General features: G+C 35.4%; 57 protein-coding genes and 1 tRNA gene (2 of these 58 running past the window's edge). 30 read left to right on the plus strand and 28 right to left on the minus strand.

The genetic code is table 11. The features are described 5' to 3' along the window. Positions 1 to 994: the 5' portion of a RagB/SusD family nutrient uptake outer membrane protein gene (locus IEV85_RS10700; protein ID WP_188463119.1), read on the minus strand. Its footprint begins 497 nt before the window's first position; 994 of the gene's 1491 nt are visible here — the first part of the coding sequence; the start codon lies at positions 992 to 994; its stop codon lies beyond the left edge, outside the window. An 11-nt stretch (positions 995 to 1005) separates the two neighbouring features. Beyond that, on the minus strand, positions 1006 to 4086 hold the full coding sequence (locus IEV85_RS10705; protein WP_188463121.1) for a SusC/RagA family TonB-linked outer membrane protein: 3081 nt from the start codon (positions 4084 to 4086) through the stop codon (positions 1006 to 1008). 324 nt (positions 4087 to 4410) lie between these two features. Between IEV85_RS10705 and IEV85_RS10710 the strand changes: the two genes are divergently transcribed. After that, the gene (locus IEV85_RS10710) at positions 4411 to 7311 is read left to right on the plus strand and encodes a two-component regulator propeller domain-containing protein (protein WP_188463123.1); all 2901 of its coding nucleotides are present in this window, start codon (positions 4411 to 4413) and stop codon (positions 7309 to 7311) included. An 11-nt stretch (positions 7312 to 7322) separates the two neighbouring features. On the opposite strand, the gene IEV85_RS10715 is transcribed toward IEV85_RS10710, so the two are convergent. Further along, positions 7323 to 8282: a mechanosensitive ion channel family protein gene (locus IEV85_RS10715; RefSeq protein ID WP_188463125.1), complete on the minus strand. Its 960-nt coding sequence runs from the start codon at positions 8280 to 8282 to the stop codon at positions 7323 to 7325. A 178-nt stretch (positions 8283 to 8460) separates the two neighbouring features. Here IEV85_RS10715 and IEV85_RS10720 point away from each other — a divergent pair, with 178 nt between their 5' ends. Both IEV85_RS10720 and IEV85_RS10725 read left to right on the plus strand, forming a co-directional pair. Then, entirely contained in the window at positions 8461 to 8865 is a 405-nt protein-coding gene (locus tag IEV85_RS10720; RefSeq protein WP_188463127.1) for a hypothetical protein, read from the plus strand. 1 nt (position 8866) lies between these two features. After that, complete coding sequence (locus tag IEV85_RS10725; protein ID WP_188463129.1) at positions 8867 to 9070, plus strand: helix-turn-helix transcriptional regulator; 204 nt, start codon at positions 8867 to 8869, stop codon at positions 9068 to 9070. 8 nt (positions 9071 to 9078) lie between these two features. Here the strand turns inward: IEV85_RS10725 and IEV85_RS10730 are convergent, their stop codons facing one another. From IEV85_RS10730 to IEV85_RS10750, 5 genes are all read right to left on the minus strand, one after another. Continuing rightward, positions 9079 to 10338 (minus strand): metallophosphoesterase, encoded by a 1260-nt coding sequence (locus tag IEV85_RS10730; RefSeq protein ID WP_188463131.1) that lies wholly within the window; start codon positions 10336 to 10338, stop codon positions 9079 to 9081. A gap of 64 nt (positions 10339 to 10402) precedes the next feature. Next, complete coding sequence (locus IEV85_RS10735; RefSeq protein WP_188463133.1) at positions 10403 to 13831, minus strand: efflux RND transporter permease subunit; 3429 nt, start codon at positions 13829 to 13831, stop codon at positions 10403 to 10405. A 24-nt stretch (positions 13832 to 13855) separates the two neighbouring features. Continuing rightward, positions 13856 to 14992 carry an efflux RND transporter periplasmic adaptor subunit gene (locus tag IEV85_RS10740; RefSeq protein WP_188463135.1) on the minus strand — a complete coding sequence of 379 codons (1137 nt, stop codon included), beginning with the start codon at positions 14990 to 14992 and terminating at the stop codon, positions 13856 to 13858. A 32-nt stretch (positions 14993 to 15024) separates the two neighbouring features. Continuing rightward, a complete protein-coding gene (locus IEV85_RS10745; RefSeq protein ID WP_188463136.1) occupies positions 15025 to 16416 on the minus strand; it encodes a TolC family protein in 1392 nt (463 codons plus the stop codon). Continuing rightward, positions 16400 to 17011 (minus strand): TetR/AcrR family transcriptional regulator, encoded by a 612-nt coding sequence (locus IEV85_RS10750; RefSeq protein ID WP_262892143.1) that lies wholly within the window; start codon positions 17009 to 17011, stop codon positions 16400 to 16402. The genes IEV85_RS10745 and IEV85_RS10750 overlap by 17 nt, the downstream gene beginning before the upstream one ends. 220 nt (positions 17012 to 17231) lie before the next feature. On the opposite strand from IEV85_RS10750, the gene IEV85_RS10755 reads away from it, so the two are divergent. The 17 genes from IEV85_RS10755 (at position 17232) to IEV85_RS10830 (ending at position 32936) form a co-directional block, all read left to right on the plus strand. Next, the gene (locus IEV85_RS10755; RefSeq protein WP_188463138.1) at positions 17232 to 18059 is read left to right on the plus strand and encodes an alpha/beta fold hydrolase; all 828 of its coding nucleotides are present in this window, start codon (positions 17232 to 17234) and stop codon (positions 18057 to 18059) included. Positions 18060 to 18181: 122 nt separating this feature from the next. Then, complete coding sequence (gene purL, locus IEV85_RS10760; protein ID WP_188463139.1) at positions 18182 to 21874, plus strand: phosphoribosylformylglycinamidine synthase; 3693 nt, start codon at positions 18182 to 18184, stop codon at positions 21872 to 21874. A gap of 706 nt (positions 21875 to 22580) precedes the next feature. After that, entirely contained in the window at positions 22581 to 23135 is a 555-nt protein-coding gene (locus IEV85_RS10765) for a DUF4136 domain-containing protein (RefSeq protein ID WP_188463141.1), read from the plus strand. 292 nt (positions 23136 to 23427) lie between these two features. Then, a tRNA-Gln gene (locus IEV85_RS10770) sits at positions 23428 to 23500 on the plus strand. Positions 23501 to 23567: 67 nt separating this feature from the next. Next, positions 23568 to 24494 (plus strand): ribose-phosphate pyrophosphokinase, encoded by a 927-nt coding sequence (locus tag IEV85_RS10775; protein ID WP_188463143.1) that lies wholly within the window; start codon positions 23568 to 23570, stop codon positions 24492 to 24494. A 35-nt stretch (positions 24495 to 24529) separates the two neighbouring features. Then, entirely contained in the window at positions 24530 to 25144 is a 615-nt protein-coding gene (locus IEV85_RS10780; protein ID WP_188463145.1) for a 50S ribosomal protein L25/general stress protein Ctc, read from the plus strand. 144 nt (positions 25145 to 25288) lie between these two features. Then, entirely contained in the window at positions 25289 to 26203 is a 915-nt protein-coding gene (locus IEV85_RS10785) for a glutaminase (protein ID WP_188463147.1), read from the plus strand. Between the two features lie 242 nt (positions 26204 to 26445). Beyond that, positions 26446 to 26904, plus strand: a complete 459-nt coding sequence (locus tag IEV85_RS10790) for a cold-shock protein (protein WP_188463149.1) — start codon at positions 26446 to 26448, stop codon at positions 26902 to 26904. Between the two features lie 271 nt (positions 26905 to 27175). After that, positions 27176 to 27310 carry a hypothetical protein gene (locus IEV85_RS25080; RefSeq protein ID WP_262892144.1) on the plus strand — a complete coding sequence of 45 codons (135 nt, stop codon included), beginning with the start codon at positions 27176 to 27178 and terminating at the stop codon, positions 27308 to 27310. 159 nt (positions 27311 to 27469) lie between these two features. Further along, the gene (locus tag IEV85_RS10795; RefSeq protein ID WP_188463151.1) at positions 27470 to 27850 is read left to right on the plus strand and encodes a globin domain-containing protein; all 381 of its coding nucleotides are present in this window, start codon (positions 27470 to 27472) and stop codon (positions 27848 to 27850) included. Between the two features lie 220 nt (positions 27851 to 28070). Beyond that, positions 28071 to 28253 (plus strand): hypothetical protein, encoded by a 183-nt coding sequence (locus IEV85_RS10800; RefSeq protein WP_188463153.1) that lies wholly within the window; start codon positions 28071 to 28073, stop codon positions 28251 to 28253. Positions 28254 to 28467: 214 nt separating this feature from the next. Further along, a complete protein-coding gene (locus IEV85_RS10805; RefSeq protein WP_188463155.1) occupies positions 28468 to 28836 on the plus strand; it encodes a YtxH domain-containing protein in 369 nt (122 codons plus the stop codon). Between the two features lie 423 nt (positions 28837 to 29259). Further along, positions 29260 to 29574, plus strand: a complete 315-nt coding sequence (locus IEV85_RS10810) for a hypothetical protein (RefSeq protein ID WP_229712564.1) — start codon at positions 29260 to 29262, stop codon at positions 29572 to 29574. A 138-nt stretch (positions 29575 to 29712) separates the two neighbouring features. Continuing rightward, complete coding sequence (locus tag IEV85_RS10815) at positions 29713 to 29913, plus strand: hypothetical protein (protein ID WP_188463157.1); 201 nt, start codon at positions 29713 to 29715, stop codon at positions 29911 to 29913. A 173-nt stretch (positions 29914 to 30086) separates the two neighbouring features. Further along, the gene (gene floA, locus IEV85_RS10820; protein ID WP_188463159.1) at positions 30087 to 30974 is read left to right on the plus strand and encodes a flotillin-like protein FloA; all 888 of its coding nucleotides are present in this window, start codon (positions 30087 to 30089) and stop codon (positions 30972 to 30974) included. 384 nt (positions 30975 to 31358) lie between these two features. Next, positions 31359 to 32036, plus strand: a complete 678-nt coding sequence (locus tag IEV85_RS10825; RefSeq protein ID WP_188463161.1) for a DUF481 domain-containing protein — start codon at positions 31359 to 31361, stop codon at positions 32034 to 32036. A gap of 57 nt (positions 32037 to 32093) precedes the next feature. Further along, the gene (locus IEV85_RS10830; protein ID WP_188463163.1) at positions 32094 to 32936 is read left to right on the plus strand and encodes a metallophosphoesterase; all 843 of its coding nucleotides are present in this window, start codon (positions 32094 to 32096) and stop codon (positions 32934 to 32936) included. A gap of 15 nt (positions 32937 to 32951) precedes the next feature. On the opposite strand, the gene IEV85_RS10835 is transcribed toward IEV85_RS10830, so the two are convergent. The 6 genes from IEV85_RS10835 to IEV85_RS10860 form a co-directional block, all read right to left on the minus strand. Continuing rightward, a complete protein-coding gene (locus IEV85_RS10835) occupies positions 32952 to 33665 on the minus strand; it encodes a TVP38/TMEM64 family protein (RefSeq protein WP_188463165.1) in 714 nt (237 codons plus the stop codon). Between the two features lie 39 nt (positions 33666 to 33704). Continuing rightward, a complete protein-coding gene (locus IEV85_RS10840; protein WP_188463167.1) occupies positions 33705 to 34214 on the minus strand; it encodes a pyridoxamine 5'-phosphate oxidase family protein in 510 nt (169 codons plus the stop codon). A 157-nt stretch (positions 34215 to 34371) separates the two neighbouring features. Beyond that, the gene (locus IEV85_RS10845; RefSeq protein WP_188463169.1) at positions 34372 to 36837 is read right to left on the minus strand and encodes a leucine-rich repeat domain-containing protein; all 2466 of its coding nucleotides are present in this window, start codon (positions 36835 to 36837) and stop codon (positions 34372 to 34374) included. Beyond that, entirely contained in the window at positions 36824 to 37651 is an 828-nt protein-coding gene (locus IEV85_RS10850; protein ID WP_188463171.1) for a hypothetical protein, read from the minus strand. The genes IEV85_RS10845 and IEV85_RS10850 overlap by 14 nt, the downstream gene beginning before the upstream one ends. Then, a complete protein-coding gene (locus IEV85_RS10855) occupies positions 37648 to 38238 on the minus strand; it encodes a hypothetical protein (RefSeq protein ID WP_229712565.1) in 591 nt (196 codons plus the stop codon). The genes IEV85_RS10850 and IEV85_RS10855 overlap by 4 nt, the downstream gene beginning before the upstream one ends. 147 nt (positions 38239 to 38385) lie before the next feature. After that, positions 38386 to 38874, minus strand: a complete 489-nt coding sequence (locus IEV85_RS10860) for a nucleoid-structuring protein H-NS (protein WP_229712566.1) — start codon at positions 38872 to 38874, stop codon at positions 38386 to 38388. A 270-nt stretch (positions 38875 to 39144) separates the two neighbouring features. On the opposite strand from IEV85_RS10860, the gene IEV85_RS10865 reads away from it, so the two are divergent. The 8 genes from IEV85_RS10865 (at position 39145) to IEV85_RS10900 (ending at position 43819) form a co-directional block, all read left to right on the plus strand. Then, positions 39145 to 39810, plus strand: a complete 666-nt coding sequence (locus IEV85_RS10865; RefSeq protein WP_188463174.1) for a DUF502 domain-containing protein — start codon at positions 39145 to 39147, stop codon at positions 39808 to 39810. 82 nt (positions 39811 to 39892) lie between these two features. Continuing rightward, complete coding sequence (gene pth / locus IEV85_RS10870) at positions 39893 to 40453, plus strand: aminoacyl-tRNA hydrolase (RefSeq protein ID WP_188463176.1); 561 nt, start codon at positions 39893 to 39895, stop codon at positions 40451 to 40453. Between the two features lie 302 nt (positions 40454 to 40755). Next, positions 40756 to 41166 carry a 6-pyruvoyl trahydropterin synthase family protein gene (locus IEV85_RS10875; RefSeq protein WP_188463178.1) on the plus strand — a complete coding sequence of 137 codons (411 nt, stop codon included), beginning with the start codon at positions 40756 to 40758 and terminating at the stop codon, positions 41164 to 41166. After that, complete coding sequence (gene folE / locus IEV85_RS10880; protein WP_188463180.1) at positions 41144 to 41842, plus strand: GTP cyclohydrolase I FolE; 699 nt, start codon at positions 41144 to 41146, stop codon at positions 41840 to 41842. Before IEV85_RS10875 ends, folE begins: the two co-directional genes overlap by 23 nt. Before the next feature lie 160 nt (positions 41843 to 42002). Continuing rightward, positions 42003 to 42713, plus strand: a complete 711-nt coding sequence (locus IEV85_RS10885; RefSeq protein WP_188463182.1) for an SDR family NAD(P)-dependent oxidoreductase — start codon at positions 42003 to 42005, stop codon at positions 42711 to 42713. A 77-nt stretch (positions 42714 to 42790) separates the two neighbouring features. Further along, complete coding sequence (locus IEV85_RS10890) at positions 42791 to 43231, plus strand: hypothetical protein (protein ID WP_188463184.1); 441 nt, start codon at positions 42791 to 42793, stop codon at positions 43229 to 43231. An 11-nt stretch (positions 43232 to 43242) separates the two neighbouring features. Continuing rightward, positions 43243 to 43491 carry a hypothetical protein gene (locus tag IEV85_RS10895; RefSeq protein ID WP_188463186.1) on the plus strand — a complete coding sequence of 83 codons (249 nt, stop codon included), beginning with the start codon at positions 43243 to 43245 and terminating at the stop codon, positions 43489 to 43491. Positions 43492 to 43558: 67 nt separating this feature from the next. Further along, positions 43559 to 43819, plus strand: a complete 261-nt coding sequence (locus IEV85_RS10900) for a hypothetical protein (protein ID WP_188463188.1) — start codon at positions 43559 to 43561, stop codon at positions 43817 to 43819. 1 nt (position 43820) lies between these two features. Here IEV85_RS10900 and IEV85_RS10905 read toward each other — a convergent pair whose 3' ends face one another. The 4 genes from IEV85_RS10905 to IEV85_RS10920 form a co-directional block, all read right to left on the minus strand. After that, positions 43821 to 44366, minus strand: a complete 546-nt coding sequence (locus tag IEV85_RS10905; RefSeq protein WP_188463190.1) for a hypothetical protein — start codon at positions 44364 to 44366, stop codon at positions 43821 to 43823. 3 nt (positions 44367 to 44369) lie between these two features. Then, entirely contained in the window at positions 44370 to 44750 is a 381-nt protein-coding gene (locus IEV85_RS10910) for a DUF1987 domain-containing protein (RefSeq protein WP_188463192.1), read from the minus strand. Between the two features lie 14 nt (positions 44751 to 44764). Further along, entirely contained in the window at positions 44765 to 45307 is a 543-nt protein-coding gene (locus IEV85_RS10915; RefSeq protein ID WP_188463194.1) for a SiaB family protein kinase, read from the minus strand. A gap of 222 nt (positions 45308 to 45529) precedes the next feature. Next, complete coding sequence (locus IEV85_RS10920) at positions 45530 to 47032, minus strand: peptide MFS transporter (protein WP_188463196.1); 1503 nt, start codon at positions 47030 to 47032, stop codon at positions 45530 to 45532. A gap of 222 nt (positions 47033 to 47254) precedes the next feature. Between IEV85_RS10920 and pckA the strand changes: the two genes are divergently transcribed. Together pckA and IEV85_RS10930 are read left to right on the plus strand one after the other, a co-directional pair. Further along, positions 47255 to 48877 carry a phosphoenolpyruvate carboxykinase (ATP) gene (gene pckA / locus IEV85_RS10925; RefSeq protein WP_188463198.1) on the plus strand — a complete coding sequence of 541 codons (1623 nt, stop codon included), beginning with the start codon at positions 47255 to 47257 and terminating at the stop codon, positions 48875 to 48877. Positions 48878 to 48978: 101 nt separating this feature from the next. Further along, positions 48979 to 49647, plus strand: coding sequence for a peptidoglycan DD-metalloendopeptidase family protein (locus IEV85_RS10930; protein ID WP_229712567.1), 669 nt, complete (start codon positions 48979 to 48981; stop codon positions 49645 to 49647). A 20-nt stretch (positions 49648 to 49667) separates the two neighbouring features. Here the strand turns inward: IEV85_RS10930 and IEV85_RS10935 are convergent, their stop codons facing one another. The 10 genes from IEV85_RS10935 to IEV85_RS10980 all read right to left on the minus strand — a co-directional run. Then, on the minus strand, positions 49668 to 50273 hold the full coding sequence (locus IEV85_RS10935; RefSeq protein ID WP_188463200.1) for a sugar transferase: 606 nt from the start codon (positions 50271 to 50273) through the stop codon (positions 49668 to 49670). Beyond that, positions 50270 to 51205, minus strand: a complete 936-nt coding sequence (locus IEV85_RS10940) for a succinylglutamate desuccinylase/aspartoacylase family protein (protein WP_188463202.1) — start codon at positions 51203 to 51205, stop codon at positions 50270 to 50272. Before IEV85_RS10940 ends, IEV85_RS10935 begins: the two co-directional genes overlap by 4 nt. A 2-nt stretch (positions 51206 to 51207) precedes the next feature. Next, positions 51208 to 51867 (minus strand): phosphatase PAP2 family protein, encoded by a 660-nt coding sequence (locus tag IEV85_RS10945; protein ID WP_188463203.1) that lies wholly within the window; start codon positions 51865 to 51867, stop codon positions 51208 to 51210. Further along, positions 51855 to 52520 carry a tRNA (guanosine(46)-N7)-methyltransferase TrmB gene (gene trmB, locus IEV85_RS10950; RefSeq protein WP_188463205.1) on the minus strand — a complete coding sequence of 222 codons (666 nt, stop codon included), beginning with the start codon at positions 52518 to 52520 and terminating at the stop codon, positions 51855 to 51857. The genes IEV85_RS10945 and trmB overlap by 13 nt, the downstream gene beginning before the upstream one ends. A 2-nt stretch (positions 52521 to 52522) precedes the next feature. Next, positions 52523 to 53824: a bifunctional folylpolyglutamate synthase/dihydrofolate synthase gene (locus tag IEV85_RS10955; RefSeq protein WP_188463207.1), complete on the minus strand. Its 1302-nt coding sequence runs from the start codon at positions 53822 to 53824 to the stop codon at positions 52523 to 52525. Position 53825: 1 nt separating this feature from the next. Next, positions 53826 to 54698 (minus strand): hypothetical protein, encoded by an 873-nt coding sequence (locus IEV85_RS10960; protein ID WP_188463209.1) that lies wholly within the window; start codon positions 54696 to 54698, stop codon positions 53826 to 53828. Continuing rightward, positions 54691 to 55086 (minus strand): ExbD/TolR family protein, encoded by a 396-nt coding sequence (locus IEV85_RS10965; RefSeq protein WP_188463211.1) that lies wholly within the window; start codon positions 55084 to 55086, stop codon positions 54691 to 54693. The genes IEV85_RS10960 and IEV85_RS10965 overlap by 8 nt, the downstream gene beginning before the upstream one ends. A 6-nt stretch (positions 55087 to 55092) precedes the next feature. Next, positions 55093 to 55770, minus strand: coding sequence for a MotA/TolQ/ExbB proton channel family protein (locus IEV85_RS10970; RefSeq protein WP_188463213.1), 678 nt, complete (start codon positions 55768 to 55770; stop codon positions 55093 to 55095). 12 nt (positions 55771 to 55782) lie between these two features. Then, the gene (locus IEV85_RS10975; protein WP_188463215.1) at positions 55783 to 56541 is read right to left on the minus strand and encodes an SPOR domain-containing protein; all 759 of its coding nucleotides are present in this window, start codon (positions 56539 to 56541) and stop codon (positions 55783 to 55785) included. A 166-nt stretch (positions 56542 to 56707) separates the two neighbouring features. Then, a protein-coding gene (locus IEV85_RS10980; RefSeq protein WP_188463217.1) for a porin family protein crosses the window boundary here: on the minus strand, positions 56708 to 57671 show its 3' portion. The gene runs 716 nt beyond the window's last position; only the last 964 of its 1680 coding nucleotides appear in the window; the start codon falls outside the window, past its right edge; its stop codon occupies positions 56708 to 56710.

Below are 57671 nucleotides of genomic sequence, written 5' to 3' on the forward strand. Positions count from 1 at the left end.
TATCAAGCACGGTACCATCTCTTCTAATATCTGAGGGATCAAAAGCATTGTATAAATCCTCTGTTGGCAAATTATAACTATTACCATCACCATAAATTGGCCCTTCATATTGTCTAATGCCCTGAAATCCTAATGCAGCATTACCTTCCAGACAAACTAAACATCCATAGCTACCACCTTCTACACCAGTATACTGTATTTCAAAAACTGATTCTAAATTACCTTCTTGTTCTACGCTAAACAAAGCAGTATATTCTTCACTCGTAGTAGTTGTTATTGTACTGTAAGGACCTTCATTTATCACTCTGTCTAAAGTGGTAGCTGCTTCTGTAAACTTATCCTGATACAAATAAACTTTACCTAATAAAGCTAATGCTGCACCTTTTGTAATCCTCCCTTTAACTGAATTAGTCCATTCCAACACTTCAGAAGCGACTTGTAAATCAGCTTCAATCTGAGCATAAACTTGTTCTTTGGGTGTTCTATCAATTGAAACAGCTTCTTCAATGCCCAGCCTTCTATCAACAATTAAAGGAATGTCTCCAAAATACTTAACTAACTGAAAGTAATAATAGGCACGTAAAAATGCTGCTTCTGCGTACAACACATCTTTACCTTCAAAATCGATTTTATCACGAAATTCAAACATGTAATTCACTCTGGTGATTCCAGCATAATTAAACCTTAGAACATTTCTTAGCTCGTCATTTACTCCTCCATGAGTCATTTCGTCAATTTGGTGCAATCCACGTGAATCATTTACACTCTCACCACCGGCAATCGCATTATCTGAGGCTATCTCTCCTATCCAATTATTTAAATAAGAAGTTTGTAGTAAGTCATAAGCTCCAATCAACGCTCTTTCATAATCTTCTTGCGTATTAAAAAAGCTTTCAGCATCTTCAGCAAAAGGAGGGTCAATTTCTAGTCTATCATCGCATGCTGCAAAACTGATAGTAAAGACTAACAAACAGATATATTTTATTTTTTTCATTATTATTCTATTTAAAATTGTAGATTAATTCCACCCATTAATATTTTTGCAACCGGGTATCTTCCTAAGTCTACCCCATTTCCTAAAACTCCGCTGGAGCCAACATCAGGGGTGTATCCCATGTATCTGGTAAGGGTTACAGCATTATTAGCTGCGATATAAAATCTCACTTTTGAAGATTTTATTGTTTCACTCCACTTAACAGGCAGGGTGTAGCCAATTTGTACATTGTTTAAACGCACATAGCTTCCATCTTCTACATAAAAATCTGAAAATTGAGTATTTTGTGTACCTTCTGTAGTTAATCTCGGGTATTCATTGGTTGAGCCCGGTCCTGTCCATCTGTTAAGGTTATAAGCCATTTGATTTGCAAAAGGACTTTGTCTTTCATAGTTTCTTACAATTTCTTGTCCTAGCGCTGCATATATGTTTCCAGACAAATCAAAGCCATAAGCACTTAAACTAAAATTAAAGCCCATAGTAAAATCGGGAATTGGTGATCCAATTTGAGTTTTATCTGAGTTGTTACTAAAATTAATTTCACCATCACCATTTACGTCCACAAATCGTAAGTCTCCAGGTTGAGCGCCAGGCTGTACTACATCGCTCGAAGCAATTTCTTCTGCAGTCTGCCAAATGCCATTGGTCTTGTAGCCATTAAAATACCCAATAGGAAAACCTTCTTCAAATCTGGTAGCGATACCACCTCCGACACTGAAACCCGCACCAGGAATAAAATCAATACCTTCTGCAGTTCTTGTAACTTCATTTTGCAAATAAGTGAAATTGTATCCTAAAGTTAAATTCACATCTTTTCCTAGAGTAGCTCTATAGTTTAAATCAAATTCTACCCCTTGATTCCTCACATCACCATTATTCACAATGGGAGCTAAACCGCCTGCTCCGTAAGTTCCTAAAACAGCACTTACGTCAGGGGCAAAAAGTAAATCTTTTGTGTCCTTAAGAAAGTAATTTATACCAAAATCAAAATTATTGAACAAGCTTAAATCTAAACCGATATTGGTTTGTCTCGTTTCCTCCCATTTTAAATCCGGATTGGCAGCTCTTCCTATAGCTGCACCTTGTAAAAGAGCATCGTTAAATACGTAAGTAGCTTCACCACCTAAATTTGCTCTATACGCATAACTTGATATTTGATCATTGCCAACCACTCCAAAACTTACTCTCAATTTGGCAAAATCTACGGCTGAAATATTAAAAAATTCTTCATCAGAAATAACCCAGGCACCGGAAACTGATCCGAAATAACCGAATCTGTTATTTGGACCGAATTTTGTTGACCCATCTCTTCTGATGATACCTGAAATAAGATACCTCTTGCTGTAATCATATTCTGCTCTCAGGAAAACTGAATTCAATCTATCTAACCCTTGACTAGATCCAACATTATTCAGGTAACCTCCAACAGCTTTATTAGCAGAAATATCCGCTAAATCAAGTGAATTATTAGGAATATTAAATCCAGTTCCATTTAAAATCCTTGACGATTCTTCAGTAAATGAAAATCCAACTGTTCCTTTTACATTATGTACATCGCCAAACGTATTCTTATAATTCACAAACCCTTCAGCCAAATAATTGAAGTATGACTCCCTAGATTCAAAAACGCTTGCTCCCTGCTCAACTTCAAGTTCTCCAATATTAATAATTCTAGGATCCAAATTTTCGTTGAGTGCTGAATTCGCAAATTTACCAGGCCCATACCAAACTAATGGATTAAACACTTTAACGTCAACGATTGCATAATTGTAACCTATTCGAGCAGAAGCTTCAAAGTTATCATTAATGGTATAAGTTAATTCTTGCTTACCCACTATTTTATTCGTTTCAGCGTCATTAAAGGTATTTTGTATTTGAGCTACCGGATTAATAATGTCAGAAACATTATTAAGATATGAAAACCTGCCATCTACGCGAACGGGTTCAGTAGGATAGGCATTTACAGCATTAAATAGCACAGAGCCAATCACGCCTTCAGATATACCACTGGAACGCTCTTGTGAGTATAGTAAAGTATTAGTCAACTTCACTTTAGGGAAAACCTCAGTAACAAAATTTAATCTTGCATTATACCTCTCAAAGTTAGCTTTGTCATCACCTACTATACCTTGCTGTCCGAAATATGAACCTCCCACATTGTAGGAAGTCTTTTCAGAACCACCAGAAACACTTAAATTATAACTTTGCATAGGCGCCTGTTGAAAAACCTGATCCTGCCAATCGGTACCTTCACCTAACTCAGTGTTGGCAAAAGGAACAGCCTGATTATTAGCTGCAAAAGCTTCATTCTTAAGTATCGCATATTCTCTTGCATTTAAAAGATCCAGCTTTCTTGAAGTTTCCTGAACACCATAATAACCATCAAATTGGATAGTTGGCTTGGAATTTAATTTTCCTTTCTTAGTTTCAATAATGACCACTCCATTTGCTGCACGCACACCGTAAATACCCGCTGTAGCATCCTTAATAATATCAATTGAAGCAATGTCATTAGGATTTAAAGAATTCAAACCTTCGTCAGGGAAAATTACACCATCAACTATTATAAGCGGACTATTATCTCCATTGGTCGAGATACCTCTTATGTTAATGTTAGCAGAACCACCCGGGGATGCAGAGTTAGTTGTAATGTTAACTCCTGAAACAGCACCTTGCAGTGCCTGATCCATTCGGGGAACTTTTCTTTCTTCAATAGCATCACCGCTGACATTTGAGATAGCACCTGTCAACTCCTTCTTTGTAGTAGTCCCATATCCTACTACTACTACTTCACTTAAAGAAGTAACATCTTCTTCCAAGTTGACATCTATAACAGACCTACCATTTACCTGAATCTCTTTCGATTTGTAACCGATAAAGCTGAACCTTAAAATATCATCAGCACCTGCCTGAATTTTAAAATTACCATCCAGGTCTGTTACAGCACCTTCCGATGTGCCTACTTTAAATATATTTACACCGGGTAAGCCTTGTCCTGACGCCTGGTCAGTGACCTTACCTGTAATTGTATTCTGCCCAAGGGCCAGATAGCCACTTAGCAGGAATAAAAGAATAAGTAATTTGTGTTTCATAGTATGTTATACTTTAAATAATAAGTGTTTTTAAGGCTAAAATTCTTCATGCATTTTGATATAATTTTAACCTGGTTCAATAATATTTTAACCAAATGAAAGCTTAAATAGCGACCTGGCAAAGAAAATAAATACATCAATAATACATCAATGAAAAAAATATCACTACTCAAAAATACATCACATCTTAAATAAAAGTGCTTTTAGATCAATTTAAACAACATTATCAATCTTTTTTAATTAATGATAAACCACTACATTTACTTAGATAAAATACATCATTAAAAAAAATGAACTAAATTGAGATATTATTAATAAAAAAGCATGTTTAAACTACTATTTTCAACCATTGTCTTCTGCCTCCTTTCGCTCAGTGCAAGCTTAGCCCAATATAAAACTTTGGGACTGCCATTCAGTAAATATTACTCCAGCCAGGATTATGTGGGAGGAATTCAGAATTGGAAAATCACCCAAAGTGCAGAAGGCCTCATTTATGTAGCAAATAATTTTGGACTTTTGGAATTTGACGGCACTAACTGGGAGAGATATACGCTGGAAAAAGGCACAAAATGTAGGTTTGTTTATATCAATTCACAAGGAAGAATTTATGCTGCCGGTCAGGGAGATTTTGGCTATTTCATCCCCGATGAAAATGGAATTTTACATTTTATCTCTTTAGCTAACAAGCTGCCAGATTCTATCCGGAACTTTGATGAGACATGGAGAATATACCAACAAAATGATCAACTGGTTTTTTGTACGTTCGATGATATTTTTATATTCAATCAACAGGATGAATTTGTAAGGGCCATAGACCCGGCCTATGATCCGGAGAGTTTTCATATGGTTAATCATAAAATCTATATAAATCAATATGAAACAGGGCTTAGTGTACTTGACTCAGACAGCTTGAAGCTTATTCGCAATGGTGATTTCTTTAAGAACAAAACCGTTACCAGCATACTACCTGTTGCTAATGAGCAATTACTTATTAGTACATATAATGATGGCATTTTTATAAGTACTTCAAATGGATACAAAGAGTGGTCTCCTGAAAACAACGATTTTTTAGAAAAAGCTGCTATTAACCATGCTATAAGGCTCAATAATGGAAGAATCGCTATAGGAACTCAAAATGAAGGAGTGCTTATTTTGAACACTGAAGGAAATATAGAACTGCATCTTACTAATGGAAAAGGCATTGAGAATAGAACGGTTTTATCTCTTTTTGAGGATATACAAGGTAACCTCTGGTTGGGTCATAATAATGGTATATCTATGATTGAGCTGAATTTACCTTTCACACATGCTAACGAACAGATAGAATTACCAGGAACAGGTTATGATGCGCTACTAAAAAATGATACACTTTACTATGGTACTAATAATGGCCTTTATTTCAAGAATATAAAAAAAAGAGAAGCTGAACTGCAGCTGGTGGAGAACTCCACCGGACAAGTCTATAGTATTGAAAATATTGACGGGCAAATAATTATGGGACATCACAATGGTGCTTTTGCAGTTTCTCACGGAAAAGCAAACTTATTGGCTCCTATTGCAGGTACCTGGACATTCCTTGAGCTTAGGGGTCAGCCTAATTATGTGCTTCAGGGAAATTATAAAGGCTTAGCTCTTTTTGAAAAAACAGTTAAGGGATTAAAGTTTATTAGGAAACTGGATGGTTTTCAAGAATCTTCCCGGGTGATGCAGGAAGACCAAAATGGGGATATCTGGATGACTCATGGATACAAAGGTGTATATAAGATACAGTTAAATAAAAATTTAACCGGAGTTGAATATAAATATTATGGAACTGAATCAGGTTTGCCTTCTACTGTTCTTATCAATGTATGGAGAGTAAATAACAGACTGATATTTACTACTGAAAGAGGCGTATACCGATACGATAAGTCCACCGATAGATTTATAAAGGATGACTTTTTCAATGAAATGTTAGGACCAGATTCTCAAATAATGAGCCTTTCTGAAGACCCGATTGGAAACGTATTTTATGCAAGCATGAAAGAAATTGGAGTATTGGAAAAACAACCCAATAGTACCTACGAAAAGCATACAGATATTTTCAATAGATTGGATTTACTACTTAATGATGACCTTCAAAATCTTATCACTTTAGAAGCAAACCAGGTACTTTTTGCTGCAAAAGAAGGATTTATTCATTTTAATAACCAGATGCCTAAAACAATTAATCATAATTTCTCAACAATTATTAATAGTGTAAAACTATCTTCCTCAGAAGATACTCTAACACTTGGAGGGCGCTATATCATTGACAATACCATCAAATTTGAGCAGCCAAAAGTAAAAATCCCTAAGGTCTCTTTTAATAATAATGCTATACAGTTTTCATTCAGCGCACCATTTGTAGAAGGACAAAACGATACAAAATACCAATACTGGCTTGAAAATGCAGAACCTGGATATAGTGAGTGGAGCAATAGGATGCTAAAAGAATACTCTAATCTAAAGGAAGGTAAGTATACTTTTCATGTAAAAGCTAAAAACATATATAACCAACTAAGTGAACCTGTTTCATTTAGTTTTGTGATTTTGCCTCCCTGGTACAGAACTCCCCTAGCCTACTCCATCTACTTTATATTGTTATTTGGAGTGTTAGCTACAACTTTCTATGCATTCGAATTCAGATACAAAAAGAAAACGGAAATTCTTACTGAGGAAAAAGAGAAAGAATTAACCCGAATGGACACAGAATTAAAGTCCTCCGAGCAAGAAATTGAAAGGCTAAAAAATGAAAAGCTAAAAGCTAAAATAGAGCTTCAGAACAAAGAATTAGCCACTTCAACAATGCATTTAATTAATAAAAATGGATTTATAAGTCATGTAAAAACTAATTTGAACACCATTATAAAGAGAAGCAAGAATCAAGAGGTAAAACACGAAATCAATAAGATTATACACAATATTGATAAGAATATTGCTTCTGATAATGATTGGGAACACTTTTCAATTCACTTTGACCAGGTACATGGTGATTTCATTAAAAGGCTTAAAAGCAATTACACTAATTTGAGTCCGCAGGAAATGAAATTGAGTGCTTATTTGAGGATGAACCTGAGTACCAAAGAAATTGCTCATTTACTAAATATATCTGTAAGGGGGGCTGAAATTGCCCGTTACAGGCTACGAAAGAAACTTAACCTGGACAGATCAGAAAACCTTCAGGAGTTTATTTTAAAGTATTAAGTGATATTTTATCATTGAGCTTCCTTGCCGGAATTGTCTGTTGAGGAAGTCTTTTCTTTTCTTCCATTGGTATTCAATTGCATTTCAGAAAGTGTTTCTCCTCCCTTAATTCCAAAATCCAGAGTACGGATAGGGAAAGGAATAGTAATGTCCGATTCATCAAAAGCTGCTTTGACTTTCATGATCGCATCAGATCTCATATCCAAATAACTATAGTCACCCGGGAACTTTATCCAGAATTTTATATCAAAATTGATGGAGCTATCACCAAACTCCTTGTAAGTGAAGATCATATCTTCTTTACGAATAACTCCTTCAAGGCTTTTAATAGCATCAACAACTATCTTTTTAACCTTTTCAAGCTCGTCACCATATGAAACACCTACTGTTAAATCTATTCTTCTTTCTCCTAAAATTGTATAATTCACTATAGGATTGGAAAGCACTTCTTTGTTGGGAATATAAACCTCCTGTCCCTGCCAGGTTTTAACTACAGTTACCCTAAGATTTGTTCTTGTAACAGTACCCATAAAATCCTGAATATATACTACATCACCTATCCTGAAAGGTTTACGAAAAGCAAGAATAATACCTGATACAAAGTTGGCCGCGATATCCTGAAAAGCAAATCCTAGTGCCAATCCAATAACACCTACCCCAGCTAACAGTGATGTTACGGCTTTATCTAATTTGAGAATATCAAGAATAATAAAAAGTCCGATACCAACTACAGCATAATATATAATACTAGAAAACAGGCCTTGTACAGCTATATTATTGGAGGACTTTTGGAAAATTTTAACGAATAAATTTTTAACTAATTTAGCTACTACCAGAAAGACTATAAAAAGAATAATAGCAACCAACATATTAGGCACCATGTCAATTAATGTAGTCCACCATGCATCTAATTTACTTGTGACCTGAGCGATAGGTTTAGATACTGATTGTTTTAACGAGTCTTGTTCCATTCTAAAAAATTAGTCTTGTTCAATTTACCCCTCCTTTTTATACCGCTTCATTATTAAAAAGTTGTCAAATCAGTACACATGTTGAAATAATTCATTGTATTAACAATTAAATATTGTAAAATAAACTTGACATTTAAGTAAAACATACTTTACTTTATGATAAATAAACTTTACTTAAATGACGAAACTTAATTACCCTTTGCTTGAAAGAAAATGGAAATGGCTAGCATTTACAATGTTTCCCTTACCCTTTATTATTCTCGGAATTTCATTTATTGCTTCCTACTCAATACCTCAAGAAGCTGTATCAGAAATCATCTACTTATGCTGGGCTTTAGGGTTTGGTATTTTGATTTCTTTAAAAGAAGAGGTGGAAGATGAAATGATCCATTCAATGCGATTAAAAGCTTTTCAGATGGGTGTATATTTCCTTATGTCAGGAACCTTAGCCATCATGATTATCAGTAGCATCAAAAGCTTCACTCCATTTACTGAATGGTTCAGTGCATATGCCGCTATCTGGCTTTTACACACTTATATTTATGCCACTTATAGCTACTTAAAGTGGAAAAATTCAATATAGCATGAGAAATACCATGAAGGTGGAAAGAGCCAAAAAGAACATTACGCAGGAAGATTTAGCCAAAGAAATAGGTGTATCGCGTCAGACTATCAATTCAATTGAGAAAAATAAGTACGTACCATCTACAGTCTTATCTTTGAAGATAGCACGTTTCTTTAACACAACCGTAAACGATATTTTTGAATTAACAGAAGATGATGAATAAAGCAGGTATTATGCCTGCTTTAACTCAATTATTGTTATTTCAGGTGGCATCCCTATTCTACCGGGATAACCTAAATAGCCATACCCTCTGTTTACATAAATGTGCTGATGATTATTGGTGTAAAGACCAGCCCACTGTTTGTAAACATATTGAGAAGGACTCCATTTAAAATCACCTACTTCTACTCCGAATTGAAAACCGTGCGTATGTCCGGCCAGCATGAGATCGATATCAGGAAAATCCTTTCTAACCTGTGCATCCCAATGGCTGGGATCATGAGATAACAAGATTTTTGCAGGAAACTCTTCAGTACCACTGTAAGCTTTAGCTAAATTACCATATTTAGCAAACCTTCCAGCACCCCAATTCTCCACACCAATAATAGCTAAAGGCTCTTTATCAGTATAGAAAATTTTATTTTCATCCAACATTAAATCCCAACCTAAAATTCTGTGAGCTTCCTTTAAATTATTAAGGTTCTGTTGTTTTGCTTTTGCGCTGCTCCAGTTTTTATAATCACCATAATCATGATTACCAAGGGTTGAGTAGACACCCAAAGGTGCCTTAACTTTGCTAAAGATTGGTATATATTTTTCCACCTCAGAGGCTTCATTATTTACCAGGTCACCAGTAAAAAAAACTACATCGGGCTTTTCCTTCATTAGCATATCCACGCCACCTTCCACTGCTATTTTATTCCAAAAACTACCACTGTGAATATCCGAAATCTGAGCCATTCTAACACCATCCCAGGCTTTAGGCAAATTAGGTAGCACTATGGTTTTTCTTCTGATCCTATAGTCATGTGCTCCTGAAATAATACCAAAACTCATGGCAGCAAGAGGCAATCCTCCTGCTACTAAAGCCGTTTTGGCTAAAAATTCGGATCTCGGTATTTTATTATCAGTAGATATGGGCTGAGATGAATTACTTACTTTGTCCTGTATTAACTGAAATGCATATTGTCCTAACCTAAATAAATCACCTAACAGAAGCACAATAGCTGCAAAAAACTTGGAAAAATAGTTTATGAAAACTATTACCAGCAAAAAACTTCTAAAAACTCTTGAATAAGCATCAGGATTCCCAAAATGATAGAGAAAGAAAGCCACTAAAGTAATGGCTGTGAAACCCCAATAGCTATAGAAAGAAAGATTTCTCCAGAATGAGCCAGCATTTTGTAAAGAGATTTTTACTGCTTGAAACGCGTAGAAATCCAGCAGCAAAAATATTATTGCCACAATGGGGATTAGTATTATTTTCGACATGAAGTTGTATTGTAGGACAAATGTAAAGCCTGCTGAACTTCTTCGTTCAGCAGGCTTAAGGAAATTACCTTCCTATTCCAAATTTAGCATTTAGCTTATTAGCTAATAAATACATTACCGGCACAATTACCAATGTTAGGAAGGTTGCAAAAGTTAAACCGAAAATTATCGTCCAACATATTGGCTTCCAGAACATTACAGAATCACCACCAATATAAAAATCGGGATCAAATTGAGAAAACAGACCAATAAAATCGAAGTTGAAACCAATTGCCAGTGGAATAAGCCCCAATACGGTTGTAATAGCCGTTAAAAGTACTGGCCTTAAACGTGTTTTACCAGCTTCCATTACAGCAGATTGAACATCATCGTATGATAGTTCCTGCCCTTCAGGCAAATTCATTTTAATGTTGGTTTTACTGATTTCAATAAAGTCAATTAACACAATTGCATTGTTCACCACTATACCAGCCAGTGAAATGATTCCGATCATGGTCATTACAACAATAAAATCCATCTGGAAAATAACCAATCCTAAGAATACACCAATTGTACTAAAAATTACAGAACTCATGATGATGAAAGGTGCTGTCAACTTATTAAACTGAGCAACTATAATTAAGAAAATGAGGAATACAGCTAATAATAAAGCACCACTTAAGAACTCCATTTCCTTTGCTTGTTCCTCCTGTTCACCTGTAAATTTAACATTGTATCCTTTTGGTACCTGAAAATCTTCTATCGATGCCTTTATTTGATTATTAATATTAGTTGCGTTATATCCTTCCAAAACGTTAGAATATAGTGTAACTACTCTTTCCATTTCCTTACGGTTGATTGAGCCATAAGTACTGGTATATTCCAGATTTGCCACAGCACTAATTGGTACTTGATTTACTTTACCAGAAGCCTGATCTCTATAAGTGATCTTCTTATTAATCATGGCATCTACATCATATCTGTACTCATCAGAATACCTCAATTGTACCTCATAATCATCTTCACCTTCTTTATAGGTAGAAATTTCTTTACCAAAAAGTCCTGTTCTGATTTCATTAGCAATAGTGGCTGTACTCAACCCGAACCGTCTTGCCTTTTCCCTGTTAATATTGATCTTCAGTTCCGGCTTACCTGTTTCCAAATCAGACTGAAGATTCTCTATACCTGAAATATTAAGGTTGTTAATAAAGAGTGTCAGCCTGTCTGAAATATCTATTAGCTCATCAAAATCATCACCGCTGATTTCTATATTAATAGGCTTTCCTGTAGGAGGCCCCGCCTGATCTTTATCAACTGTAATATCTACTCCTGGGTACTCGCTAACGGCATCCCTTATTTTATTCATCACCTCTGTAGTGTTTACTCCATTTCGGTATTTATATTCTACAAAGTTTACTGTAATCCTTCCTTTATTCGGAGTATCTGACTGCCCTACAGCTGTAGGATCTCCCGGATCTGAAGCTCCCTGACCTACATTGGTAACTACTGATTCTACAATTTCAGAATAAGGTGAAATTACTTCCTTTACCTGTCCTTCTACCCGCTTAGCAAATTTATTAGTCTGCTCAACATCTGTTCCTACAGGATACTCGATGAACACATTTACATACTTAGGCTCATTTTCAGGGAAGAATAATACGTCTGGTGTAAAAATTCCCATTAAAACAATAGACCCTATCAATGCCACTATAGTTCCGCCAAGAAAAAAGTAAGGTCTTCTTCCTATTACTGCATATCTTAAAGTCCTGCCATAAAGTCTGTCAAGAGCAGGCAATGACCTCTTTTGAAAAGCTCTTGCTCCGGGCATGAGTACATAAGTGTTTAATAAACCCAGTGTACCAAATAATATTAAAAGGTTACCTATTACATTAAGGGTTGTTACATTATCCAATATTAAAAGACTTAGTACCAGCAAAACAATCCCTAAACCAATAAAAATGAAGGCATTACGCAATACCTTTTTATGTTTCACTTCTTTTTCATCATCCAGATTCATAAATGAAGCGATAAATACCGGATTAATAACCAATGCCACAAAAAGAGACGAACCTAAAGTAATGATTAAGGTAATTGGTAGGTATTTCATAAACTCACCAATTAAACCAGGCCAAAAAGCTAAAGGTAAGAATGCCGCCAAAGTTGTTGCCGTAGAAGATATAATAGGCCACGCCACCTCTCCTACACCTATTTTAGTAGCTTGAATAGCAGAATATCCTTCTTCCATCAGTCGGTAAACATTTTCTACTACCACAATCCCATTATCCACTAACATTCCCAGAGCCATGATTAAAGAGAACAGCACAATCATATTAATAGTAATGCCAAGGGTTCCTAAAATAAGGAAGGCCATAAACATTGACATCGGGATAGCTACACCTACAAAAAGTGCATTTCGTGTACCTAAAAAGAAAAGTAAAACCAATACCACCAATATCACCCCTGAAATAATATTATTTTCAAGGCTGCTTACCTGATCTCTTGTTTGTTGCGACTGGTCATTGGTAATAACTACTTCCAAATCTTCCGGAAATACTTCTTCCTTGGCTCTGTCAACTAATTCATAGATTTTATCAGTAAGAATAAGCAAGTTTTCACCACTTCTTTTTACAGCATCAACCATTACTACAGCTTCGTTATTCAAACGAGCATAGCTTTCTTTCTCCTTGTAGTCAAATTCAACTTCAGCAATATCCTTCAAATAAACAATTCTTCCATTTTCATTTTTAACGATCAGGTTGAGTAATTGCTTAGGGTCTTTATATTCACCGGAGATAGAAACAGTTCTTCTTATTTTACCTGTTTTGATATTACCACCGGACATTGTCATATTTTCAGCCTTAACAGCATTTTCTATGTCCGCAAAACTCACTTTACGGGCTTCCATCTGTAAAGGATCCACATTGATTTTTACTTCCTTTTCATCAACACCTCGTATTTCCGCTTTAGACATTTCAGGGAATTTCTCTAATTCCTCTTCTAAATATTCTGCATAACCATTCAATGTTTCCAGGCTATAATTTCCTGATAAATTGATGTTTAATATAGGAAATTCAGAAACATTTAATTCAAATACATTAGGATCATCCTTCAAATCTGATGGCAACTCGGAACGCGCTTTATCTACAGCATCCTTAACTTCCCGCAACGCAGCATCTACATCAGTATCTGTAGTAAATTCCACAATAATTGTGGAGTAATCCTGTACCGAAGTAGACTTGATCTTATCAACGTCAGAAATAGTATTAATTTCCTTTTCCAGAGGGCGTGTAATCAGCTTTTCCATATCAGCCGGTGAATTCCCCGGATGTGGTGTTCCTACATAAATAGTAGGTTGGCTAATCTCAGGAAAGTTCTCCTTTGGTAAATTGATATAGGAAATTACCCCCATCAACACTATAATAAAAGTCAATACATAAACGGTAGTTCTGTTATTAACTGACATGGAGGTCAGTCCGAACTCTTTTTCCAGCTTCTTTTTCTTTTGCTCACTCATAAAATTTTGCTTAAAAAAGGCTAATTATTTTGTAACTTTTACAGTAATTCCATTAACAGCTTCTCTATAGCCCTCGGAAATTATAACATCTCCTGACTTTAAACCACTAATAATTTCTGTTTCATTGCTATAGGTTTCTCCTGGTTCTACTCTTACTTTGTTAGCTACCTTTACACCCTCTTTATTAATAACTGTAAAAACAAACTCGCCTTCACTATCCTCCTGTACTACTTCGGAATTAACCACAATAGCTTCAGGGTTTTGATAGTTGATTAAATCAATGCGGGCAAACTGGTTTGGTTTTAAGCTGTTCATTTTATCCGTTAATTTAACTTCTATTTGGAAAGTTCTGTTAGCCTGATTAATTACGTAGCTCAATGCACTTATCTTAGTTGATAGTGTGTCCTTTGTGGAAGGCAAATAAACCTCTACCGGATCGCCCACTTTAAAATCATTAATGTACTCTTCTGATACATCCGCTTTCAAGTACATTTCCTCCTGGCTTACCAATGAAAGAACAGGCATTCCAGGAGAAACATATTCTCCTACTTTAGTAATAACCTCATTCACAATACCACTAAAAGGAGCTCTTATATAAGCTTTAGATAATTGAGTCTGAGCACTTTCTAATTGTCTCTCCAATGACTCTTTTCTGTTTTTAACCTCCAGATATTGTACTTCAGTACCAATCTCCTGATCCCACAAGTTCTTTTGCTTTTCAAACTTGGTTGTAGCCAACTCCAATGAAGTTTTTAATTCATCAATTGTATTTCTTGTACTTTGAGCGTCCAATTGAATCAAAGTCTGTCCTTTTTTAACCACATCACCAGATTCAACATTCACCTGAATTACTCTTCCTGGTGTTTCAGTGCTCATGTCTATGTTTTTTCTTGAAGCTACCTCTCCTTGCACCTGAATTTTATGAACAAAAGGTGCAGCTTCTAAGGTTTTAGTTTCTACTAACACAGACTTGTCCATTTGCTTGGCAAATTTCGGATCCAATTGCGCTATCTCCTTCTCCAACTCCCTCACTTCTACTTCTTTCTGCTGAATCTCCTGCTTTAAAGTTTCTAATTTTGCTTTTTTTGATTCTACATCAGTTTCACCCCCGCAAGATGCTAATAGCAGGATTGAAATGGCTAAAAATAAGGTGTTTTTCATGTTTCTATTATTTATAATCAATGTGTTCAAACTTAATAAAGTGTTCCTAATGCTTTTTCTAATTCTATTTGTGTGATAACTGCATCATATAATGCATTGTAATAGTTGGTTTCAGCGGTTTTCCTGGCTGTTTCTGCTTCAATTAATTCATTGCTGCTTCCAACTCCATTATTGTACTTAATCTGAGACTGTTCAAATACTTTATTTGCTAATTTCTTATTAGCTTCCTGTACTTCCAGGCTTTCTTTTGCACTTCTTAAATTATCTCTCAATTGTCTGATTTCAAGATCTATAGATTTCTCCAATGCTTCCTTTTGTATATCAAGCTGCTCAATCTGAATCCTATTTCTCTGCATCAGATTTGACCTTCTCAATCCTGTAAATAAATCCCATTGTAAGCTGATTCCTACCGCACCAAAACTTAACCAGTTGTTATTGAAGTCCCATAGTTCACTAAATTCATTTACACCCGTATTATAGCCGTAGCTAAAGTTAGCGCTCAGTTTCGGTAAATGAGTAGCTTTGTTATTTTTTAAATCCAGCTCAGAAAGCTCTTTATTAGTCTTTAGAATTCTATAGTCAACCCTTTGCTCATAATTAAATTGTTCAATTTGAGTAGCATACTCAGTAACATTTAGAGAAAGGTTCTTCACATCTCCGGAAAGAGTAATTTCTTCTGACAATGGAAGACCCATTTGAAACTTTAAAAGGTCCATAGCATAGTTTAACCCTCTTTGAATTTTATTTTTCTCCGTTTTTGTATTGTTTAGATTCACCTGTACTCTGTCTACCTCTATACTTTCAGCAAATCCATTCTCGTTCAAAGCTCTCGTATCATTTAGTAATTCTTCCAACTGATTAATGTTGGCGTCTACTAACTCACTTCTTTCCTGATTAATCAATACAGTATAATAAGCTTTGGTTACTGCTTCAACTGTTTCTATTTCTGATTGATTAGTCTCTTTTTGACGCAGTTCCCTTAAGGTCTTAGCGGCCTGAAGACCTACAAAATAAGACCCATCAAATATCAATTGCGAAACTGAAAAAGTAGCATTCCCATCGTAATTAGGGCTAAATTGAACCGGAGTAAACCCTTCAGGATCGAAAGGCTCGTTACTTGTGGTGTCCGGACCAAATAACGCATTGGGCAAAAATGCTTTTTGTACCTCGTAGTTATAATTAATGTTACTTCGCACACTTGCCTGAGGCAAACCCATCGCCCTGGTTTCGCCTACTTGCGTTTCAGCTATCCCTTCCTGTAATCGCGTAGATTGTAATGTGTAATTGTTTTCCAAAGCGAACTGTACACATTCTTCCAAACTCAATGGCTGATCTGTGCTAATTTGCTGGGCACTTCCCCATTCAGGAGTACTAAAGCAAATTATTGATACGATGATGACTAATTTGTTAAGCTTTTTGCTCATGATTTACATAAAAATTATATTGTTCTCTACCTTTTTCTGTTAAAATACCATGTATAAAATGATCAAACATTTGAACATGTACTGTCTTAAAATCAAATCTATCTCTCGGAAAAATATTATCAAATGCCAATTGTACTTCCTCAATTCTAAGAATAGCTAATATCTCCACGTTAATTTCCTTACGAAACAGGCCTTCTTTAATCCCCTGATAAAGGATACTAATCAGTAAGTCCTGCATGAATTCCTGCTTAAACTCAATCACTTTTTTATAAGCTTTAGGATAATACTTTTGTAAATCGTATATCAAAGTCGGGTTTACAGTTTCTGTCTGCTTTTTCATACATAAAGAAATCTGAAATAAAGCCTGTACAGCGTTCTCAGTATTATTCACTGCCTCAATAATTGACTTTTTATGATTCTCAAAGTGGCCTTTAATGGTGTTTTGAATGATAGCACTTTTGTCTCTGAAAAACTGGTAAATAGTTTTTTTACTTACTCCATTTTTCCTTGCAATATCATCCATGGTCACAGACCTTAAACCAAATTGCATAAAAAGGCTTTTCGCACACTCTAATATATTTTTCTCTGTACTCAAATTCGTTATATTGCAAAAATTGTAAAGGAAACTTTAGTTTTATTTTTAGTTTCCGTGGTTTCCAACGGGCAAATGTAAAATATGTTTTCGCATTATAAAAACTTTTATGAAAAATATTTATAAACCTATGAATCAGTGAGATACATTTGTTAATGGCAATCGTTTGCAAAGAAAATCAATGAAAAAACAACATGACAGTTCGAGATATTTTTAGCCAAAAATGAAAGATTACAGTATTAAATTTGGCCAGAATCATTTGAGTTATAGAATATCCGGTGCAGGTCAAAACTTTTTATTAGCCTTTCATGGCTTTGGTCAGAATGCCTCAATATATGACTCATTTGAGAAAAACCTGAGTAATAAATATACCATATTAAGTTTTGATATTTTCTACCATGGAAATAGTGACTGGAAGGAAAAAAATAAAGCTTTAACAAAAAGTGACTGGAAGCAAATTGTAGAGAAAGTTCTTAGTACTCACGGTATATCTACCTTCGCAGTGTGCGGTTACAGCATGGGAGGAAAATTTGCTATGGCAACACTGGAAGCATTCCAGAATAGCATAAACCAATTTATATTAATAGCTCCTGATGGTGTAAAAACATCCTTTTGGTATAGCCTCGCCACCTACCCAATAGCCTTCAGAAAATTCTTTAGGGCAATGATTACCCAACCGAAATACTTTCAGCACTTACTTAGGTTCTCTAAAAACTTAGGCCTGGTAGATAAAAGCCTTATAAAATTTGCTAACAGCCAAATGAATACCCGGGCCAAAAGACGAAGAGTGTACCTGGCCTGGGTAATGTTTCGTCACCTAACCTTCAACTTAAAAAATATAGCTGGAATTTTAAATCAGCATCAAATACCTACTTATATGATTACAGGTAAATACGACAAAATCATTACCTCAGGTAATATGATGAATTTACTAACACATGTTAATGAATATGAAAACATTATCTTAGAGTCTGGTCATAACTCCCTTATTGCTGATACCGCAGTTTATTTCAGGGAAAATCCGAAAAAACTAAAGTTTAAAATAGACTAATTTTCTAATTGCCTTAACCCCTGTTTCTTTATAAAGAAATTGTCTTAAACTTTGACTTAATAAATTATTTAGATTTTCTACCTTTGCCACTCGAAACAACTCCACTTATTATATAATACATCATGCTAAGTTTTTTTCAGGGAAAGTCTCATCAGATTTATGCCGTTGGCCATCAAAAAACATTTTCGACAGAAGATTTAGATAAACTTCTATGGCTTTTTAATGCGAAAGAGCAGGTCACACCTGAACTATTGAAAGAAGTTTATGTGGGGCCGAGAAAGGAAATGGTGAGTCCTTGGAGCACAAATGCTGTGGAAATTACTCAAACCATGGGTATTGATGGTATTTTTAGAATTGAAATATTTGAAAAGCTTTCCAGCCTATCTGATAGTATAGATCCTATGCTCCAGGCAAAGTATCAGGGACTCAGTGAGAAGATTTTCAACATTGATATTGATCCTGAAGACGTTTTGCTAGTTGATGATATTGCAGCTTACAATCAAAAAGAAGGCCTTGCCTTGAACGATGATGAGGTTGAATACCTAAAAAATGTAAGCAAAGAGCTCGGAAGAAAACTGACAGATAGCGAAGTGTTCGGATTTTCCCAGGTGAACTCAGAACACTGTCGACATAAGATTTTCAACGGAACATTTGTGATAGATGGCCAGGAAATGCCTTCTACCCTATTTCAACTTATCAAGAAGACCTCTAAAGAAAATCCTAATAGAATTATTTCTGCTTATAAGGACAATGTTGCTTACCTCAAAGGGCCCCGTGTACAGCAATTTGCTCCGTCAGATCAAACTAAAGCAGATTTCTTTGTTAAAAAAGAATTTAATGCCACTATTTCTTTAAAAGCAGAGACACATAATTTTCCTACCACTGTTGAACCATTTTATGGTGCAGCAACAGGATCAGGAGGAGAAATAAGAGACAGAATGGCCGGAGGAAAAGCAGGAATCCCTTTAGCAGGAACTGCTGTTTACATGACTTCCTACTCAAGGTTAAAAGAAAACAGGCCATGGGAGAATGGTATGAAAGAGCGAAAGTGGCTATATCAGTCGCCAATGGATATCCTCATCAAAGCCTCTAATGGTGCCTCTGATTTTGGGAATAAATTTGGGCAGCCTTTAATTGCCGGCTCCGTTCTTACTTTTGAGCATGAGCAAAATGGTAAAAAATATGGCTTTGATAAGGTTATCATGCAGGCAGGTGGTATTGGTTATGGCATATTAGAAGAAAGCCAGAAAGATAAACCTCAAAAGGGTGATAAAATCATAGTGATGGGGGGTGACAATTACCGCATAGGTATGGGAGGAAGTGCTGTTTCTTCTGTAGATACCGGCCAGTTTGAAAGCCAGATAGAACTCAATGCAGTACAAAGAGCTAATCCTGAAATGCAGAAAAGAGTGGCTAACGCTATAAGAGCAATGGCTGAATCAGGTAAAAACCCGATAATTTCAATACATGACCATGGCGCTGGTGGACATCTTAATTGTTTATCCGAATTAGTGGAAGATACTGGTGGTAAAATTGATTTGAAAAAACTTCCTGTAGGAGATTCCACATTATCTGCCAAAGAAATCATAGGAAATGAATCCCAGGAAAGAATGGGATTGGTGATAAAGGAAAAAGACCTGCATATTCTTGAGAAAGTATCTAAAAGAGAGCGAGCCCCTTTCTATGTAGTAGGAGAAATTACAGGAGATCAGCATTTTAGCTTCGAAAATACTGAGGGAAAGAAAAACCCTGTAGACTGGCCATTAGCTTCCATGTTTGGAAACTCCCCAAAAACCTTATTGACAGATAGCAGAAGGCAGGAAAAATTTTCTGAAATACATTATACTTCAAGTAAAATAGAAGAGTACTTAAAAGAAGTACTGAAGTTAGAGTCTGTGGCCTGTAAAGATTGGCTTACCAATAAAGTGGACCGATGTGTTACCGGTAGAGTTGCCAAACAACAAACTACTGGACCTATTCAATTGCCTCTTAACAATGTTGCAGTGATGGCGCTTGATTTCCAGGGTGAAAAAGGTATTGCCACCTCTATAGGACACTCTCCGGTTAGTGCATTGGTAAATCCTACTGCTGGCTCTCAATTGGCAATAGCAGAAGCATTAACCAATATAATTTGGGCTCCTATTGAAGAAGGCTTGAAAGGTATTTCTTTAAGCGCTAACTGGATGTGGCCTGCGAAAAATGAGGGAGAAAATGCAAGGCTATACGAAGCAGTGGAGGCTGTAAGCAACTTTGCCATTGCTCTTGGAATTAATATTCCAACAGGAAAAGATTCATTATCTATGGTGCAAAAATATCCCGATGGGGAGAAGGTATACGCCCCGGGAACTGTGATTATATCTGCCGGTGGTGAAGTATCAGACATTAAAAAAGTAATCAGCCCTGCTTTAAAACCTGTGAATGATAGCAGGATTCTTTACATCAACCTTCTTAAAGACAGCTATGAGCTCGGTGGAAGTGCTTTTGCTCAAGTAAGGAATGAACTGGGGGCAAAAACTTCTCAAGCCAAAGATGTTACTCATTTTAAGAAAGCTTTCGAAGTTATTCAACAGTTTGTTCAGGATCAAAGAATACTGGCCGGACATGATATTGGCTCAGGTGGTTTAATTACCTCCCTGTTGGAAATGTGTTTTCCTCATAATAATTGGGGAATGGATTTAAACTTAGTCTCTATTCCTGAAGAAGATTTAGTAAAAGTACTATTCAGCGAACAACCTGGCCTGTTGCTTCAGGTAAATGATCTTTCAGTTCTGGAAGAGCTAAAAACCAATGATATTCAGTTTTATGATCTTGGTAAAATACATCAACAAGATACTTTAACTATTCAAAAAAACACCACTAACTTAGTGCTTTCTATTCCACAACTGCGAGATGAGTGGTATGAAACCTCCTTTTTGTTGGATAGCAAACAGAGTGGCGCAGAGCTTGCACAACAGAGGTTCGATAATTACAAATCACAGGAGCTTAAGTTTGATTTCCCTCAACATTTTAAAGGCACCTGGGAATCTTTAGGTTTAGACAAAAACCGTACAACAGCTTCCGGAGTAAAAGCCGCTATTATCCGTGAAAAAGGTGTAAACAGCGACAGAGAGATGGCTTATATGATGTATATGGCTGGTTTCGATGTGAAAGACATTCACATGACTGACCTGATGAGTGGTGAAGAAGACCTTACTGATGTGAATTTCATTGTTTTTACCGGAGGTTTCTCTAATTCAGATGTGCTCGGTTCTGCAAAGGGCTGGGCTGGTGCTTTCAAATACAACGAAAATGCTAAATCTGCCCTCGATAATTTTTACAAAAGAAAAGATACACTAAGTCTTGGAGTGTGCAATGGCTGTCAATTAATGATAGCATTGGATCTTGTTTATCCTGAGCACAAGCAAAAAATTACAATGGAACACAACAGCTCTCATAAATTTGAATGTGGCTTTGTGAACGTTGATGTGCCTAAAAATAATTCAGTGATGCTATCTTCTCTGGAAGGCAGTAGAATGGGTATTTGGATAGCACATGGTGAAGGTCGCTTTGTAATGCCGGAAAAAGAGTCTGCTTACCATATTGCTGCTAAGTATTCTTACACAGCTTATCCTGCAAGCCCGAATGGCTCTTCATTTAACACCGCTGCTGTTTGCTCGGAAGACGGCAGACATTTAGCAATAATGCCACACCTGGAAAGGAGTATATTCCCTTGGAACTGGGCTCACTATCCTGAAGACAGGCTTGAAGATGAATTATCCCCTTGGGTAGAAGCTTTGGTTAATGCTTTTAACTGGGTGAAAAAACATCAAAAATAGCATGCAAAATATATAACTTCATTTCTCAGTGTAATTAAAAATATAAACCACCTACAGCCATGGTTAATTTTTTTAATTGCACTGACCCTATCTGTAATACTATTCTTTCTTGTAGTGTAAATAGAAATCTTTCCGGAGGATATAATTGTGATTCTGATTTTGCCGATTACAATTCCTTAACCTAATTCAACAGCATATAAACTTGCTTGTCCTTAAGAAATGAACTTGAATGATTAGGGTGTCTTTATGATCCTAAACCAAGCTTCTATATTGTGTTTCATGAAATTCCGAAATAGCTGAATTAGGTTGCCTACGAACAAACAGAATCCCATTCTCTTTTGCCAAAGGGATAATGTAGAAAGGCATTCAATAAGAATAGACAAGGGAAAAATAGTTGATCTAAACAAATGGACCTTTCTTCATAAATTTTACTGATGGCAGGAACAATGATGTTATTTGGCTGGGCTTTACTACTGATTTATACACCAAAAAATCTTTAAAGGCCCACATTACAGTAATCAGCATTTTAAATAATTATCCATATAAACCCACATCAAAATAAAAAATCCGTACTTTAATAAACCTGCGTATTATATATATGAAAATTTACAGACATTAATATTTAACTCTTGTGAATTTTCTAAATTTTAATATAATCTATGTTTTAGTAACATTTAATCAAAATGATTGTTAAATTTAAATGACTATGACAAAATATCTTACATTCGCAACCATAACCATTCTCCTTAGCTCTTGCTATCTAACCAGAGAATATCCAGTTGAATACGATTACAAATTTCTGGGAGAATTTGAAAAGTATGAATCATTTAGTTTTGTAAATGCCGAAAACATTTTTGACACTGCAACAGATGAGCTGATTAAAAGCACCATCAGGAATCATCTGGAACTATTAGGCTATACATATGAACCCAATAGCTCAAAGTTTCTGGTCAATTATTTCTATTTTAATGACAGCCTTAATTACAAGGGATACAAGCAGCCAGAAATGGCTACATTTATTAAGTTGAAAAATAAAGAAGAAAAACAAAAGGAGGAATATAAAAAGCAGGAATTCCCTATCAGTGACGGTACCTTTGTAATTAATTTTACTGACAAAGAAGATTACTCTATGATCTGGCAAGGTTATACTACCGACTTGTATAAAGACAGAATTTTTGAGGATCCCAGAAAAACCAGAATTGCTGTAATCAGTATTCTCAAAGAATATAGTTATCTTCCTGAAAGAAAAAACTACAAGTAATACACTAATAACTTTTTCAACTAAATCATTGCATCAATTGAGATGTTCTGCACCTTCTATTGAAGGGCAGTGAAATTCTTTTTTTATAAAAGTGGGGCGCTGTATTTTAAAAAGGAACTTATTTGAAGATTTTTCTTATTTTTTTTCTTGAAGATATATCTCTAAAAACAAGCCAGTTAGCGTTTGATCCAAAAAAAAGAAGAAAAAAAGATCAATTATTTTTCGTTCAATGTTTGCACAAAATAAATTCGTTATTACCTTTGTGTTCTCTTAGCAATAAGGGGATCAAGATTGCCCGATGGTGTAATTGGCAACACGTCTGTTTTTGGTACAGAAGAGTCTAGGTTCGAGACCTAGTCGGGCAACAATAAAGCCCGTTTCAAGAGATTGGAACGGGACTTTTTTTTAAAGTGCTTTAACTTCTAAAAAATCATGTCCTCTGTAAAAATATTCTCCGGCTCGTCATCCAAATACTTATCTGAGAAAATAGCTTCAAGCTATGGCAAGCCACTAGGAGGAATTGAATTACAAAAATTTAGTGACGGAGAACTTTCACCTTACTTCACTGAATCAATCAGAGGCCATCATGTTTTCATCATTCAGTCTACCTTCCCTCCTGCTGACAATATCATGGAATTGCTTCTTATGATTGATGCGGCAAAAAGGGCAAGTGCAGAAAAAGTAACGGTAGTAATGCCTTACTTTGGTTATGCTCGACAGGATAGAAAAGATAAACCCAGAGTTGCCATAGGTGCAAAAGTAATGGCTAACATTATTGAAGCGGCCGGAGCTGATAGAGTGGTAACATGCGATTTACATGCAGGACAAATTCAAGGCTTTTTTAACATCCCTGTGGATCACATGGATGCTTCAGCTATATTTGTTCCTTATCTAAAAGAAAGTATATCTGACGGTACTGTTTTTGCTTCTCCGGATGTTGGAGGTACAGCAAGAGCAAGAAGATATGCCAAGCACTTTCAGGTGGACATGGTAGTATGTGATAAACACCGAAAGAAGGCCAATGAAATTGCCTCTATGCAGGTAATTGGAGAAGTAGAAGGAAAAGACGTAATTCTTTTTGATGATTTGATAGACACTGCAGGAACCTTATGTACAGCTGCTGATATTCTGAAAGAAAAAGGAGCTAAATCTGTAAGGGCCGTTATTACGCATCCTGTATTATCAGGTAATGCTTATAATAACATCAGCAATTCTGCTTTGGATGAACTGATTACAACTGATACTTTACCTCTGAAAGAAAAGCTGGAGAAAATTAAAGTATTAACAGTAGCAGATATGTTTGCTAAAGCTATCAGAAAAATACACGATCACGAATCGATCAGTGCATTATTTATTTAATTAAGCATATTCACTTTTAACAATTAATATATATTATGAAAACAGTTGAGATTATAGGGTATAAAAGAGCAAATCTTGGCAAAAAAGAGGCGAAAAGATTAAGAGCAGAAGCGATGGTTCCTGCAGTAATTTATGGTGGTGAAAAACAAGTTCACTTCTATGCGCCAATGATTCTTTTTCGTCCGTTAGTTTATACAGCAGAAGCACACTTTGTAAACCTTAACATTGAAGGTGAGGAATACAAAGCAATTTTACAGGATATTTCTTTTCACCCTGTAAACGAATTGATCCTTCATGCTGATTTCCTTGAATTACACAAAGGAAAAGCAATTAAAATGAATATCCCAGTTCATTTAACTGGTACTGCACCAGGTGTAACAAAAGGGGGAACTTTAATTCACAAAAGAAGATCACTTACATTGAAGGCTTTACCAAAAGATATGCCTGAGTTTGTAGAGGTAGATATTTCTCACTTGGATTTTGGTAAAGCAGTTAAAGTTGAAACTGTAAAGCTTGACAATATTGAAGTATTAGACACTCCTGCAGCTTCTATTGCAGTAGTTGAAATACCAAGAGCATTGAGAGGTAAAACAGCAGCAGACGCTGGCGATGCTGAAGGAGAAGATGCTGAAGCGGAAGCTACTGAATAATCCCGGTTTAATAATGAGTTACAAAATCCTGCATTTTAAGTGCAGGATTTTTTTTGTCCATACTTTTTTAGAGATGCACATATTTAATAAAAAAGCTCATTAAATATGATGTAACCAAATTGACTATATTCGTACAATCACTAAATGAACTATACCTCAATATTTGAAAAAATATTCAAAGAGCTGGAAAAAACACCAGCTACAGGAAAAGTAGCTGATTATATTCCTGAACTTGCCAAGGTTGATCCTGAGAAGTTTGGTGTTCACCTTACTACAATTGATGACCAGCATGCTTCTTTTGGTGACTCAAACGAGAAGTTCTCAATCCAAAGTATAGCAAAAGTTCTTTCTCTCACATTGGCTTATAAGTGGGAAGACGAGAAACTGTGGCATCGTGTTGGCGTAGAACCCTCAGGCACGCCTTTCAACTCGCTTTTACAGCTTGAACATGAGAAAGGCATTCCAAGAAACCCAATGATCAATTCCGGTGCACTAGTCGTTTGTGATATCCTTACAAGCCATATGGAGAATCCTAAAGAAGAATTTCTGCACTTTGTAAGAAAAGTATCAGGTAATGCATCTTTACAATATTCTTCCACCATTGCTGAATCAGAAAAAACGATGAGCTACATTAATACAGCATTGATCAATCTGATGAAGTATTTTAATAATATTAATAATGATATAGATGAGGTAATGGATTTTTACTTCAACTTATGTTCAATAGAAATGACGTGTAAAGAATTGGCTCATACTTTTCTTTACCTGGCTAACTACGGTGTAAATCCCTATTCAAAAGAAAGAATCATAACAGCCAGCAAAACAAAGCGGATTAATGCAATTATGCAATTATGTGGTTTTTACGATCAGGCAGGAGATTTTTCTTTTAAAATAGGCTTGCCAGGTAAAAGCGGTGTAGGCGGTGGAATTGTAGCAGTTCATCCTGGTAAGTACGCTCTCTCAGTTTGGAGCCCCAGGTTAAATACAAATGGAAATTCAAACCTTGGTATGAAATTTTTAGAAAGATTTACTACGGAAACGGAGTACTCAATCTTCTGAATACCTGCCTGGAAGCAATTAGCTTAGGCATTTTGAAAATGCTGAAGCTGCTTAAATCTCCTAAAAACCCTTTTACCTGATAACTAATTACAAATTGATAGAATGAGCATGATAGAAAGTAATTAGTTTTTCCTTACCTTTGTTTAGTAAAAGAACTGAAACGCAGTTTATTCTGTTGCTTACCTGAGTTACCTGAACGCAATTTCAGTACTTTTAAATATTTTAATCATTTAAATCACATTATGGGTAGATCACAAGAGACATTTAATAAAAAAGAAAAAGAGAAGAAAAAGCTAAGAAAAAAGCAGGACAAGGAACAGAAAAAAGAAGAGCGAAAAGCGAATTCCGATAAAGGAAAAGGCATGGAAGAAATGATGGCCTATGTAGATGAGTATGGAAATATTACGGATACTCCGCCAGATCCCACCAGAAAAAAGAAGAATATCAAAGCCGAAGATATTCAAATAGGAGTAGCCAAACAAGAGGCTCCAGATCCGGAAGATGCCATCAGAAAAGGAACAATAACATTTTTCAATGAATCAAAAGGTTACGGATTTATAAAAGACCACGAATCTCAAGATAGTGTCTTCGTTCACGTGAATGGCCTTATAGATAATGTTCATGAAAACGATAAAGTTACTTTTGAAACAGAAATGGGGCAGAAAGGATTAAATGCCATTAAAGTGAAATTAATTAGCTAGTATAATTTGAATCTCCTATACTAGCCTAAAAAGGGGTAGCTAAAAAATGAAGTTTGGAAATAATCCGGGCTTTTTTTTTGCCCTTTTTTATTTACCTTTTAAAACCATTACACTAACATCAACTCACATAATATTCCCCTTTTTACCGATTACCTATCCTTAAAATCTGTAAATAAAAAAAAATATCGTGTAACACTCTCTCCTATTATTATCTCCAACTTTGAGTATAATAAACATTATCAACCGGACTCAGGTCCTAAACTTACTAACTATGAAAGAGAGAATTCCATACGGAGAAGAAAAGACAGATTTTAGTAATAGCTGGAATGTACCTTCAGCTGCTCCGAAAAGCGAAGATGACAGACCTAAAAGAAGAAATGCCAGAGGCAGAAGAAAAAGGTCATAACATTAAACCCAAATTTTGCTATTTAAGAGTAGGATTCCCTTAAATAGCAAAATTTTATCTCCCTTCTCATTAATTCCTTCCAGAAAAATCATTTACATAATTAGGAAGACGATTATTCTTAGAATAATTTTGTTCTACGAATCAGATTGGAAATTTAAAGTGAGTAAAAAGGAAATCCTTACTATTGAAGATATAGAGTTTTTAGTGAACAGCTTTTATGGCAAAGTAAGAGAGGATGAGATACTCTCCCCCATCTTCAATGATAAAATTGGCAATCGCTGGCCTGAGCATTTGGAAAAAATGTACAGCTTCTGGCAAACAGTTTTGCTTCAGGAAAATACTTATCACGGAAGGCCATTTGCCCCACATGCTAAGCTACTTATTGACGACAAGCATTTTAATAGATGGTTAAAATTGTTCTATACAGTTATAGATGAAAATTTCATTGGGGACAAAGCACAAGAAGCTAAATGGAGAGCTAATAAAATGGCAGAAATGTTTCATCATAAGATCAATTACCTGCGAAATAATTCATTTTGACAGCCCATCCAATATTTTAACAAAAAACCATTTATCGAAAGTTAATTACAATTTATCGATATTATTATCCATTTCGTCTATCTGAAAATTGGTGAATTATACAATAATTGCTTAAAAAATTGTAACAATTTGCTGCAAACATTACCTGACCTTTACTCATTATCCGGAAATCCAGAGCGATTTGAATGGATAGCTAATTTTAAATATAAATTTAGTGATTATGAAAGCCAGGTACAAAAAAGGAGAAATAGTTTGCGACAGAAGCCGCCCTACTCAGAAGCTTTTTATTAGTAAATGCGTTACCGGAATCTACTATTGTAAGGTAGAGGAAGATGTGAAAAGAAAGGAATTAGTGTATTTAGAAAGGGATATTATTCCTTTTCGTGAAACTGCAAAATTATGATAATATCATAGACTTACAGAATAATACCGTTCAATTCAAAACATATTCTTATTAGACGAGTAATACTATAGTAGGTGATTACTAATTCACTTAATACATAAGTAGTCACAGTTACAATCAGTGTTGATCCTTCTCACTACTTAAAATAGTTGAGATTATACATTTTAATTATTATTATTTTAATGTAAATGAATTAAACTAAAAAAATAGAAATATGAAAAATCTTAATAATAGTGAAAATTTATTAGTAGGAATTGCAATCGGGGCGCTTTCAGGAGCTGCTTTAGGCGTACTTTTTGCCCCTTCTGAAGGTAGGAAAACCAGGAAAAAAATAGCTAAAGATGTTAATAGTTTTAGCAGCAATATAATTGATAAGGTTAATTCAGAAGCTGAAAATTTAAAAACCAAAGCGAACAACTTTCTAAATGCTTCAGAAAAGGAAGCGAAGGATGTAAAAAATACTGCTGAGAAAAAAGTAAACGAAACAAGCAAAACTGCCAGTAAAGCCAAAAAAGATGCTAAGGAAGAAATAAAAGAAACAGCAGAAATAGCTGCAAAAGCAAACAAAAGAGGCGATTCGTAAAGCATTCAAATTTTAGAAAAGAGGTTATTGGTCTCCGGTAGCTTCTTTTTTATTTTTCCACCCTACCTAAGCTAATAAATATCCTCATATCAAAAGTAGAAATACTAATTCCTCAAATCTTGGGAAGACAACATTCTTAGCTTCGTTTCCGCTTTTTCCGCAAGAAAAATAAATACTCTAATTATAAATAACTCGAGGTTAATTAAAAGTTTGAGTAATATAAGATAATCAGTACTTTTAAATGAGTTTTAAAACACTACCATTAAACTACATAAAGTAAACGATTAACAAAATTCAAGTTTCATAAATAGCCATAAATGTACTTTTTAAGCCATTTAAGATATTTTATGGCATAATTATAAACCTTTTTAGCTTCTTAGCCCGTACTAATAAGTAGATTTTTTAAACATAAAAAGAAACACTATGAAAAAGCAAACATTAGGAATAGTTGTTGGTCTATTTTTATTTATTACCCTACCCCTTCAATCATCAGCTGAAACTACTACAGATAAAATTGATGACGAAAAGAAGATAGAATCAGCAGAAGTAAAGTTACTCCTTACCCGTCTGGACGAGATTCGCAATATGGACAAATCCGACATGAGTTCTTCAGAGAAAAAAGAACTAAGAAAGGAAGTTCGATCAATAAAGCGTGAATTAAAAGCTGCTGGTGGAGGTATTTATCTTTCTGCAGGAGCCCTAATCATTATAGTATTACTATTAATTATATTGCTATAATCTCAGAACAAACTACTGTTAACAAATTGTAGCACTCCGGCATTATTAAAAGTACTTACAATCTTGTACAATATTAATTATGCGGATTTTATAACTAACCTCATTAAAATGAGGAAACACTAAAAACCAATACAAAACATGAAAACAGCAGGTATAGTTTTACTTATACTAGGCTTAATAGGTACCGTTATATTTGGTATACAAGCCATTCAAGATTCAGAAAGCTTCAGTTTTTTAGGAATGGACATAGCCGTGAGTTCAGCTAACTGGACACCCTTAATTATCAGCGGAATAATACTAGTAATAGGTATTGTAATGACTTCCAGAGGTAAAAAATAGAGTAAGCCTTATTCAATAATAAAAGGAGAGTAATCTAAAAAATTATTCTCCTTTTTTTGTACGCTTTATTTCTCCCTTTATATATTTCATAAAATATTAAATTATTACAACTAGGATAGTAATTAGCCAATAAACTTTCTTACATTCGCTGGTCATATATACTGCTTTAAACAATGGCTTTAACCACCATCATATTCATAGTAGCCATTGTAGTGGTGCTTTGGATACTATTTGTAATATTTCCCATTAATCTTTGGATCACTGCAATCTTTTCCGGTGTAAAAATAAACCTAATGGATCTGGTATTTATGCGTTTCAGAAAAGTACCACCGGGATTAATTGCCCGTTCTATGATTATTGCTACAAAAGCTGGGCTTCCTTCCATCAGTACAAGCCAAATGGAAACGCACTACCTTGCTAATGGTAACCTACAAAATGTTATTAAAGCACTGATAGTTGCTGATAAAGCAAATCTAAAACTGAGCTTTCAGCAAGCTACTGCCATTGATCTGGCCGGCCGAGATGTATTACAGGCAGTTCAGGTTTCTGTAACTCCTTATATGATTATTGTTCCAGCAATTATGGGTGTCTCTTTAGATGGTATTCAACTAATAGCCATTGCCAGAGTTACTGTTAGAACCAATTTGCAAAGATTAGTGGGTGGCGCCGGAGAAGAAACGATTAAAGCACGAGTGGGACAAGGAATTATCTCCTGCATAGGAACCGCAAAGAGTTATTACGAAGTGTTGGAAAACCCTGAAAATATTTCCAAAAAAGTGCTGGCTGATGGATTGGACTCAGGAACAGCATTTGAAATATTATCAATTGATATAGCAGATATAGACATAGGAATAAACATTGGAGCCACTTTGCAGATAGATCAGGCTACTGCCGATTTGAGTATTGCTAAAGCGAAAGCAGAAGAGAAGCGTGCTATGGCAGTTGCATCTGAACAGGAAATGATGGCCAGAATTCAGAAAGCTAAAGCCAGCTTTATACGTGCTGAATCTGAAATACCTATTGCTTTATCTGGAGCCTTTAAATCCGGACGGTTTTATTGATTCTTCTATTATCTACAAGCACGGTGTTTTTTACTAATTATATTCTACTTTCTTTAAATTTAGCATAGTATATATTTATACCTGCAACAGAGTCAATAATACTTCGTTGCAAAAGTAGTATATTTATCCTACATAAAACGATCAGGAAAATCATCTGTTTATTAGCAGATAAACTGGAAGTGATAAATGCAACTACTCTTTATGAATAAAAAAATTACTAAGAACCGCTTTAATTATAATCTAAAAAAAATCTATACATCTACAGCATGTTGTCCGCTTGTGTTAACTATTCTTTTATCCCTTCTATCCTTAAATACAACTAAAGCCCAAATCTTAAACATTGAAAGGTTAAGACTGAAAAGAGATACAATCACAGACTTTAAAATGAAATTATCTGCAGAATTAACTGCGTATAATAGAAGCGCTGAAGCAGATAACCCTGCTAACTATTTGGGATATAGCTTGAATTTCAATTCACTTTATTACCCAAATCAACATGCTTACACTCTTTTAGGACAGTTTGACTATGTAAAATTAAATGATGCTAATGTGGTCAATTATGGATATTTACATACAAGAGTTAATTTTCTAAGAAAGAGGGTGCTTAGCTATGAAATTTTCTTTCAGTATTCATACGATGATTTTAGGGGGCTAAACCCTCGTTGGCTTACAGGTGCTGATGTTAGGATAAGACTATTTGAAGGAGAAAAGACCTCCGTAGTTATAAGCACAGGTATAATGCATGAGTACGAGAAATGGCGAGTTCCAGTCTCTGAGCGGGAAGTAGAAGCAAACTTCATTAAAAGCACTAACTATCTCTCCATAAGACATACTTTCAATGAATTGATAGATTTTAACATGATTGGGTACTACCAAACCGGCTACGATAAGGAAGTTGATTTATTTAGGAATAGGCTAAGTAGTTCCATAATACTCAACTCCAAGCTAACTCAATCGCTATCATGGAAAAATAGCTTTGACATTAGCTATGAAGATGAGCCTATAGTACCAATTACTAAATTAATTTATACCTTTAAAACCGGTATTTCTTTAGATATATAAAAAATCCTAATCTCAGAAAATAATTCCCTATAAGTTACCAGTTTATTATTTTGAAAAATGAACAGAAGAAGGTTTTTAAAGACCACTGCTATATTAAGCTCTATAGGCGCTGTTTCAGGAGTATATGCATGGCAAATTGAACCATTTTGGTTAGAGTTCACACATGTTAAAATGCCTATAAAGAACCTTCCCTCCCACCTTGAGGGAAAAACACTTATGCAAATAAGTGATATTCATGTAGGTGACTATTTTGACTATCATTTCATCATAGAATCTTTTAAAAAAGCACAAAACTTTCAACCGGACATAGTGGTGTATACTGGTGACTATATCAGCTATGAGTCGCCCAAGCAGTTTGACCAGCTACAGGAGGTACTCAACTTCGCAGTTAAAGGTAAATTAGGAACAGTTGGCATTTTAGGAAACCATGATTATGGTATAAATTGGAAAGAAAATATAGTAGCAGAAAAAACATTTAACCTTTTAGAAGGTGCCGGAATCACTCTTTTAAGAAATGAAGAAACAGATGTATCAGGTTTAAACATTATTGGATTTGATGATGTATGGGCCACAAATTTTCATCCTGAAAAGGTAATGAGAGATTACAATCCAAACAAAGCAAATATAGTTTTATGCCATAACCCAGATGTTTGCGATCTTCCTGTGTGGAATGGTTATACAGGTTGGATTCTTTCTGGCCATACACATGGTGGACAAATTAAACCACCATTTCTTCCGCCACCCATATTACCAGTAAAAAATAAAAGATACTCTGCAGGAAAAATAGAATTAGATGACGGCAGAATGTTGTACATTAATCGGGCACTGGGCCATAAGTGGCAGATAAGATTTAATGTAAGACCGGAAATAACTATTTTTAATTTAGAAAAAAGTATTTAGAGAGATAAAAACAACTTAGGCTTCCTTCTGTTTATTATTTTTCTTATCCCACCAAACATATGCTATGAAAAGTACAATACTAACAACAGATCCCCAAATTAAACCATTCTGTAATCTATCGTTGTTTTCTCCAAGAAAAGCTATCAATATAGTTAAAGGAGCAATACCCAGTAAAGTAGCCCCTATAAATCTCCAATAACCCATTCTTAATATTCCGCCCACAAAACTTATTGCATCATTAGATAAAAAAGGTGAGAGACGGGTAACTATTACTGCCCAAAAGCCATAGTTATCTATAAATCGCTCTATCTTCCTTTCGGATTTATCTCCCAGTATTTTCTTAACAGCAGAGGTTCCTAGTAAGGCTCCAATTGCATACCCCACACTGGAAGCACTAAATATTGCTACAAAGATAATAAGTGAGCCCCAATATGGACCATAAGCTAAAATAGTTGCCACCATTAAAAATGGTGATGGAATGATTATTAAAAACATCTGAGCAATCATAGCAACCACAATAATGATTGGTCCCCAAAACCCAAACTGGTTTACCCATTGCTTAGTTCTCTCCTCATCCTGACTCGTTAAAACATCCCATGCATTGTTAAGTCCTTCTTTTACTTCAGGTACAAAAAAGTAGGTTAAAATCAAGCCTACTATAATTGTTATAGAAATTATTAAAGGAAGTTTACTTTTTTTAGTTGAAGCTTGCTCTTCTGCTAATGACATAAATGTAGTTTAAAACGGAAATCCAATCCTTCTTACATATTAAAACTTAATATTTCCATGGGCATCTTTATCAGTTGAGTACTGTTTACCAGTAATGGCAGCTTTAGCTATCTTGAAAAACACCACCATTTTGCTATCATTGCTGTCCCAGTATTCCGCCTGATGAGGAGTAACCTTAATAAGTGTCATGTCAGGATCATCAAGGCCCTTAGGGAACCAGGCTTTCAGAAGGTCATTCCAGAGTTCTTTCTCTTTTTGCTTATCATCCACTACTAAAGCTTTTCCATTAATGCTGGCATAAGTGTTATCAGAGGGTTTACTATAGCTTAAGCAAAGTCCATGTTCGCTTTCAATCTGTTTAATTTTATCAGAGTTATCATTGGTAAAGAACCAGATAGTACCATCATCATCCACACCAGCGGTTCCCATAGGCCTGCTTTCTATATGACCATGCTGCCCGAAGGTACACATCATAGCTATGTTCACATCTTTTACAATAGCCTTCAGTTTATTAATGGCTTCTTTTCCACTTAAATTTTGATCTTCCATATATTAAAAAGTATAATAGATTTATGTTCTTTAAATCCGATTAAAAAATATCTATATACTTTCACGGAAAGCAATCTGGCAAGTTCCTGTTATGCGCAGAAGAATTTAGGTATTCTGAACACTACAACAGAATTGTTTCTTTGAGAGAAGAAATTATTTAATAATATCGCACAACACAATCCGGATTCTCCTCTTTAAAACCCTCTACCCTTCTTTCACTAATTCTTGTATTGTAGCAGCGTACTTGCTCCAAATTATCCAGTTCGCTCAGCCTTTTTAGCTTACGAACCATTGAACTTGAAACATCCAAATATCGCAGACTATATAAATTTTCTACCCCTTTTAAATTTCTGATTTTTGTACCCGCTACACTTAATCTTTCCAGGTACTTTAAATCTTCCAGCGGCCTCAAATCATCTACTGCAGAATAATTCAAGACAAGTTCTTCAAGGTTTTTCAATCTCGCAATAGGCTCTACATCTTCTATGGGGGTTTCTTTAATAGTAAGCCGTTTTAATTCACCAACCCTTTCTATATTGGATACATCTGTTAAAGCCACTCTTTCCAGGTGAAGAGATTCCAGTTGCACGAATTGTTCAAATGGCGTAAGATTTTCAATTCCTTCATCAATAATAACAATATTTTTGATCGCAGTTAATTCGTGTAGTTCCTGAACGGTGGGCGGATTGCTCACGGTTAATTGTAATTGCATAATCTGTTGCCATTCAGAGCTTAATCCGTTCCACCAACTTTTCAGTCCTTCTGAATCATAAATTACAATGCAGTTATTATCAATCTGAGCTAAAAACTCTCTCACAAAATCTTTATCAGCTTGCGTGCCATCAACATTCAGGAGCGTAAGGCTTTTCAATCGGGTTAGTTTCATCAAAAGCTCATTTGACAATTGATTTCGCGAAAGGTTAAGCTTGCTTAACTTCTTAAGGCTTAAAAGTGGATCTATTCCGGCAATATCAATATTTTCCGCATTCAATTCTATGAGGCTATTAAGTGTTCTCAAAGGCTCTAGGCTGATAATATCATTATCGGAAATAGATAAATACCTTAATCTCGAAAACTTCTTTAAAGGAAAAAGCTCTGTAAGCCCTGTATTATTTAGTTTAAGGCTGTCTACCAATAGTAATTTGGTTAATTGTTCTTTAGCCGGAATTTTTCCTGAGGTTTCATTGATGTATTTAGAAAAAGCAGATTTCCACTGGGGACTTAAAGATGCCCACCAGGCTGAAAGCTCTTCCGAATTAATAATAACTAAAACTTGTGGATTGGCATCGGTAAAATCCGTGGCTTTTTGTTGACTGATAAATGTATTATCCGCATAAATCTTTTCCAGATTTTTCAATTCACTCAAAGGCTCCAGGCTCATTACCTGTGTATTACTAATATTGAGTGTTTTTAAAGCCTTATTACCTTTTAAAGCTGAGATATCAGCAACTGGCGCAAAGGTTAAATCCAGATTCTCAAGTGTTTGAGGACTTATAGCTACATTCAACTCTTTAACATTGCTTCGGCCCAAATTCAGCGTCTGAAGCTTTGATAAGTGAACAAGTACATCAAGCTTATTAAAGTAAGTTTCACTAAGATCCACTTCTTTTAAGTCAGTAAAGTTGCTTAACATACTGAAATCTGTAATATCCGTGCCGCGGAGATATAATCTCTCCAGTTTCTTTAAATTCAACAGGTCATCCAAGGACTTAACCTGCGTAAAAGACAAATCCAAAAACCTTAATTTTTCAGCATAGCGCAAATAGCTAATCTCTTCAATAGCTGTATTGGAAAGGTTAAGCTCTTGTATTTCTGTAAGGCTACTAAGTGACGAAATATCTTGTATTTTAGTATTACTGAGGTCAATCTTCTTTAAATCAACCAGCATGCTAATAGGGTCAAGTGTCACAATGAAATTATTACCCGCAAGGTTGAGGGAATCAATAGCTGCTATTTTGTAAAGAGTATTAATATCGACACTGTCAGAAGAAATAGCTAGCTTTTCTCTGAACACACTTTTCCATCCTAACGATAAATTTTTCCACCATTCTTTAAGTGCCTCTTCCCTACTTACTTTGGTTGTATAAATACTTGCAATCTGAAGTCCGTCAGTGGCCTCATCCAAATTAATTTCTATATAACGCTTTTTGGTATTTAGCACAGGTTCTCCTTCCAGATCGGTTCCTTTCAATGTTCTGTTAAGAGTAACTTTAAAAGAGAGACCTCCGTCAGGACGTAAAAATGGCTCTACCTCCTGTACATCAAAATCAAACTTTACATTTTTATAAAAGAAGTCGATATCTTTCAGGTAAGCCGTAATATCTTTATTGACCAGAACTTTTCTATCGCTGGTAAGATCATCCTCTACCTGAACTTTGCTGTCCTTAAAAATCTTCTTGTAGCTCTCCCTGATTATTACATCTTTATCACGAGGACTGCTGTTTTCATTACCTAAAGTATTAAGCAAATAGGCAAGAAAACGCACCTGATCCTCTGCTTTTGATTGATAGTTTTGTACTTGTGATTTCGTATAATCTCCCAACTGCTGGGCATGGCCAATGAAGGAAAAGCAACTAAGTACGATAATAAAGAAGCCAGTAGTAAAAAATTTATTGCTGATCATAAATAAGCGCTTTAAGTGCAGGAATTTGTTCCTCTTTAATTGGTGTCAAGTCAGAGATAAGCCAACCACGGTTATATCCTGATCTGTTGTATTCTGATATTTGAAAATACCACCCTGCACATTGAAAAAAATGAAATTTGAGATCACGAACTGTCTTAAAAGAGATTTTCTTGTTGGATAACTCATACAGAAATATAGATAAGTAGTCAGGCTTAAAATTTCTTGCTGTAAAATCTACTCCCTTGCTATTTCTAAACGCTTTATTCAGGTTCATAAAGTCAAGCTCATGACTCATAGGGTGTATAAATGATTTGTTTGAAGAACTGTCCTTGTTAAAAGATGATTTATAAGCCTCAACACTCGCCTTTTCCAATACCCACTCATAGCCTTGACCCTGAGGCTGAATTTTAAAGAAAAGCAAAATGTTCTCATCCTTTCCACCTCGACTGAAAACAGCATTAACTTCTGCAAACCAACCTTCCTTGTGGAAATTTAGGTACTTAGGGTTTTGCCTGCTTGTTACATCATTAATGAATTGCTTTTTTAAGTCTTTAGAGATCCTATTATTCTCTGTGTTAAATAAAATGGTGAGATAATTCTTTCTAAGCTCAACATCACGATAAGATTTGTCATTCTCGTAATAGCGATTTCCTTTTTGATCTTCTTCACCATTGAATCTTCTGAAGAACTGGTTAACCTGCTTGGTGGAAGCATAAAGTTCACTTTCATCAATACCAGTTGCTTCCTGCGTTATTTGCGCAGGAAGCAAAGAAGGTATTAAAATCAGAAATGTAATAAATAATCTATGTATCATGCGGAAGTTTCCGTAACCCTAATATCACCTAACATTACATCCCAAAACTCAATAGTTCTTCCGGCAATTTGAGTCTTTTTCTTTTCAACATAAATAGTGATATCTTTCTTTGTAGTATCCTTATAACTTAAGCCATCCTCTGAAGTACCTTCAAATCTTTGGTAAACGGTTACAACGCCCACATATTTTCCATCAGGCTGTTTTTCAAGATCACTTATGTAATGGATATCATACCAATCAATTTTTACTTTATCATAGTTAAGAGCCATTAAGCGCTGAAAATATTCCTGTACTTTATAATAGGTAATTTCTTCTGTGGTCAAAGACGAAACACCCATTTCACTATCTGGTGCAAACAACTCTCCTGCTCTTTCCATTACTCTGGTGGCTTCTGAGTAGGCAGTTTCTTTATCGCCTATAATGCTGATATATTTACTTAAATCACGCACTTTTTCCAAAGCCAGTGAATCGATTGCCTGTTTTCTCTGAGGCGAGATATTATCCTGCGCAAATGCACTTGCAGCAACACATAATAATGATGCTACAAAACTTATTTTACTTAAATTTTTAATGATTATTGATTTCATGTGCTTTTAATTTATGTTTTAGTTACCACATGGAATAGCTCAGCTAAAATATACCTAACGACTCTCATATTTTAATAAAATTTATGTTCGCTTGGTATTCTTTCGCTTTAAGGCTATTTCATAATTTATATCTTTAGATGATAAGGATTATTTTCGGATAAGCTCCAACTCAGTTATTTTACCACTGCTGTTAGTTTTAACAGCTGCTATGTTGTTGAGATTTTTACCTGTATCTTTCAAATAGTTTAAATAATCCTTTATAGTAGTTGGCTCATCGTAATCTTTTGTCCCGTCAGTGGATTGATGAATTACAATAAATACGGGAACATCTCCTGAAGCAAAGAGTGCTTTAGCCTCATTAATATTTCTATTGGCTGCAGTTGCATTACCAGATGCATTGGCTATAGAATTAAAATAATTATCAAGACGCATTTTAGCATCTTCCCTGGTGTTTGTGTCACGTTCTACCGGTTCTGTAATTTCCGGCTGATCATCTTTTATTACTACAACAGGTTTGTCCTGATCTGAGTCTTTGGAAGCATCAGCAGCTTTTTTACTTCCTTTACATGCAAAAAGCCCTGCGCTTAAAATAAGCGCCATTGCAGCAAGATTGAAAAATGATTTTATTCTATTCATAGTACTGTTTTATTTGGTATGTTCACTTTAACGTATTTTAATTAAAATGTTATACTTATCTTATAAATAGAAACGCTGAACGATAAAAAGTAGTTATTCGTGGGTTTTTAAGCAAAAATCAAGAGTGATTCTACTATTCTACCTCCCTCAACATAATGCTATTCAAATAAAAAATATTTTATTGTACAAAAATCACAGTATTTCGCAATATTTTTACGTATTGATAGCTGTTAAGAAATAATAAGCAAAAGAACAATTAGTAATTCATCAATGAAAAAAAATACCTCTTTACAAAATCGTGAAAAAGTAGCTTCAGATAAGTTCTGGACAAAATCATTCTTTATAAAAACACTTTTGAATGGTTTATTGCTGATCCTCCCTACCATAATTATTCTATTTCTACTTTCACTGATATTTAAATTCGTTTTTAATATTATTTCTCCTATCAGCGCTGTACTAGATAAAAATGCTGATTCCCATACTTGGTTTATCAATTTACTGGCACTGTTAATTCTGCTGACAATTATCTTCATCATTGGCTTAATCATGCGAGATAAAAGAGGCCAAAATTCATTTAAAGGTTTTGAGGAAAGGTATTTGCGACAGATCCCTCTCTATTCCACTATAAAAGAAACCGTTGCGCAATTTTCAGGCTTAAAGAAAATGCCTTTTAGCCAGGTTGTTTTAGTGGACGCCTACAATACTGGCGTACTCTTAACAGGATTTATAACTGAGCCTGTTTCTGAGAATATTTATACAGTATTTGTACCTACCGCACCTAATCCTATGAATGGGAACATCTATCATGTGCCTGCCGATCAGCTTAAATTTTTGGATATTGAGCCGGAACAAGCCATGAGAACCATTGTAGGAATGGGAACAGGATCTTCATTTTTATTCACTGCTAAGGAAAGAAAAATGGATGACATTCATTAGGAATACAAATTGAAAGAAAGAGATACTAATCAATTGTAGTATATTTACACCTACTCTTTTTAAGAAATTCAATACAATAAGAATGAAGTACCTCATAGTTGGCCTTGGAAACATAGGTCCTGAATATGAAATAACAAGACATAATATAGGTTTTCTCACTTTAGACCGATTAGCAGATAGTCAGGACGTGAAATTTGAGACTTTAAAACTAGCCATGAAGTCCGAATTTAAATATAAAGGCAGACTGATTCATTTAATAAAGCCGACAACTTATATGAATTTATCTGGCAAGGCTGTCAATTATTGGATGCAAGAGCTTAAAATTCCTAAAGAGAATATTCTTGTTATTACAGATGACATAGCACTTCCTTTTGCTAAACTCAGAATGCGGGCAAAAGGCTCAGCGGCTGGTCATAATGGTTTGAAGGATATTGAGAAAATGACCGGGGGTCAGGACTACGCCCGCTTGAAGTTCGGAGTGGGAGACAATTTTCCTAAAGGCCGGCAGGTAGATTATGTATTGAGTCCATTTACTCAGCAAGAGTTTGAAGAGCTTCCCTTTGCTATGGATAAAGCCTGCGAAATGATTCTAGCATTTACCACCATAGGTGTAAATATGACGATGAGCCAGTTTAATGATTGAATGCTACATGATGTAATCTCAAAATAATTTTATGCTTGCCTAAATGAACTATATTATTGCTAATGGTATTTGTATTATTTCAGTGGAGCATTATGAAAGCTGTAAAAAAAATGATTGTTAAAACAGAAAAGCTGGCTAATTTAATTGCCAGAGTGAATAAGTTAGAATAAGGGAATTAATAGACTTTCTTCTATAAATTGTTGGCAATTCCTGTTTGTCTAATCTAATTTGTAATTTTTTTAAACATAATTTATCCATCCAAGTTAGTTGCGTATATTTAATCTTTCAAATAAAAGATATACATGAGAGTATCTGTTTTCAGAAGAGAACATTTTAATGCCGCCCATAGATTACACAATTCCAATTGGACTGATGAAAAAAATGAACAAGTGTTCGGTAAATGTAACAACCCCAATTTTCATGGTCACAACTATGAACTTGAGGTAAAAGTTACTGGTGAAATAAGCCCTGAAACTGGTTATGTAGTAGATATGAAGGTTTTGAGTGACATCATCAAATCAAATATTATTGATAAGTTTGATCATAAGAACTTAAATCTTGATACTGAGGAATTCGAAAACTTAAATCCTACTGCAGAGAATATTGCTGTCGTTATTTATCAATTATTGAGGGAGAAGATTGAAACATCATTGGATGTTAAAATTAAACTTTACGAAACTGAAAGAAATTATGTTGAATACCCCACAGAATAAAGAAGATTTGGAAAACTTTCAATCCTTTGATGATATGGGAGATGACCACGCAGGATCCAGTGCAGAAACTCCTTTAAGAGCAGATGCATTTGAGATGGATGACGAATTGAAAATGGAGTTAATTGCCAAGCATTTCAAGGAGATTATGCATATTTTAGGTATGGATTTAACGGATGATAGTCTTAAAGGTACTCCTGCCAGGGTGGCTAAAATGTATGTTAAAGAAGTATTTAGTGGCTTAAACCCAACTAATAAACCTAAGCCTAAGTTATTCGAGAATAAGTACAAATACGATCAGATGTTAGTAGAAAAAGATGTTACATTCTACTCGCATTGCGAACACCATTTTGTTCCTATTTATGGAAAAGCTCACGTTGCCTACTTCTCTAGTGGAAAGGTAATAGGTCTGTCAAAAATAAATAGAATTGTTCAGTATTTTTCTAAAAGACCCCAAGTACAGGAGCGGCTTACTATGCAAATTGCAGAAGAGCTCAAAAGAGTACTTGAAACTGAAAGTGTTGCGGTTGTGATGGACGCTTCACACATGTGTGTGTCCTCCAGAGGTGTAGGTGATACAAACAGTAGAACAGGGACCTCCTACTTTGGTGGTAAGTTTAATGATGAATCCACCAGAAGGGAATTTTTAGATTACATAAATAGCCCCTCACCTAAATAAGATATAAAATAATAACGAATTATAAAAGAGGCTTTACGGCCTCTTTTTTGTTTAACAAAATATCAGCTATAGGCCAATATAATATAAAGAAGTTTTTACGCGATTTTCCAAAACAATCAATTGGTTGTGCTGTTCCTATTCTAATTAATTTGAATTTACTATGTCATTTAAAAATAAAAACATATTAATCATTGGAGCAAGTTCTGGTATTGGGTTAAGTCTTGCCAAAGACCTACAAACTAAAGAAGCGAATTTATATCTAGCCTCAAGAAAAAAACCGGAATTGTCAGGAGATTTCAATTACATCGAATTGGATGTAACTGATTTTGATGGGGAATTGGATAGTCTTCCGGAAGAAATCCATGGATTGGTTTATTGTCCCGGAACAATAAATTTGAAGCCTTTCCAGAGACTTAAGGAAGAAGATTTCCTGAGCGACTTTAAAATAAACGCTCTGGGGGCAGTGAAGGTAGTTCAAAAGGTTTTAAAAAATTTAAAAGCTGCTAAAGGTTCCAGTATTGTACTATTTAGTACAGTAGCAGTTAATACAGGCCTTTCATTTCATGCCTCAATTGCATCCGCTAAAGGGGCCCTTCAGGCGATTGGTTTAAGCATGGCTGCTGAGTTAGCTCCCAGTAAAATCAGAGTGAATGTGGTGGCTCCCAGTTTAACAGCTACGCCACTTGCCAACAATTTATTGTCATCAGAAGAAAAGAAGGACGCATCCAATAAAAGGCATCCAATTGGTAGGTACGGTAAACCTGAAGACATTTCAAATGCAGCAGCCTTCTTGCTTAATCCTGAGAATAGCTGGATTACTGGTCAGGTATTAGGTGTAGATGGAGGGATGGAAAAGGTTAGAAATATATAGCGGTAATAAACAATTACTACATTTTTATATTAAATCAATCTTTTAAAAACAGTCATTTTTTTATAACAAGAACTATCATGAGCAATATCGAAGACCAAATAAAAGAAACAATCCTTATGCTTGAAGAGCAGAAGCATGTAAGAGTTTCCTTAGTGGAAGGCAAGCCTATAGCAATAGTGGAGGCTACAAGTTCCTATATACCGATTGAAGAGTTTAAAAAAATATTTAATTCGATTGGAGAGTTGGTGAAAGAAAAAAATATTGAGAAGCTGATATTTGATAAGCGCGAATTAACAGTATTCCATCAGCCTTCTATGGAATGGTACTTTACACATTGGAAAGAAGAAATGTATGATCACGGTTTGAAAGTTCATAGAAAAATTCTACCTGATAATAAAGTATTTAAACAAAGCGTGAAAATTGGTAGAGAAAAAATAAAGGAAGAAAACCCCGGATTAAAGTTTAATGAAATGGATATCCAATACAAAGACAGCTTGCAAGAAGCAATAGATAGTTAAAAACAACTAAAATGGTAGATAAGAAAGAAGAAGGTTTTAGGTTAGAACTTGAAAGGGCTCAAAATGAAATTAAATCCTTAAAGGCGAATTACGAATTTCAAATAAGCTCCTTAAAGGAAGAGGTTTCTTTTTTAAAAGAGAAACTGGATGCACAGCAAGATATGCTCAATATGGCAGTAGATTATGCAAATAAACTGGGTAAATCATTAAAAAATTTGAAAAAAAGAGTAGATTCGAGCAATTTTCAAAGTATTCACTAACCTATTACATAATTAAAATAGAAGTTAGTATACCTTCTTCTATTCTTCCTACACAAGTTTTTTTTCTATGAACAAAATACCGGAATCATATTATTTTTATAAAGAGCACATTAGGAGAGCTAAGGCGGAAAAAGAAAAGTTAAAAAAAGAATATGAGCAAAAGATCAATAATTTAAACGATGAGATAAGCTATTTGAAAAATCAAATAGATGCCCAGCACGAAATGATTTCAAAATCTATTGACTACGTGATGAAGCTGGAAGAACAAATTAAATCAATGGATGAGCAGCTAAATAATAACCCTCCCCACCCTGATTTTGACAGATAATTTAATGGTTAATTACTCTGCTGGAATTAGACTTAAGCGCTTTTCTCATCATATACCTTTCTACGATTACATCAATAGGTTTTAGAAGAATAGCTATACCTAATTTAAAAATAAATCCTATTTGATCATTTCCAAATTCCTGTTCAACCAAGGGCTCAAGTAACCCTTCTGAAATAATGAATAAAATAATTGCAATTAAAAGTACAATAGAAGATGCCTTTCTGCCGACTTTTGCTTTTACCAATTGATCAATAGTATCCTGAAGAAGCTGATTATTTACTTTAAGATCGTCATTAATTTTGTTAATTTCATCAAACTGTTTTTTCAGTTTTTCATTGGCCTCATTTAATTTCGAATGGAGCCTGTCACTCACAGAAGTTAAAAGTTTCGCTTCGCCAATCAGTCTTTCATATTTATTACAAAGGGCTTTATAGTTTTCCTTAACCTTTGCTTCAGGAATAGTTTGATCTTCCGCAAGAGCTCTTACTTCATGAAGAAAATCAATTTCTGCCTGAAAAACATCTGACTGTACTACAGCTTTTGCCATATATTATCCTTTATTTTGAATCATTCGAAAAGGAACTTTGATAATATCTTTAAAGTCCTCTCCTGATTCTTGCATATCTTCATCTTCCTCATCATAATACCACTCAATAGTTAGTTCATGACCTGCCTGATGAATTTTTTCAAATTTTCTGAAAATTTCCACCAGACACTTTGAGGAACTTGTATTAAAATATTCAAGCTTCACTTCAAAATTAATGGATTTTTTAGGATTATTAATATATTTCTCCAACCAATCGAGCAATGGCTTATAAAACTCGATAGAATTCTCCGGAATTGATCTTCCTGAGATAACAAAGTTGTTGGCTTCAGGATTAAAATCAAGTTTTGGTGTCTTTGGGGTCGCCTCTAGGTAATAAGCCTCCATAATATTGTCTTTAATTAATTTTTTATCTTCACTTTGATGCTAAAGAAAGAAAAATCTTTATCTATAGAAAGAAAATCGTACTCTAAAGCCTGTCCGGATTTACGCACCATGTCCATAATACCCAAACCTGCTCTGCCCTTATCAGAAAACACACCTTCATCAAGTCTATTCCTGTAAGTCATTCTTAAACTCTCAGAATCCATAGCATTAACAGATTCAATTCTATTCTGAAGACTTACAGTGTACTTTTTAGGTAAATAATTACCTGCCACTATATCGTAAGAATTATCCGATTTAATGATCATTACCATAATATCGTGAAATTCTTCAGGTGCATGTTTTAAATCACTGTAGTTATGGTAAATGTTTTGTAAAACTTCTACCAATATATGAAACACTTTTTTCTTCAATCGGGAATTATACTCAACCATAGCCAGTTTATTCTCAGCCAGAGACAATAAATTAGTAGTAAGGCTTTCTGTTATGATTCCTTTATAGGCTAACAGCAAGTTGTCCTTACCCTTTTGTTCTTTATACTGTTCTATGGTGTTTATCATGCTCAATCACAAAAATACAAGAAGTATTTATCAGTGTTCACAAATTACAATTTATTTTTAAAAAATAGAATAATTTAATGAAAAGTGAGATAAAATTATACATAAGTGGAGTATTATCTATTCAAGAGTATTTATTAAGAACTCAATCACTGACTATAAATGTGATACACATTAAAAGGAGCTGATTAAATTAAACCCGCTCCTTTATTTTAAAATCTATAATTATTTCACGTTGCCTGTTAACCTTCTAATAATAGGACTGAGTATCAATACTATTACTCCTGCCCCTATTGCAAATTGTGTAATGTAACTAAAAATATCTGGCAGCAGTGACGGATCTTGCTCAATAGCTTTCTCATTAAATTCACCTGCTACTAACCCTGCAATAAGATTACCAAAAGCAACAGACATAAACCACGCGCCCATCATTTGACCAACCAGTCTTTTAGGAGCTAATTTTGTAGTAGCACTCAAACCCACAGGACTTAAGAATAATTCACCAGCCGTATGTAACATGTATGTTAGCAACAACCACCCATAAGAAGCTTTTGTATGCTCTACCACAATAAACGAAGCAATAACCATTACTCCGAACCCTAACCCAAGAAGTATAAGTCCAAATGCAAATTTTACGGGTGTGTTAGGGTTCAAATGCTTAGAAGCTAATTTTACCCATAGCCATCCAAAAACTGGTGATAAAATAATGATGAACATAGGGTTGGCACTTTGTAAAACACTAGCAGCCATTTCATAGCCAAATATGTATCGATCGGCATACCTGCTAGCAAATAGATTTAAGGAACTTCCTGCTTGTTCAAAGCCGGACCAAAAAATGGCAGAGAAGATTAAAAGAATGGCTAGTGCTCCTATTTTCTTTTTCTCATCAGAGTTCAATTTCCCTAATAAGAATATAGCCACAAAGAATAGTATTAATGCTGTAGCTAAAATATATTTTGAGATACTAGCAATATAATATGCGTTGATGTTTACATAACCTAAGGTGGTCAATAAAATTAAGAATACAAGCGCCAGCAAAAAAATTGTAATTCCTATCTTCACCTGTGACCTGAATTTTATTTGCTTTTTATCCTCCGCATCGTATCCTTCAGGTTGTGCTCCAACACCTCCTAAATACTTTTGAGTGGCTTTGTATTGAATTAAGCCTATCAACATACCAAAACCGGCAATTCCAAAACCTAGATGCCAATTAACGTTTTCACCTAATGTTCCTACTATAAGAGGTGAAATAAATGCTCCTATATTAATACCCATGTAGAATAAGGAGAATCCTGCATCCCGTCTGGTAGGCTGATCCTCAGGATATAAGCCTCCCACTATACTGGAAATATTTGGCTTCAGTAGTCCTGTTCCTATTACAATCAATACTAAACCTATAAAGAAAAACTCTGTCATTGGTATAGCCATACTAAAATGGCCTAAGGCAATTATAATACCCCCATACCATACAGACTTTTGTAATCCAAAAAACCTATCTGCAAGCCATCCACCTGGAAGTGCTAATAAATATACGAACATGGTATATAACCCATATATAGCCGTAGCTTGCTTATCATCGATACCTAACCCCCCATTTTCAATAGCCTCAACCATGAAAAGGACAAGTATTGCCCGCATTCCATAATAGCTGAAACGTTCCCACATTTCGGTAAAAAATAAAGTAGCTAGACCTCGGGGGTGGCCAAAGAAAGTCTTTTCTGAACTCATATAGTCTAATAGTTAGAATTAATTAATTTTCAAGTTGCTAAAACTAATACCGTCATCCCATTAAACCAAATCGCTCATCAAAATACCGCTAAAAACGTCAGATAGTGTAAGTTATACACTTTCTAATACTAAATAATTGTTCATAAAATTGCTTTTTAAGCTCTATTATTTCTTTAACTTTGCCTGCAAACGATTGTATCAAGCTTGTAAAAAATAAAAAAAATGAAGGAATACGGACTAAAATCCTCTAAAGCCGGACTGGAAAGTATTGGCTTACAAAATGTAGGTGAAGCTTATTGGAACCTGACTCCTGCCGAATTGGTAGAACATGCTTTAACCAATAAAGAAGGTGTGCTTACTGATACAGGTGCTTTAATGTGCGACACAGGTAAATTTACAGGAAGATCTCCTAAAGACAAATTTATTGTGAAGGATGGTAAAACTGCCGACAAAGTCTGGTGGGGAAATGTAAATATTCCGTTTGACCCTGAAAAATTTGATGCACTTCACCAAAAAATGCTTGATTATTTATCAGATAAGAAAGTTTATGTGAGGGACGCTTATGCAGGAGCAGATAAAACCTACAGATTAAAACTAAGAGTGGTCAATACACAGGCATGGCATAATTTATTTTGTTACAACATGTTCTTAAGGCCTGAAAAGTACAAATTAGAAAATTTTGAACCTTCATTTACTATCATTAATGCTCCTGAATTTGAGGCCGACCCGGAAAAGGATGGTACACGTCAGAAGAACTTTGCAATCATTAATTTTAGCAAAAACATAATTCTAATCGGTGGAACAGGCTATGCCGGAGAAATGAAAAAAGGAATTTTTTCTGTTCTTAATTTCACCTTACCATCCGAACACAATGTACTTTCCATGCATTGTTCAGCAAACATGAGTGAAAAAGGCGATGGTGATACTGCCATTTTCTTTGGCTTATCCGGAACGGGTAAAACAACCCTTTCAGCAGATGAGAACCGTGGCCTGATTGGGGATGATGAGCACGGCTGGACAGATCAGGGTGTTTTTAACTTTGAAGGGGGATGCTATGCTAAAACAATCGACCTTACCAAAGAGAAAGAACCTCAGATTTTTGATGCCATCAAGTTTGGAGCCATAGTAGAAAATACACGATTTGTACCAGGTACAAGAACGGTTGACTATAAAAATGTAAGCGTTACTGAAAATACAAGAACAGCTTACCCGATTGATCATATTAACAATGCCGTTTCACCCTCTATTGGTGGTGTGCCTAAAAATATCTTTTTCCTTACTTGTGATGCCTACGGTGTGCTCCCTCCTATTTCCAAGCTAAATAAAGGGCAGGCAATGTATCATTTTATTTCAGGTTATACAGCTAAGGTGGCCGGAACTGAAGCTGGCGTCACTGAGCCTCAAACTGTATTTTCTGCTTGTTTCGGAGCTCCATTTTTACCACTTCACCCTACTACCTATGCAGAAATGCTTGGTAAAAAAATGGATGAGCAAAAAGTAAATGTATGGCTTGTAAATACCGGATGGTCAGGCGGACCTTACGGAGTGGGTTCCAGAATGAAGCTTAAATACACTAGGGCTATGATTTCTGCCGCTTTGACTGGTGGACTGGATGAAGTAGGTTATAGAAATCATTCCATTTTTGGATGCGCTATCCCCGCTACCTGTCCGGGAATTCCTTCCGAAGTATTAAGCCCGAGAGAAACCTGGAAAAATGATAAAGGCTATTATGAAATGGCTAACAAATTAGCAGGTGAGTTTAATGAGAATTTTAAAAAGTTTGAGGAGTTTGCCAATGAAGAAATTATGGCAGGAGCTCCTAAGCCTAACTTAAAAAGAGGCTAACGAAAGATCGTTTTGTTGTTTTAATTGAAATTGACTGTTGGGAATCTTCGGATTTTTAACAGTCTTTTTTTTGCTTCAATTATATTCTAACTTACGCAAATATGCATGAAGAAATAGAGAGAAATATTAGAAAATCAAATCCATTTCCGGTAATGGGAAAGGCTTTAAATAACTCAAATAGTCTGTTAATGGATTTTACAGCTCATAATAAAAAACTATTAGCTATTGATTTAAAGGATACTGATATCTTTAATAAGCATGTTTTTGATCTTTTAGCAGAAAGAAATAAAGAATTCGGATGGGGTGGTTATTTGGAAAACAGGGAGATTTATAAAAGAAGCACTCACTTTCAACAAGGTGAACCAAGAAATTTTCATTTAGGCATTGACGTATGGGCAAAAGCTGGTAGTTCTGTATACTGCCCGATGGCAGCAAAAGTCCACAGTTTTGCAGACAACAACAATTTTGGTGATTATGGCCCCACCATCATTTTAGAGCATCAGATAGGGAATAATGTAATCTACACCCTATATGGCCACTTAAGCAGGAAAAGCTTAAACAATCTTCATGAAGGACAGCTAATTGAAAAAGGAGATAAATTTTGCGAAATAGGCCCCTATCCGGAGAATGGTGACTGGCCACCACATTTACATTTCCAGGTGATGAAAGATATGCTTGGAAATAAAGGTGATTTCCCAGGGGTTTGCAGTGCCTCTCAGTTAGAAAAGTATAAATCTATTTGCATAAACCCTGAAGTGTTTATTACCTAATAAGCAAATAATCTATATACCTAATTACCCTTAAATTTTTCCATAGTGGCAACACCTTCGCTACTTATTCCTTCAGCTTTAAAAACTTTAAAGATTGTAAGAAAAATAATTTTCAAATCCAGCCAAAAAGATTGATGTTCAACATACCATACATCCAGATCGAACTTCTGTTGCCAGCCAATGGTGTTTCTTCCGTTAACCTGAGCCCACCCTGATATACCTGGTGTAGCTTCATGGCGTCTTTTTTGGGTTTCATTGTATAAAGGCAGATATTCCAACAATAATGGCCGTGGACCAACAAAGGACATATCCCCTTTTAAAATATTAAGAAGCTGAGGGATTTCATCCATTGAAGTTTTTCTCACCAACTTTCCTATCCAGGTTAACCGTTGTTCATCAGGTAATAATTCACCATTTTGGTCTACATCATCTCTCATGGTTTTAAACTTCACAAGCAGGAAAACTTTCTCGTTTCTCCCAGGTCTCTTTTGTTTAAAGAACACTTTTCCATCCTGAAAAATAGCCAGTAAAAGTGCTACAATTAAAAAAATGGGGCTTGAGATAACCAATGCCAGTAAAGCAAACAACCTGTCAAAGAAGGGTTTTATAAGTTTTTTGTAGCTCATTTTATTACTCCTATATGCATTAAAGCATCACCCTCATGTACAATAGGGTTATGATTTAAACCTATTACATATCCATTAGCTGTTGCTGTAACTTTACTTTTAAAGCCTCCAAAAGGATCATTTATACTACCGAGAACCTGATTTTTCTTAATGGGCTGCCCACTTATTACCTCAGAAAGAAAAATGCCTGATTTTCGGGCACGCACCCAGGAAGAATTTTTAATTACAAGATTTTGATAATCCGGTGTCACATAATCATCTGTCATACCTAAATGGTGCATTAACCTGATTGCTCCATTTATACCTTCCTTTATCGCATATTCATCAAACCTGGAAGATTCCCCTCCTTCATATACCAATATCTTCTTTCCGCTTTTATTGGCTGTCTGCCTTAAGGATTTGGGCCTAAATTTAGAATCTAATGTAAATGGAGCGTGAAAAGCTTTGGCCAGTTCTACATTCCTCTCATCTTTCATTACACATCTGATCTGTGGATAATTAGTTCTATCGGCTCCACCTGTATGAAAATCCAAACCATAGTCAATTAAGGGAAGGATATCTTTTGTAAGATAGTAGGCCATTCTAGCTGCTAAAGAGCCATTTTTATTTCCGGGAAATGATCTGTTCACATCTTTTCCGTCTGGCACATAACGGGAAAAATGAATGAATCCGTACACATTAATAATAGGAATACAGATGATAGTACCTACTTTTGGAATATGAAGGTCCTTTTGGATAATTCTTCGAACAATTTCTGATCCGTTAATTTCGTCCCCGTGCAAACCTCCCATCAACAGCAATGTAGGGCCAGGATCTTTCGCGCGACAAACCGTAATGGAAATATCAATTGCCGAATGAGAAGGAAGTCGAGCAATATTTACATCAATTTTCTTTTCCTCACCGGGTAAAACTTTTACTCCATTAATTTCCATACTTATTTCACGATTAACCCTTGTTGCATCACCTTTCTGTTATAAAGAAGTTGTGGATTTTTGATGCTAAAATACCACCAGATTATTCCTCCAATCAGTAAGCCGGCAACAGCTCCACCTACGGTGTCCACTAAAAAGTGTTGGAAAAGGTAAACTCTTGAAATAGCCACTAAAATAGCAATAAGCATATAAAGTACTTGTAAAAGCTTGTTGCTTGTAAAGCATATTAAAAGAGTGGCTAAAGTAAAAGCAGTGGCAGTATGACCACTTGGGAAGCTAAATTTGGCTTCCAAATTAACTCCTTCCACCACATTATACAATAACTTTTCACTTTCATAATATAATGAAGGTCTGGGAGTATTGAAAATGTAGGCTTTAGCAATTTGCACTATACCATATTGAAGCACACCGGAAAATGCTAAAATCAGGGCATTATAATATCTGTAAAAAAGAAAAATTACAACAATAAAAATGTAGATTAACCCCTCACCAAAATGAGTGACATATTGAAAGAAAAAGTTACCGAAAGGATTATGCCTTTTATTCAACCACAATAGAAAGGTGCCTTTATCAAGAAATAACACTAAAAATAAAGCTGTTACAAAGTAGAGCACAAACATAGTAAATGCGGGACTTTGTAATTTTTCTTTCAGACTTTCCATTCGAAACGTAGATATTTAATTTTTTCACCCTTTAAAGAGAACTTCTTCTCGTATCGGGTGGTAATTCCATAATGCTCATTTGCATACTCCGAGTTATGTAAATCTTCTGTGAAATGCAAATTACAAATGTCATTACGTTGTTCAAGCACTTCATTAATTGTCCATCGGAAAAGGTCAGTATTATCAGTTTTGAAGTAAACTTTTCCTATTCCACCCTGAATGTTCTTATAAATATCTAAAAATCTATGGTGAGTAAGCCTTCTCTTTTCATCCCGGTCTCGTGGTCTTGGATCAGGATGGATAATCCAGATATCATTCACCTCCCCTGTAGCAAAGCATAACTCCAGGTCTAATATGTAATTCCGTAAAAAAGCAGCATTTTTCAGGTCTTCTTCTATGGCCTGAGTACTTCCTTTCCATAGCCTCTCTCCTTTGATGTCTACTCCAATAAAATTCTGATCCGGGATTTCTCTGGCCAGCCCTACTGTGTATTCACCTCTCCCGCATGCCAATTCCAAATTAACAGGGTTTGCATTATTGAAAACAGTTTGAGCCCAATTCCCCTTGATATGCTGGAATCGATCGTCTTCTTTTTCAATAATATTTTCCCGCTCGCCTATTTCTTTGAAGCGAACTAATTTTTGTCTACTCATACTTATAAAATCGGAATTTCCGCAACTACAAAGGTAGAACCTCCTACGAAAATCAAGTCATTTTCTACAGCATTTTTATTAGCTTCATTCCACGCGGCTTCTACGGAAACAAAAGATTTTCCCTTCAGACCTATTTTAGTAGCAAACCCATATAAATCCACGGAAGACATTGCTCTCGGAACTTGCGCCTGCGTAAAATAATATGTAGCATCTTTTGGTAACCTTTCCAATATTGAAGTGGGTTCTTTATCATTTACAGCTCCAAAAATTATATGGAGGTTTTGATACTCTTCCTGTTGAAGCATGGGCAATAGTTGATCAAAAGCAGAATGATTGTGCCCAGTATCTGCTATTATTTTGGGTAGACCTTTGCTCCTGTTTTGTATAATTTGCCATCTTCCTTTTAACCCACTGTTCTGATGGATATTTTTAAGGCCGCAAATTATGGCTTCTTCCTCTATTTTATAGCCAAAACTATTCAATAATTGAATTGCAGCAAAAACAGTTTCAAGGTTTTGTTGCTGATACATTCCCCCAAGAGCTACCTCATAAAGCTTTGACGGCTGTCTTGCCCTTTTAACCTCATACATCCAGTAAGGAGTCGAGACAGAAGAGTAATTGACAGTTACTAAATCCTTGCTATAAGCAAAATCAGCTTCTTGAGCTCGAGCAATAGACTGAATGGTGTCTCTCAAGTTAAGCTCAGGAACAGAAGTAAGCACAGGTACGTTATTTTTAATAATCCCTGCCTTTTCCTTTACAATTTCTTCTTTCGTATTTCCCAGAAACTGTTGATGATCAAGACCTATCTGGGTTATAATGCTTAATTCCGGTGTAATAACGTTAGTTGAATCTAACCTACCCCCAAGGCCTACTTCAATTACAGCTACATCTACTTTTTGCTCTGCAAAATAATCAAAAGCCATAGCAGTGGTCAATTCAAAGAAAGAAGGCTGGAAATCATCCACTAATTGCTGATACCGTGATACATATTTCGCTACTTTATCAGTTGAGATAGCCTCTCCGTTTATTCTGATTCTCTCCGTGAAACTCTTCAAATGAGGAGAGGTATACAAGCCTACCTTATAACCGGCTTCCTTCAAGACAGAAGCCAACATCGAACTTGTACTACCCTTACCATTTGTGCCTGCTACATGTATAAATTTACCTGCCAGGTGCGGATTACCCAGTTCATCCAGAATTGCCAGGGTATTCGTTAAATCCTTTTTATAAGCAGCCCCTCCAATTCTCTGAAACATAGGGAGCCTCTCAAATAAAAAAGCTTCTGCTTCTTCGTAAGTCATATTATTTGGAGCGAATCAAAAAAGTAATTTTTCCTGAAGATTGAGAGGGAGCAATACCTCCTGAGGTTCTGCTAAATGAAAGTCGTGAAACCTCATTTTGATAAACTTGTACAACTTCCGGAGAAACAGTTGTTTCTAGCAAGCGTACAGAAATAACTTCTCCGTTGCTATCTACTCTAATTTGAAATACTATTTTACCATTTTGATCTGAAGTATCATTAGGTCTGGGAGGAGAATCCCATGCCCAACCAGCCATATCAAGACTACTCCCACTTCCACCACCTTGCGGTCCCATTAAGTTTTTTGAATCAACTTTCCCATCTTCCACACCCTGATCACCGGATTGATTGGCTTTATCACCTTGAGAAGTACTGCTTCCGGGAAAGAGCGCATTAGGATTGGTTTTTGGCTTTTCAGGTTCTTTTTTAGCTTCTACGGGTTTCTTTTGCTGAGCTGATTCAGTTTGTTTTTTGGGTGGAGTTTTCTTTTCTTCCACTTTAACCGGAGCATCTTCTTTAGTAACAGCTTCCTGATCAGCCACTTCTTCCACTTCATTAACTGATTCAGTTTCAGAAGTACTTTCTACCGTTTTATCAGCAGGCTCAGTATCAGTTACTTCATCCTGCACCTCTTCAACAGTTTCTTCCTCACTCTCCTGAACATTTTCTTCAGGTTGCTCTGCAACAGGCTCATCACCTGAGCCTTCCTGTGTCATTCCTATATTTAATTCTATCCCAAACTCAGGGGCAGGTGGATAAGGTTCTTTCCATGCTGTAACCCATAAAAACAATAACAGCAAAATAACATGAATAGCAACAGATACTGCTATACCTATTTTATTGTTTTTACTCTCTATTTGGGCAAAATTACTCATTTGGCTTTGTTGCAATCGATACTTTTGCTTTTAGCTTAGCAGCAATTCCTGCTACATTTACAAGGTATTCGGTAGGCACACTTTTATCAATATGTAAAACTACCACGCCTTCATCAGCATTTTTTAATTCCCTGCTAATAGCTATTTCAAGATCGTCATATGCTGTTTTATTGGTATTAACGAAATACTGCAAATCTTTAGTAATGGTAACACTTACTTTTTGCATTACTATATTGGACGATTTGCTGGAAGGAAGGTTTACCGGCAAACCTGAAGGAGTAATGAAGGAAGAAGTAAGCATGAAAAATATCAAAAGTAAAAAGATGATATCAGTCATGGATGACATGCTGAATGCAGGATCTACTTGATTACGTGATTTCAGCGCCATAATTATTTATTTAGGTTCCTGTAGTAAATCGATAAATTCAACGGAAGTATACTCCATTTTATGAATGATCTTTTGCACTTGAGTTACAAGATAATTATATCCCAAATAAGCAATAATCCCTACCGACAAACCAACAGCAGTAGTAATCATTGCCTCATAAATACCCGCAGAAAGTAACTTAGGACTAACAGAACCCTCTTCCTGAGCAATAGCAATAAAGGCCTGTATCATACCTGTTACAGTTCCTAAAAATCCGATCATTGGCGCGGCACCAGAAATAGTGGCTAAAAGAGATAAGTTCTTCTCCAGCCTGTATATTTCAATTTTACCTACGTTTTCTATAGATACCTCTATGTTCTTAAGAGGGCTGCCAATTCTGGAAATACCTTTTTCCAGCATTCTGGCGATAGGTGTTTCATTCTGATTGCAAATCATTCTGGCTTCATTTATTTTACCATCCACTACATAGGCCTTTACTTGATTAAGCAATCCTGTGGGTGTTTTAGAAGCTTTCTTTATTGTCATTAATCGCTCAACAAATATAGCGATAGCTGCAATTGACAATAATAAAAGGGGGATCATGACATATCCCCCTTGTACTAATAAATCAAATAAATTAACACTGGATTCACCTGAATTTGTTGCTAATGAATCAGCAGCAGTAGTTACTTGCAATAATATCATATGTTATTTATCTCAATATTTTAACGGCCAGGGTTGCTCTTTAAACTGTCCTGCAAGTTCAGAAGCCCTTGCATTGGCATCAGAAAAAGATGCTGTTTCTTCAATTGCCACTCTGTTGAACTTACTTTTACCAAATGGAGGAATGATATAAGCATTCATCCCCTGGTTAGCCAGATCTTCAGCGTAATCTCCTGCCATATCAGCATCAAAGAAACTCCCTACTACCACGTAAGAACGCCCGGTTCTTGTAGATAGTGTATTTACTACTCCAATTTTTGGTTCTTCAGGCTCAACAACTTCTGGCTCTTCCACTTCTACAGGTTTTTCAACCACATAGGTAGTTGTGTCCTTTACAGGTTCCTTGGCCATCTTTGGTGGCTCAGATTCCTTAAAAAAGAAGAAATAAACTAATACAGCAGCTAATACAACTAGTATAGATAGCGTAATAATGATTGGCGCAACAGATTGCTTTTTGGGCGGTTCATAAGCTGGCATATGGTTATCTTCTTCATAGATTTCATCATATGTTTGGCTTTGCTCAGGTTCAGTTGTGTCGTCAAGGTAAGGTGAATCCGAAGGCTCCTCAACATCCGACAACCTTTCGGAATCCGTATCATCTGAAGCATGGGGCTCTTCATAAGAAGTTTCATTTTGCTCAGAAGTAGACTCATCATCTAAATCAGGAAGACCGAAATCTTCATCATTTTGGTTGTAAGAATTATCAAAGTTTTCGTCCTTGTATTCGTCTTCGTTTTTGTCCTTTTTCGCCATACTTAGGTTTTTTAAGGTTATTAGCAGTTTAAAAGTATTAAATAATTATAAATTCCTATTACGATATCTATAAAAATTTCAACTTTTAGCATCCTGCGATAACATTTATTTCACACAGGTTATCAATAAATATCAAATATAATGGCATTTATTGACATTAAAAACATTAAAAAGAATATATAAAGCCTGCCAAAATCCGGAAACCCCGGTTAGGATAATTGTAGTAGTACTGATATTCTTTGGCAATCAAGTTATTAGCATGAAGAAAAACATGAGACCGATCAGATAACTTATAATCAAATTTTAACCCTAAATCGAAGATTGCCGGGATTTCGCCCTCATCATTTAAATTAGGAGTGTCGGTAGTTGGTGTAAAGCCAGGATTCATACTTCCTTGAAAATGTCCATTTAAACCAATAGTTAATTTCTGTGCAATCAGATAATCAGTATTAAACACCAATTGTGTTCCTGGCCTATATGGCATTTCTAAACCATTATCTAAATTGAAGTAGAAATAATCAGCCCGTAAAGCAGCTTTCCAATCAGGATTTAACTGCGCGGTTAAGCCTGCATAAATATTTATCTCAGTATTATTTCCTGAAAAGTAAACAGGATTAAATATTTCCGGATACACATTATCAGGCACATAACCATAGTTATTCTTGACCGAAGCGATGGAGAAACCTGCATCAAAACCCAACATACTTGAAAATGAACCATATACTGACCCATAAAGCTCAAAGGGCATCAGTGTATTACTTAATACTACAGAATCGTTCAAATAAGGATTTTCAGCCAATAAATTCCTTAAACGCACTTCTCTCACATCTCCTCTTATCCCCGCTTTAGCTGATACTTTTGCCAACAAACTATATTCCAAAGAAACATCCGGATAAACATGTAGCCTGTTCATTGATTCCAGCGTGTCATTTTCGTATACAAAGTTGAACCCTCCATTAATTCTTAGCTTTCCTAGTTCATAACTCACTCCCGGTTTAATCCTGAACAGACTTCTGTTACGACTATACTCATTATCGTTAAATTGATGTTTACTGAAAAAACCATCTGAATTAAGAAAAACTTCAAATTCTTCCGACAGTTCAAATGAATTGGTTATGCTGTAATCAAAT

Origin of the sequence: Marivirga lumbricoides (assembly GCF_014636295.1) — a bacterium.
GTDB lineage: Bacteria > Bacteroidota > Bacteroidia > Cytophagales > Cyclobacteriaceae > Marivirga > Marivirga lumbricoides.

What these genes read in the sequence shown, in the direction of transcription:
- IEV85_RS10930 (WP_229712567.1), top strand. Translation starts at nt 48,979, where the DNA reads ATGCATGAAGAAATAGAGAGAAATATTAGAAAATCAAATCCATTTCCG.
- IEV85_RS10840 (WP_188463167.1), bottom strand. Translation starts at nt 34,214, where the DNA reads ATGGAAGATCAAAATTTAAGTGGAAAAGAAGCCATTAATAAACTGAAG.
- IEV85_RS10845 (WP_188463169.1), bottom strand. Translation starts at nt 36,837, where the DNA reads ATGATCAGCAATAAATTTTTTACTACTGGCTTCTTTATTATCGTACTT.
- IEV85_RS10955 (WP_188463207.1), bottom strand. Translation starts at nt 53,824, where the DNA reads ATGACTTACGAAGAAGCAGAAGCTTTTTTATTTGAGAGGCTCCCTATG.
- purL (WP_188463139.1), top strand. Translation starts at nt 18,182, where the DNA reads ATGCTAAGTTTTTTTCAGGGAAAGTCTCATCAGATTTATGCCGTTGGC.
- pckA (WP_188463198.1), top strand. Translation starts at nt 47,255, where the DNA reads ATGAAGGAATACGGACTAAAATCCTCTAAAGCCGGACTGGAAAGTATT.
- IEV85_RS10935 (WP_188463200.1), bottom strand. Translation starts at nt 50,273, where the DNA reads ATGAGCTACAAAAAACTTATAAAACCCTTCTTTGACAGGTTGTTTGCT.
- IEV85_RS10905 (WP_188463190.1), bottom strand. Translation starts at nt 44,366, where the DNA reads ATGGCAAAAGCTGTAGTACAGTCAGATGTTTTTCAGGCAGAAATTGAT.
- IEV85_RS10885 (WP_188463182.1), top strand. Translation starts at nt 42,003, where the DNA reads ATGTCATTTAAAAATAAAAACATATTAATCATTGGAGCAAGTTCTGGT.
- floA (WP_188463159.1), top strand. Translation starts at nt 30,087, where the DNA reads ATGGCTTTAACCACCATCATATTCATAGTAGCCATTGTAGTGGTGCTT.
- IEV85_RS10835 (WP_188463165.1), bottom strand. Translation starts at nt 33,665, where the DNA reads ATGTCATTAGCAGAAGAGCAAGCTTCAACTAAAAAAAGTAAACTTCCT.
- IEV85_RS10765 (WP_188463141.1), top strand. Translation starts at nt 22,581, where the DNA reads ATGACAAAATATCTTACATTCGCAACCATAACCATTCTCCTTAGCTCT.
- IEV85_RS10945 (WP_188463203.1), bottom strand. Translation starts at nt 51,867, where the DNA reads ATGGAAAGTCTGAAAGAAAAATTACAAAGTCCCGCATTTACTATGTTT.
- IEV85_RS10775 (WP_188463143.1), top strand. Translation starts at nt 23,568, where the DNA reads ATGTCCTCTGTAAAAATATTCTCCGGCTCGTCATCCAAATACTTATCT.
- IEV85_RS10825 (WP_188463161.1), top strand. Translation starts at nt 31,359, where the DNA reads ATGAAATTATCTGCAGAATTAACTGCGTATAATAGAAGCGCTGAAGCA.
- IEV85_RS10815 (WP_188463157.1), top strand. Translation starts at nt 29,713, where the DNA reads ATGAAAACAGCAGGTATAGTTTTACTTATACTAGGCTTAATAGGTACC.
- IEV85_RS10875 (WP_188463178.1), top strand. Translation starts at nt 40,756, where the DNA reads ATGAGAGTATCTGTTTTCAGAAGAGAACATTTTAATGCCGCCCATAGA.
- IEV85_RS10740 (WP_188463135.1), bottom strand. Translation starts at nt 14,992, where the DNA reads ATGAAAAACACCTTATTTTTAGCCATTTCAATCCTGCTATTAGCATCT.
- IEV85_RS10790 (WP_188463149.1), top strand. Translation starts at nt 26,446, where the DNA reads ATGGGTAGATCACAAGAGACATTTAATAAAAAAGAAAAAGAGAAGAAA.
- IEV85_RS10785 (WP_188463147.1), top strand. Translation starts at nt 25,289, where the DNA reads ATGAACTATACCTCAATATTTGAAAAAATATTCAAAGAGCTGGAAAAA.
- IEV85_RS10805 (WP_188463155.1), top strand. Translation starts at nt 28,468, where the DNA reads ATGAAAAATCTTAATAATAGTGAAAATTTATTAGTAGGAATTGCAATC.
- IEV85_RS10865 (WP_188463174.1), top strand. Translation starts at nt 39,145, where the DNA reads ATGAAAAAAAATACCTCTTTACAAAATCGTGAAAAAGTAGCTTCAGAT.
- IEV85_RS10860 (WP_229712566.1), bottom strand. Translation starts at nt 38,874, where the DNA reads ATGAATAGAATAAAATCATTTTTCAATCTTGCTGCAATGGCGCTTATT.
- IEV85_RS10855 (WP_229712565.1), bottom strand. Translation starts at nt 38,238, where the DNA reads ATGAAATCAATAATCATTAAAAATTTAAGTAAAATAAGTTTTGTAGCA.
- IEV85_RS10965 (WP_188463211.1), bottom strand. Translation starts at nt 55,086, where the DNA reads ATGGCGCTGAAATCACGTAATCAAGTAGATCCTGCATTCAGCATGTCA.
- IEV85_RS10900 (WP_188463188.1), top strand. Translation starts at nt 43,559, where the DNA reads ATGAACAAAATACCGGAATCATATTATTTTTATAAAGAGCACATTAGG.
- folE (WP_188463180.1), top strand. Translation starts at nt 41,144, where the DNA reads ATGTTGAATACCCCACAGAATAAAGAAGATTTGGAAAACTTTCAATCC.
- IEV85_RS10970 (WP_188463213.1), bottom strand. Translation starts at nt 55,770, where the DNA reads ATGATATTATTGCAAGTAACTACTGCTGCTGATTCATTAGCAACAAAT.
- IEV85_RS10910 (WP_188463192.1), bottom strand. Translation starts at nt 44,750, where the DNA reads ATGGAGGCTTATTACCTAGAGGCGACCCCAAAGACACCAAAACTTGAT.
- IEV85_RS10850 (WP_188463171.1), bottom strand. Translation starts at nt 37,651, where the DNA reads ATGATACATAGATTATTTATTACATTTCTGATTTTAATACCTTCTTTG.
- IEV85_RS10940 (WP_188463202.1), bottom strand. Translation starts at nt 51,205, where the DNA reads ATGGAAATTAATGGAGTAAAAGTTTTACCCGGTGAGGAAAAGAAAATT.
- IEV85_RS10960 (WP_188463209.1), bottom strand. Translation starts at nt 54,698, where the DNA reads ATGAGTAATTTTGCCCAAATAGAGAGTAAAAACAATAAAATAGGTATA.
- IEV85_RS10730 (WP_188463131.1), bottom strand. Translation starts at nt 10,338, where the DNA reads ATGTCGAAAATAATACTAATCCCCATTGTGGCAATAATATTTTTGCTG.
- IEV85_RS10715 (WP_188463125.1), bottom strand. Translation starts at nt 8,282, where the DNA reads ATGGAACAAGACTCGTTAAAACAATCAGTATCTAAACCTATCGCTCAG.
- IEV85_RS10800 (WP_188463153.1), top strand. Translation starts at nt 28,071, where the DNA reads ATGAAAGCCAGGTACAAAAAAGGAGAAATAGTTTGCGACAGAAGCCGC.
- IEV85_RS10975 (WP_188463215.1), bottom strand. Translation starts at nt 56,541, where the DNA reads ATGGCGAAAAAGGACAAAAACGAAGACGAATACAAGGACGAAAACTTT.
- IEV85_RS10725 (WP_188463129.1), top strand. Translation starts at nt 8,867, where the DNA reads ATGAGAAATACCATGAAGGTGGAAAGAGCCAAAAAGAACATTACGCAG.
- IEV85_RS10890 (WP_188463184.1), top strand. Translation starts at nt 42,791, where the DNA reads ATGAGCAATATCGAAGACCAAATAAAAGAAACAATCCTTATGCTTGAA.
- IEV85_RS10830 (WP_188463163.1), top strand. Translation starts at nt 32,094, where the DNA reads ATGAACAGAAGAAGGTTTTTAAAGACCACTGCTATATTAAGCTCTATA.
- IEV85_RS25080 (WP_262892144.1), top strand. Translation starts at nt 27,176, where the DNA reads ATGAAAGAGAGAATTCCATACGGAGAAGAAAAGACAGATTTTAGTAAT.
- trmB (WP_188463205.1), bottom strand. Translation starts at nt 52,520, where the DNA reads ATGAGTAGACAAAAATTAGTTCGCTTCAAAGAAATAGGCGAGCGGGAA.
- IEV85_RS10710 (WP_188463123.1), top strand. Translation starts at nt 4,411, where the DNA reads ATGTTTAAACTACTATTTTCAACCATTGTCTTCTGCCTCCTTTCGCTC.
- IEV85_RS10705 (WP_188463121.1), bottom strand. Translation starts at nt 4,086, where the DNA reads ATGAAACACAAATTACTTATTCTTTTATTCCTGCTAAGTGGCTATCTG.
- IEV85_RS10920 (WP_188463196.1), bottom strand. Translation starts at nt 47,032, where the DNA reads ATGAGTTCAGAAAAGACTTTCTTTGGCCACCCCCGAGGTCTAGCTACT.
- IEV85_RS10755 (WP_188463138.1), top strand. Translation starts at nt 17,232, where the DNA reads ATGAAAGATTACAGTATTAAATTTGGCCAGAATCATTTGAGTTATAGA.
- pth (WP_188463176.1), top strand. Translation starts at nt 39,893, where the DNA reads ATGAAGTACCTCATAGTTGGCCTTGGAAACATAGGTCCTGAATATGAA.
- IEV85_RS10810 (WP_229712564.1), top strand. Translation starts at nt 29,260, where the DNA reads ATGAAAAAGCAAACATTAGGAATAGTTGTTGGTCTATTTTTATTTATT.
- IEV85_RS10915 (WP_188463194.1), bottom strand. Translation starts at nt 45,307, where the DNA reads ATGATAAACACCATAGAACAGTATAAAGAACAAAAGGGTAAGGACAAC.
- IEV85_RS10735 (WP_188463133.1), bottom strand. Translation starts at nt 13,831, where the DNA reads ATGAGTGAGCAAAAGAAAAAGAAGCTGGAAAAAGAGTTCGGACTGACC.
- IEV85_RS10745 (WP_188463136.1), bottom strand. Translation starts at nt 16,416, where the DNA reads ATGAGCAAAAAGCTTAACAAATTAGTCATCATCGTATCAATAATTTGC.
- IEV85_RS10895 (WP_188463186.1), top strand. Translation starts at nt 43,243, where the DNA reads ATGGTAGATAAGAAAGAAGAAGGTTTTAGGTTAGAACTTGAAAGGGCT.
- IEV85_RS10780 (WP_188463145.1), top strand. Translation starts at nt 24,530, where the DNA reads ATGAAAACAGTTGAGATTATAGGGTATAAAAGAGCAAATCTTGGCAAA.
- IEV85_RS10720 (WP_188463127.1), top strand. Translation starts at nt 8,461, where the DNA reads ATGACGAAACTTAATTACCCTTTGCTTGAAAGAAAATGGAAATGGCTA.